We start from the raw sequence: 55,158 nt of genomic DNA on the forward strand, positions 1-55,158 counted from the left end.
CCGGAACTGCGCGAGCGCGCGTTCGTCATCTCCAGCTTCGGCAAGACCTACCACTGCACCGGCTGGAAGATCGGCTATGCGATCGCCCCGCCGGCGCTGACCGCCGAGTTCCGCAAGGTGCACCAGTACAACACCTTCACCAGCTTCGGCCCGGCGCAGCATGGCTTCGCCGCGATGATCCTCGACGAACCCGAACACCACCTGGAACTGGGCGCGTTCTACCAGGCCAAGCGCGACCGCTTCCGTGAGCAGCTGGCCGGCACCCGCCTGAAAGCGCTGCCGGTCCCGGGTGGCTACTTCCAGCTGGTCGACTATTCGGCGATCAGCGACCTGCCGGACCATGAGTTCGTGAAGTGGCTGACCATCGAGAAGGGCGTCACCGCCATTCCGCTGTCGCCGTTCTATGAGACTCCGCCGGCCGGCCAGCGCCTGGTGCGCCTGTGCTTTGCCAAGAACGAAGCGACCATGGACGCGGCGATCGAACGCCTGCGCCTGCTGTGAGCGGAGACACGGACATGCAGGACCTGCGCATTTCCCTCGTCCAGGGCGACACCCGCTGGCATGACCCGGCCGGCAACCGCGCCTACTACGGCGCGCTGCTGGCACCGCTGGCCGGCAGCACCGACCTGGTGATCCTGCCGGAGACCTTCACCAGTGGCTTCTCCAACGAGGCCATTGCCCAGGCCGAAGGCATGGACGGCCCGACCGTGGCCTGGGTGCGCGAACAGGCCCAGGCCCTGAACGCGGCGGTGATCGGCAGCGTGCAGCTGCGCGAGGGCAACGGCGTCTACAACCGCCTGCTGTTCGCAACGCCAGAGGGCGGCCTGCAGTACTACGACAAGCGCCACCTGTTCCGTTACGGCGGTGAGCACGAGCGCTATGCCGCCGGCCGTGAGCGCCTGAGCGTGGAATGGAAGGGCTGGCGGATCAATCCGCAGGTCTGCTACGACCTGCGCTTCCCGGTGTTCTGCCGCAACCGCTACAACGTCGAACGCCCGCAGCAGCTGGATTTCGACCTGCAGATCTTCGTCGCCAACTGGCCGTCGGCGCGCGCCTATGCATGGAAGACCCTGCTGCGTGCGCGGGCGATCGAGAACCTGTGCTTCGTGGCGGCGGTGAACCGCGTCGGCGTGGACGGCAACCAGCTGCACTACGCCGGCGACAGCGCGGTGATCGACTTCCTCGGCCAGCCGCAGGTGGAGATTCGCGAACGCGAACAGGTGGTGACCACCACCATTTCGGCCGAAGCACTGGCTGCACATCGCGCGCGTTTCCCGGCGATGCTCGATGCTGATGCCTTCCATCTGGACGAGCAGGCCTGAAACAGCACGACGGCGGCTGAATGCCTGCCACGCAGCGCGCGCGCCTGCATCCAACGTGCACGCGCGCGCTGCTAGATTCGCCGGCAGTCCGACCGAACTGGAAGTCCTGCCATGAACAAGCCCTTCGCCCTGCTGCTGGCCCTGTCCGCTGCCACGCTGGCCCCGGCCGCGCACGCCGCCGGCAACCTCGATTGCCAGCTGCGCTACAACCTGTCCGGCTGGTCACTGATCTACAAGACCGCTTCCGGCAACGGCACGGTCAGCTGCAGCAACGGCACCAGCCTGCCGGTGCGTATCGAAGTGAAGGGCGGCGGCCTGACCGTGGGCAAGTCGAAGATCACCAATGGCCGTGGCAGCTTCACCGGCGCCGTCAGCGTCGACGAGCTGCTGGGCACCTACGCCTCGGTTGGCGCGCATGCGGGTGCCGTGAAGTCCAGCAACGCGCAGGTGATGACCAAGGGCGACATCTCGCTGGCCCTGTCCGGCACCGGCAAGGGCTGGGATCTGGGCGTGGACGGCGCCGCCTTCACCATCAGCCGGCGCTGAGCCGTGCCGGCCGCTGCAGCCACAATGCAAGCAGGCCGCACACGATGAGTGTCGGTGCCAGCAGTTGCAGTGCACCGACCACGGCCATCGCCACGCCGATCAACAGGTAGTAGAGCAGGCCGAACAGGGCGCCCGCGCTGCCCAGGCAGTGCGGGTATCCGCGGAGGGCCTGGCCCAGCACATTGGGAATGGCCAGGCCGAACCCGGCCACCACCGGTACCATCGCCGCGACCAGTGCCGGCTGATTGTGCAGCAAGGCAGCCAACAGGCCACCGGCCAGCACCAGCCCTGCGGCGAGCCGGATGCGCGTGGCGGAGGCAACGCCTGCGCGCAGCAGGCGAGCATTGCCCCATGCACCCAGCGCCGAGCCGAGCGCCAGCAGCGCGCCGCTGGCACCGAACCAGGCCAGCGGCCAGTGCAGGCGTTCGAATACGAACGGGCCCAGCGCGTACCAGCTGTACATCGCCACGTTGAACGCCATCACCAGCAGCGCCTGTGACCACATCCAGCGATCACGCAGCAGTTGCCACAACAGTGGCAGCATGGGGGTGTGCGCGACTTCCGCAGGGCGGCTCTCGCGCAGGCCCGTTGCGCATCCGAGCATCAGCAGGCTGACCATCAGCAGCAGGCCGGCCTGCACGCCGGCATAGCCATGGCTGTCCACCAGCAGCACACCCAGTGCCAGCCCGATCGCCGGGCTCAAGGCCAGCGCCATGCCGATCCACGAGAACGCCTGCGCCAACGCCGGACCCTTCAGGTGATCGCGCAGTACGGTCTGGGTTACCACCGAGGCCGCCGCCGCACCCAGTGCGGCCAGTGCCTGGGCCAGCAGGACCTGGCCGAACGTGCTGGCCAGCAGGCCGCCGCAGGCGGCCAGTACGAACACGGCCAGGCCGCAGAGCAGGGCAGGGCGACGACCGACATGGTCGGCCAGCCGCCCCCATAGCAGGACACCGGCGGCAAAACCGAACAGGTACAGGCTCATGGCCTGGCTGGCGGCGCCGGGGGGCAGTGCGAAGCGCCCGGCGAGGTCGGCCAGGGCCGGGCTGTACAGGGTCTGCGCCAACTGGGGGAACATCAGCAGCGCGATGGTGAGCAACAACAGGCGACGCGACATGCGGGTGCTCCGCAAACAGGGCCGCGTATTGTGGTGGCCGGCGTAGTGGCGCACTCTGTCGGTCCGGCGAGGAAATGGATGAAATCGGACATGGCGTGGCTGCAACCGGATGCGCACTTCGATGCGGATGCCTGGAGCGCACCGGTGCTGGGCATCGCGTCGTCGCTGGCCGATCATGATTCGGGTTGGCACCAGCACGCGCGCGCGCAGTTGCTGTACACCCGGCGGGGCTGCACGCGGCTGACCTTCGGCGACCGCATCAGCCTGCTGCCGCCCTCGCGCGCGGCATGGATTCCCGGCGGCCTGCGCCATCGCGCACAGATGCGCCAGGCCGTGGACTACCGCTCGCTGTATTTCGATGCCACGTTGTCGGCACGGCTGCCGCAGCAGCCGGCGATCATCGGCGTCGGCCCCCTGCTGCAGGCATTGCTGGAACCGATCGCGCAGGCGCCGTTCGACCATGACTGGCGGGCGCCGCGCGCGCACCATCAATTGGCGTTGTGCGTGCTGGAGATCGCCGCCGCACCGGTGGCGCCGATGGACCTGCCGCTGCCACGCGATCCACGCATCGCGCGCTGCCTGCCGCCGGCCGAGCAGCTGCCGCCTGAACTGGGTGAGCTCGCTGCGCGTGCGGGCCTGAGCATGCGCACGGTCGGCCGGTTGATGCAACGCGACACCGGCATGGGCTACCAGGCCTGGCGCCAGCAATGGCGCCTGATGCGCGCCATGGAGCTGCTGCTGCTTGGCCATCGCATCGGGCACGTTGCGCAGGACACTGGTTTTTCCGCCGAGAGTCCGTTCATCGCCTTTTTCCGCAGCATGACCGGCACCACGCCCGCCGCGTTCCAGCGCCACGCAAAAGGGGACGGAGGGGATTAAGTCGCTTTCGCCCTTCGACGCACGGCGTGGCGAAAACGACTTAATCCCCTCCGTCCCCTTTTCAAAGAAAAACCCCGGCCGGAGCCGGGGTTCTGCATTTCAACGTGGCTGCCGATCAGCCGCCGCGCGGGCCGCTGCGGCGCGGGCCGCCGGGACCGCGGTTGCCACCGGGGCCGCCCGGGCCTCGGTTGCCACCCGGACCACCGGGACCACGGTTACCACCCGGGCCACGGTTGTTGCCACCGCCCGGACCGCGACCGCCCGGACGGGCGCCGTGTGCCGGCTTCGGGCTGCCATACGGGTTGAAGCCCGGGGTGGCGTGGTCGGACGGGAAGCTCGGGGCGTTGCCCGGATGGCCGTACGGGTGCTTGTTGCCCTGGCCCTGCGAGCGGTTGCCCGCACCGGCCGGACGACCCTGGCCGCCTGCGCCGCCACGGCCTTCACCACCAAAGCCGCCACGGCCCTGGCCGCCACCGGCGCCTGCGCCCGGGCCCTTCGGCTTGCCGTACGGACGGCCCTGGCCGCCTGCACCCGGACCACGGGCACCGGGGCCGCGTGCGCCCGGGCCGGCGTTGCGATGGCCGCTCGGGCCGGTGCTCACGCCATCCGGCACGTACCAAGTGCGGAACGCGGCCGGATTGCCTTCCGGCAGCGAACGATCATTCTTCTGGGCGCGCTGCTTGAACGGCTTCTGCGACTGCTTGGCTGCCGCTTCACCGCTGACCGTCAGGCCGCCCTTGAAGCCGCCACCCTTGCCGCCGCGACCACGGCCGCGGTCTTCGCGGACGTTGTCGAAACGACGCAGCTCGCGGCCTTCGTCGGCGGTGTTGTGGCCGTTGACGTAGGCGTTGCCACGGCCACCTTCGCGCACGCGCACGGTGGTCTTGGCCGCGCGGCGCTGGCCGATCACCGGCTGCAGCGTCAGTGCCGACGGTGCGCCTTCTTCCAGCTTCAGCTGGGCGCGCAGGGCTTCAACCTGCGTGGTGCCCAGTTCCACCGAATGGCCACGGGCCAGTTCGCGCGGCAGGCTCACCTTGCCATAGCGGGTGCGCTTCAGGCGGCTGACCTGGCAGCCCTGCGACTCCCACAGCCGGCGCACTTCGCGGTTGCGGCCTTCCTTCACCACGACGCGGAACCAGTCGTGCGAATCGGTGCCGCCGATGCGTTCGATCTCATCGAACTTGGCTGGGCCGTCTTCCAGCGCGACGCCACGGGTGAGGCGGTCGACGATGGCGTCAGAGACCTTTTCCTCGCCTTCCGGCGCACGCACGCGCACCACGTACTCGCGCTCGACCTCGAACGACGGGTGCATCATGGCGTTGGCCAGCTCACCGTCGGTGGTGGCCAGCAGCAGGCCGGTGGTGTTGATGTCCAGGCGGCCGATGGCGATCCAGCGCGCGCCCTTCAGCGGCGGCAGCGACTCGAACACGGTCGGGCGGCCTTCCGGATCATCGCGGGTGGTCACTTCGCCTTCCGGCTTGTTGTAGACCAGCACGCGCGACGGCTCTGCCAGGGCGGTGGCGACGAAGCCGCGGCCATCCAGTTCGATCTTGTCGCCGCTCTTGACCGACATGCCGGTCTGCGCGACTTCACCGTTGACCTTGACCAGGCCTTCGGCGATGCGCTGTTCCAGCGCGCGGCGCGAGCCGAGGCCGGCCTGGGCGAGCACCTTGTGCAGGCGTTCTTCCAGCTTGAACTGTTCGGAGGTGGCTTCGCGCTTCAGCGAGAGCTTGTTACGGGGGGTGTCACTCATCAGTTTTGCTCCGGCCGACGGTTTCGAGGTCGGCCTCTGGTTCGGAATCGGCTTGGTCAACAGCCACGGTCGTCATCGCGACGGCGTTGTCTTCGCGTTCGTTCAGGGGCACCGCGCGCTCGCCCGGCGCGGAATCGGGGTGCCCATCATCGAGGGGCGAAGGTGCTTGCTCATCGGTGGCCGACGCAGGGGCTGCATCGGCGGAATCGGGGGTGTCACTGCCGGCCAGGCTGGCATCATCGTTCGCGGCAGCGCCATCGGCGCCGGCCGAGATGTCCGGACCCTCGGCACCGGCGACGGCCGGCGCATCGCGGTCCAGGGCAAGCTGCGGTTCCAGCTCGCCCAGGTCCTTCAGCTCCGACAGCGGCGGCAGTTCGTCCAGCCGCTTCAGCCCGAAGTAGTCCAGGAAGCCCTTGGTGGTGCCGAACAGCGCCGGTTTGCCGGGCACGTCGCGGTGGCCGACCACGCGGATCCACTCGCGTTCTTCCAGCGCCTGGATGATGTTGCTGCTGACCGCCACGCCGCGCACCTGTTCGATCTCGCCGCGGGTGATCGGCTGCCGATAGGCGATCAGCGCCAGGGTTTCCAGGGTGGCACGGGTGTAGCGGGTCTTGCGTTCGGTCCACAGCCGGCTGATCCAGCCATGCACTTCGCCGGTGACCTGGTAGCGGAAGCCGGAGGCGACCTCGACCAGTTCCACGCCGCGGCCTTCGCAGGCCTCGCGCAGGCGTTCCAGCGCACGTTCGATGCTGCCCGGCGGTGCCGGTTCCTCTTCCGGGAACAGGTCCTTCAGCTGGGCCAGGGTGAGCGGCTGGCTGGAAGCCAGCAGGGCACCCTCGACAATGCGGTTGATCAGCGATTGATCCATCGGCAGTCAGCGCTCACTCGTCTGCATTGGCGTCGTCGTCGTTGTCGTCGAACTCGCTGCTGAACTGCAGCGGGGCATTGGTGTTGCCGGCCGCCAGCGACTTCACGTAGATCGGCGCCAGCGGTTCTTCCTGGACGATGTCCAGCAGCTGTTCCTTGGCCAGCTCCAGCACCGCCAGGAACGTGACCAGCACGCCCAGCTTGCCTTCTTCGGCGGTGAACAGCCCTTCAAAACGATAGAACTTGCCATCTTCCAGGCGTCCCAGCACTTCGCCCATGCGTTGCCGCACGCTCAGTGCCTCACGCTTGATGGCGTGGCCGCTGAACAGCTCGGCACGCTTGAGCACGTCGTGCAGGGCCAGCAGCATTTCCTTCAGGTCCACCGGCGGCGGCAGCTTCACCGTGGCACGTTCGGGCATGAAGGCATGTGCCACGGTGGTATCGCGGTCCTGGCGGGGCAGGGCGTCGATGTTCTCGGCGGCCTGCTTGAAGCGTTCGTACTCCTGCAGCCGGCGCACCAGTTCGGCGCGCGGGTCGGCTTCATCGCCTTCCTCGCTGACCGGGCGCGGCAGCAGCATCCGCGACTTCACCTCGGCCAGGATCGCGGCCATCACCAGGTATTCGGCCGCCAGCTCGAAGCGCAGCTCGCGCATCACGGTGATGTACTCCACGTACTGCCGGGTAATCTCGGCAACGGGAATGTCCAGTACATCCAGGTTCTGGCGGCGGATCAGGTACAGCAGCAGGTCCAGCGGGCCTTCAAAGGCATCCAGGATGACTTCCAGCGCGTCCGGCGGGATGTACAGGTCCTGCGGAATCTGCAGGACCGGTTGCCCATGCACCACGGCCAGCGGCATTTCCTGCTGCTGGGGGGCGGGCGGCCGGGTTGGCGGGTTCGCGTCGAGCGCGAGTTCGGAAGTCATCTAATGGAGATCAGGATTGCAACGGACCAGTCGCGGCACCGGGTTCGCCGGGCCAACGCCACGGAGCCCCAAGGCGCCAGACACGCCGGGATCGGCGCGATTCCACACATATCAAACAGCGGGACGCGCCGCGGTAAACGGCAGCGACAGAACTACGGGGAGGTCGTCTACGTGGCCCGGCCGGGTGGTCCGGTTTGAAGCAGCGGGACGGTCGTCGGGGGCTGCGTTGGCCGCAAAAACCGACGGGCCGCTGCATCCAGCCACGTGCAATGGAGTCTAGGGTAAGCCTTTGCCGCGCCAGTGTCCAGCCGGACCGGGGCGGGGGCTGCATTGGCTAGAATCTGCGGACCCGACAACGCAAGCGAGGAAATGCCGGTGTGGTATGTGATCGAAGGGTATGACGGCCAGGATGTGCTGGCGCAGCGGCTGCAGGCGCGGCCGGAACACCTGGCGCGGCTGCACGCGCTGCGCGACGAGGGACGCCTGCTGCTGGCCGGCCCGTGCCCGGCGGTGGACAGTGAAGACCCGGGCCCGGCCGGTTTCAGCGGCTCGGTGGTGATCGCGCAGTTCGAGTCGTTGCCGCAGGCCCAGGCCTGGGCCGATGCCGACCCGTACGTGGCTGCCGGCGTCTACACCCGCGTGCAGGTACGCCCGTTCCGCAAGGTCCTGCCGTGAACGCGGAACGGATCGAGCGGATCCGTGATGCGCTGCAGCAGGCGCTGGCACCCAGCGTGCTCGAGATCGAGGATGACAGCCATCGCCATGCCGGCCATGCCGGCGCGCGCGACGGGCGCGGCCATTTCAACGTCCATGTGGTGAGTGAACGCTTCGCCGGACTGGCTCCGTTGGCCCGGCATCGCGCGGTCTATGCCGCGCTGGGGTCGATGATGGACACCGATATCCACGCGCTGTCCATCCGCGCACATACCCCGTCAGAACAGGGCTGAGCCCTTGTCCCGCACTGTCCTGGCGGGTCCGCAAGGGCCTGGCCACGGACAGGTTTTCATGTCCATTTCGGGACATTCGCCTAACGGACTGTTTACAAGCCCAGATGGAAACGCTTACATTCCGCGCCAATGCTGGTAGGTCCAAGCCGTGGAGGGCGGCTTCGTGAACAAGGCAGCTATCACAATCAAAGACGTCGCACGCGAAGCCCGGGTCTCCGTGGCCACGGTTTCCCGCGCGCTCAACGGGCATGAAAATGTCGCCGAACCGGTCCGCCAGCTTGTGCTGGAGGTGGCCGCACGGCTGCGTTACACCCCGCATGCCGCCGCTCGCAGCCTGAGCAGCCGCCGCACCAATACGGTGGGCGTGGTGCTGCCTGACCTGTACGGCGAATTCTTCTCCGAACTGATGCGCGGCATCGACGGCGTGGCCCGCAACCGCCGCCAGCACCTGCTGGTGTCCAGCTACCACGGCGACCAGGAACAGCAGGGCGCCGCCCTGCGTGCCATGCGCGGCCGCGTCGACGGCCTGCTGGTGCTCTCGCCCTATGCCGAGAGCCCGGGCTTCCTGACCGACAACCTGCCGCAGTCGCTGCCGACGGTGTTGATCAACACCTATCTGCCCGGGCAGGACCATCCGGTGCTGAGCATCGACGACCACGCCGGTGCGATGGCGATGACCCGCCACCTGCTGGACGCCGGCCACCGCCACATTGCCTTCATTTCTGGCCCGGACCTCAACTTCGACGCGCGCGAGCGCCTGCGCGGCTTCCGTGACGCGCTGGTGGCGTTTGGCAGTGGCGCCGAAGGCATCGAGCTGCCCGGTGATTTCGACGAAGCTTCCGGCCATCGCGCCGGTCAGGAGTTGCTGGCAGCCGGAGCGCTGCCCGATGCCGTGTTCGCCGCCAACGACATGATGGCCCTGGGCTGCCTGTATGCGTTCACGCAGGCTGGTGTCCGTGTGCCGGCCGATGTTGCCCTGGCAGGTTTCGATGACATTCCACTGGCGCGTTTCGTCCACCCGTCGCTGACCACCATGCAGGTCAGCATCGCCGAGCTCGGCGACCGGGCCATGACGCGTCTGATGCAGTTGATGGACGGCACCTCCACGGATGGGACAGGGGACAAGCAGACCCTGGTTCCCCGCTTGATAGTTCGCGATTCCACCACTCCGCCATCCGGCCATTGAAGCCAGAGGCGTTCCTTCTTTTTTTTGACTGATCGCAGGGACCGCGCAAGCGGTTACCGCCACCCGGAGATTGAGTTGATGATGCATACCACCTTCCGCATGCCGGCGCGCCGGCTGCTGAGCACCGCACTGGTCAGCTGCCTGATGCTGGCCGCCGCCCCCAACGTCATGGCGCAGTCGGCCAACGCCAGCCTGCGCGGCCAGGTTGCCGGCGCCCAGGCAGGTACCGAAGTGACCGCCACCAACGTGGCCACCGGTACCGTCCGCCGTGGCACCATCCGCGCCGACGGCAGCTACTCGCTGATGGGCCTGGACCCGGGTACCTATGACGTGGTCGCCAACGGCCAGACCCAGAAGGTCACCGTCACCGTGGCCTCGACCGCGACGCTGAACTTTGCCGGTGCCGCCAGCAGCACCCCCGGTTCGACCGCGGCCACCAACCTGGACACCGTCAACGTCGTCGCGCCGACCCTGCTGCAGGAAGTGCGCACCTCCGAAGTCGGCAAGACCGTCAGCCTGCAGCAGATCCAGACCACCCCGCAGGTGTCGCGCAACTTCCTGGAGTTCGCCGACGCGGTGCCGGGCATGATCTTCACCCGTGACGCCAAGGGCAACACCTCGCTGCGCGGCGGTGCGACCAACGCCGACGGCACCAACGTGTACATTGACGGTGTGGGCCAGAAGAGCTACGTCAAGGGCGGCGGCGTGGCCGGCCAGTCCGGCAGCGCAGGCAACCCGTTCCCGCAGCTGGCCATCGGCGAATACAAGGTCATCAGCGGCAACTACAAGGCCGAGTACGGCCAGGTGTCCAGCGCCGCGATCACCGCTGCGACCAAGTCGGGTACAAACGAGTTCAAGGGCGAGACCTTCTATCGTTACACCAACGACAGTATGCGTGCGATGACCCCGGCCGAACGCCAGCCGGGAAAGAGCAAGGAAGAATCGGCGGAGAAGGAATACGGCTTCGCGCTGGGCGGCCCGATCATCAAGGACAAGGCCCACTTCTTCGTGACCTACGAAGCCAAGCGTTTCGATCTGCCAGTGACCATTGCCCCGAATGGCGCGGTCACCAGTGCTGCCTCGCAGCTGCCGGCGGCGGCCGCCGCCGGCCTGGGCCCGGCCAGCCAGCCGTTCAAGCAGGACCTGATCTTCGCCAAGATCGACGTCGAGCCGACCGACAACGACCGCATCGAGTTCACAGTCCAGGATCGTGACGAGAATCAGCAGCAGTTCAGTGACCAGACCTCCAAGGAGCATGGCAAGGTCACTGACAACACAGACCGTCGTTTCGCGCTGCGCTGGAATCACAGCGGTGAGCGCTTCTACAACGAGCTGATGGTCACCCACGAGAAGTCGTTCAACAACCCGCTGCCGCTGACCCTGGGCAACGGCTACGTGTACACCGCGCCGGACGGCCGTGACATCGACGGCAACACCCCGCAGGAACGCACCATTGTGGAAATCGGTGGTGCCAGCGCCTTCGCCTCGCAGGTGAAGGGCCAGAAGGGCTGGTCGATCGAAGACAACCTGACCCTGGACGGCTTGGAGTGGGCTGGCGACCACACCATCAAGATGGGCGCCAAGTACAAGAAGATCAATCTGTACGCCTCCGACGCGCAGCAGATCAACCCGCAGTTCTACTACACCGTGGGCAACCCGGAATTTGGCATTGATACGCCGTACAAGGCGCAGTTCACCAAGCCGATTACTGGTGTCAGTGGCGTGTTGCCGGAAGTACGCTCGAAGACCACGCAGATTGGCTTGTTCATTCAGGACGATTGGCAGGTCAACGACCACCTGCAGTTGAACCTTGGCCTGCGTTGGGACTACGAGAAGAACCCGACCTACCTGGACTTCGTGACCCCGCCGGAAGTGGTCAGCGCGCTCAATGCGCAGGATCCGCATGGACCGGCCGGGCAGAGCTACGCGCAGACGCTCGCGTTGAGCGGCCTGAACATCAACGACTACATCAGCAACGGCCACAACCGCAAGGCATTCAAGGATGCCTGGCAGCCGCGGCTGGGCTTCTCGTATGACATCAATGCCGACGAGCAGCATGTGATCCATGGTGGCGCCGGTCGTTCCTACGACCGTGATCTTTTCGACTACCTGGCGTTGGAAACCACCAAGCTGGCCCTGCCGCAGCCGACCGTGTACTTCCGCGACCCGCGCAGCGGAGCCTGCCTGTACGGGCAGAACCCGTGCTTCGATTGGAACCCGAACCTGCTCAATGGCATCGGCAACGTGCAGGCCCTGCTGGGCAGTACCAGCAACGAAGGCCTGGAAGTGGACCTGCTCAACAACAACTTGAAGGTGCCCTACGCGGACCAGTTCAGCCTGGGCATGAGCAACCAGATCGGGGAGTGGCTGACCGACGCCACCATCTCGCGCACGCTGACCTATGATGGCTTCGCCTACACCCTGGGCAATCGCTTCCGCAACGGCAACTTCTTCGACAACCAGATGCTGTGTGGTGCCGAAAAGCCAACCTACGGCCAGCCGTGGGGTTGCAACATCCCCGGCTTCGGCAGCCTGATCATTGGCCAGCAGGGCATCAAGACCCGCGCTACCCAGATCCTCCTGTCGGCGCAGAAGCCGTACACCAAGGAAAGTGGCTGGGGTACCTCGATCGCCTATACCTGGACCACTGCGCGCCACAACCGCAACATCGACGAGCACTACTCGTTCGATCGCGGCACCATCGGCGAATACCCATACATCAAGTCCAACGGCGCGCCGCGCCACCGTCTGGTGGTCACGGGCTCCTACGATGGCTTCTGGGGCATCACCTTCGGTGGCAAGCTGACCTTGGCCACCCCGGTGGCGGGCAACGACTGGTCCTGCGTGGCACAGGCCGGCAACCCGAACTGCCTGCCGACCCCGGCCGCCGGCTACCCGGGGGGCAACGGCCGCTTCCTGCTCGGCGGCAAGATCTTCGGCTACCGGTCGCTTGACCTGCAGGCGACCAAGACCTTCAAGCTGGCCGGCGATACCGAGTTGTATGCGCGTATCGACATCATCAACGTGCTCAACTTCGACAACTTCTCCAACCTGAACTACGTGAAGAGCGACGGCAAGCTGCTGGTGAGCTACAACGAGACCGGCGACATCGTCGGTACGCCGCGCCAGGTCAAGGCCGAAGTGGGCTTCCGCTTCTAAGCCCGGGCGGTGATGCATGACCCGATGCCGCCGGCTCGCTGGCGGCATCGGTGAAAACGGCAATGGCCGGCCCCGTGCCGGTCCATTGCCCACGCCGCTGCCGGCCAGGGGGCAGCGGCGTGGGCAATGATCGCGGTGTCAGGCCACGTTTTTCGTGGTTTTTTAAGCACACACCTTGTAAACGATTTCAGATCATTGGACGGTATGCTTTCCCATCGATCAGACCACCGGAGGAACCGCGCCATGCAGGCACGCCATCTGTTGTCCGCCGCAGCGCTGAGCCTGGCCGTGGCCGCCTGCCAGCCGGCCCAGCAGGAACCTGCCAAACCGCGCCCGCCGGTGATCCTGATCGAGGCCGATGCACCGCCTCGGCCCATGAAGCCTGAGCTGCCGCCGCTGTTCGATGACATCGAGCGCCGCACCTTCCAGTTCTTCTGGGATACCACCAACGAGGTCAACGGGCTGACCCCGGACCGCTACCCGTCGCGGCCGTTCGCCAGCATCGCCTCGGTCGGCTTCGCGCTGACCGCCTATCCGATCGGCATCGAGAACGGCTGGGTCAGCCGCAACCAGGCGATCGACCGCACGCTGACCACGCTGAAGTTCTTCCGCGACGTGCCGATGGGCCCGCAGCGCACCGGCAAGGCCGGTTACAAGGGCTTCTACTACCACTTCCTGGACATGCAGGAAGGCCGTCGCTACGACAGCTGGGTCGAGCTGTCATCGGTGGATACCGCGCTGCTGATGATGGGCGTGCTGTTCGCGCAGTCGTACTACGACGGTGATGATCCGCGCGAGAAGGAAATCCGCCAGATCGCCGATACGTTGTACAAGAAGGTCGACTGGCCGTGGCTGCAGCAGCGTGCACCGCTGATCTCGATGGGCTGGTTCCCGGAGAGCGGTTTCATCGACCACGACTGGATGGGCTACAACGAGGCGATGATGGTGTACATCCTCGCCCTGGGCTCGCCGACGCACCCGGTCAGCCCGGACGCGTGGACGGTGTGGACGCGTACCTACGACAACGACTGGGGCGTCTACCAGGGCCAGGAATACCTGTCCTTCGGCCCGCTGTTCGGCCACCAGTACAGCCACGTCTGGATCGACTTCCGCGACATCCAGGACGCTTACATGCGCGAGCGCGGCAGCACCTATTTCCTCAACAGCCGGTCGGCCGCGCTGGCCCAGCGCGAATATGCCATCGCCAACCCGATGCAGTGGAAGGAGTATGGCGAGAACGTGTGGGGCCTGACCGCCAGCGATGGTCCGCAGAACACCACGCAGGAGTACCGCGGCGAGCAGCGCCAGTTCCGCCACTACTCCTCGCGCGGCGCCGGCCTGCGCGAGAACTTCGATGACGGCACCATCGCCCCGACCGCTGCGATCGCCTCGGTGGTGTTCGCCCCCGAGCAGGTGATCCCGGCCACGCTGGAGATGCACAAGCGCTTTGGCGACTACATCTATTCCAGCTACGGCTTCCTGGATTCGTTCAACCCCAGCTTCAACTACGACATCCCGATCAAGACCGGTCGTCTGGTTCCCGATCGCGGCTGGGTCGCCAGCGACTACATCGCCATCGACCAGGGCCCGATCCTGACCATGATCGCCAATTACCGCGATGACTTCGTCTGGGAAGTGATGAAGAAGAACCCGTACATCCGCAAGGGCCTGGAGCGGGCCGGGTTCAGCGGTGGCTGGCTGGCGCCGGAAGGCTCGTTCCAGCCGCTGGAACTGCAGAAAGACGAAAAGGCCGCGGCAGCACGCGCGGTGGGTATCGCCGAATCACGCGCGGCTGCCGCGCAGGAACAGAAGAACAATGCCAACCGCACCACAGGCCAGGGCAAGTAGCCCGATGCCGAACTGGATCGACCGCCTGCGCCGCTGGGCGCTGCCTGCCCTGGCCGCGTTGGCCGTGGCCGGCTGCGCCCGTACCGAACCGGGCACCACCACCGTGCGCTTCTGGGCGATGGGCCGCGAAGCCGAGGTGGTCAGCGAGCTGATCCACGAATTCGAGGCCGAAAACCCCGGCATCAAGGTGGATGTGCAGAACATCCCGTGGACCGCCGCGCATGAGAAGCTGCTGACCGCGTTCGCCGCCGACGGCCTGCCGGACGTGTGCCAGCTTGGCAACACCTGGGTGCCGGAGTTCGCCGAACTCGACGCGCTGACCCCGCTGCAGCCGTTCGTGCAGCGCTCCACCGTGGTCGACCCGAAGGACTACTTCCAGGGCATCTGGGATACCAACGTGATCCACGGCGGGCTGGTCGGCGTGCCGTGGTACGTCGATACGCGCCTGATCTACTACCGCAAGGACCTGCTGGCCAAGGCCGGCTACGACCACCCGCCGCGTACGTGGCAGGAATGGGAAGAGCAGATGGCGGCGATCAAGCGCATGCAGGGCCCGAGCCGCTACGCGGTGCTGATGCCGATCAACGAGTTCGAGCAGCAGCTGTCGCTGGCCTTGCAGCAGCCCGACCCGCTGCTGCGTGACGACGACACCCGGGGCAATTTCTCCAGCCCGGGGTTCCGCCGCACGCTGGGCTTCTACGCCAACATGTTCGAGCAGGGCTGGGCGCCGAAGATGTCCGAGACGCAGATCTCCAATGTCTGGGACGAATTCTTCCGCGGCTTCAACGTGTTCTACATCTCCGGCCCCTGGAACATCCGCGAGTTCAAGAAGCTGCAGCCGAAGGAACTGGAAGGGCAGTGGGGCACCGCCGCGCTGCCGGGGCCGGACGGTCCGGGCGCGGGCATCGCCGGTGGTACCAGCCTGGTGATCTTCCGCAAGTCGCAGCAGAAGGAGGCGTCCTGGAAGCTGATCGAATTCCTGTCGCGGCCGGAAATCCAGGCACGCTTCCATTCGATCATTGGCGACCTGCCGCCGCGCCGCAGTGCGTGGAACACGCCGTCGCTGGCCAATGACCCGCTGGCGGCCGCGTTCCGCGATCAGCTGGAGCGGGTCAGGCCGACGCCGAAGGTGCTCGAATGGGAGCGCATCGTGCAGGAAATGCGCATCGTCACCGAGAAGGTGGTGCGCGGTGGCCTGCCGCAGGACAAGGCCGTGGAAGAGCTGGACCAGCGCGTGGACAAGGTGCTGGCCAAGCGCCGCTGGATGCATGAACAACAACGCCTGCAGGAGCGCGCGCCGTCGCCGCAATCGAGCAGCGCCGTGGCCGCCGGGAGCGCGCAATGAAACGTACTTCGCTGGCCGGCTGGATCTTCGCCGGCCCCTCGCTGATCGTGCTGGGCGTGTTCTTCGGCCTGCCGGTCGCCTCGGCGCTTGCACTGAGCGTGACCGACTTCGACCTCTATGCACTGGCCGATAGCAGCAACCTGCGCTTCGTCGGCCTGGGCAACTACATCGACCTGCTGCAGACGCCGATGTTCTGGAAGTCGCTGTGGAACACCACCTACTTCGTGCTGATCGGCGTGCCGTTGTCGATCGGCGTGTCGCTGGGCGCGGCGATGCTGCTCAATGCACCGGCCGCGCGCTTCAAGGCCCTGTTCCGCACGGCCCTGTTCGCGCCGGTGGTGACCACGCTGGTGGCGGTGGCGGTGATCTGGCGCTACCTGTTCCATACCAGCTATGGCCTGGTGAACTACGGCCTGGGCCATCTGGGCATCAGCCCGATCGACTGGCTGGGTGATCCCAACTGGGCGATGCCGACCATCATGCTGTTCGCGGTGTGGAAGAACTTCGGCTACAACATGGTGATCTTCCTGGCCGGCCTGCAGGCGATCCCGCATGACCTGTACGAAGCGGCGCGCATCGATGGTGCCTCGCGCTGGAAGCAGTTCCTGCACATCACCCTGCCGATGCTCGGCCCGGTGCTGCTGGTGGTCGGGGTGATTACCGTGTCCGGCTACTTCCAGCTGTTCGCCGAACCCTACGTGATGACCCGCGGCGACCCACTGCAGAGCACCGTCAGCGTGCTGTATTTCATGTTCGAGGAAGGCTTCAAGTGGTGGAACCTGGGACGCGCCTCCGCCGTGGCGTTCCTGCTGTTCCTGATCATCCTGGCGGTGACCACCGTGATGCTGCGTTTCGGCCGCAAGAGGCAGTTGGTATGAGTCGTGAAATCGGCCAGTCGCGCTGGTACCCGTGGATGATCAATGGTGCGTTGCTGGTGCTGGCCCTGGTCAGCCTGGCACCGCTGCTGTGGATGGTCTCGGTCTCGTTCATGCCGCAGGGCGAGGCCAGCCATTTCCCGCCGCCGCTGCTGCCTTCGAGCATCACCACGCACAACTACCATGAACTGTTCGCGCGCACCGGCATGGGCGGCAACTTTGCCAACAGCCTGCTGGTGTCGCTGGGCATCACGATCGGCTCGCTGCTGCTCAACACCATGGCCGGTTACGCTTTCGCCAAGCTCAACTTCGTCGGCCGCGAGCGCCTGTTCCAGGTACTGATGGCGGCGCTGGTGATTCCAGCGCAGGTGGCGATGCTGCCACTGTTCCTGCTGATGAAGCAGCTGGGGCTGGTCAACAGCTTCGGCGGCGTGATCGTGCCGGCGCTGGCCAGCGTGTTCGGCATCTTCCTGGTACGCCAGTACGCACGTTCGATCCCGGACGAACTGCTGGAAGCGGCGCGCATCGACGGGGCAGGGGAGCTGCGCATCTTCTTCCAGATCGTGCTGCCGATGCTCAAGCCGGTGCTGGTGACCCTGGCGATCTTCACCTTCATGGGCGCATGGAACGATTTCATGTGGCCGCTGATCGTGTTGACCGACCAGGAGCACTACACTTTGCCGGTGGCGCTGGCCACCCTCTCGCGCGAACACATCATGGACGTGGAAATGATGATGGCTGGCGCGGTGGTCACCGTGGTTCCGGTGCTGGCGCTGTTCCTGGTGCTGCAGCGGTACTACATCCAAGGTCTGTTGCTGGGGAGCGTCAAGGGATGAAGCGAGCGATCGCCGTTGGACTGGGACTGTTGTGGACCTCCCTGGCGATCGCCGCACCACCGGCACTGCCGGCGCCGAAGGTGCTGGACGACTTCGACGATATCGGCGCCTGGAAACTGGTGCTGTCCGACCAGGTCAGTGGTTCGCTGCGGCCGGTCAGCGGCGCCGGCGGCGGCCGTGCCCTGTGCCTGGACTATGATTTCCACAAGGTCTCCGGCTACGTCGGCATCCGCCGCGCGCTGAACATCGACTACCCGGTCAACTACCGTTTCGGCTTCCAGCTGCGTGGTGATTCGCCGGCCAACGACCTGCAGTTCAAGCTGATCGATGCCAGCGGCGACAACGTCTGGTGGGTCAACCGCCCGGGCTACAGCTTCCCCAAGGCGTGGACACCGGTCGAATACCGGCGTCGCCAGATCGACAAGGCGTGGGGGCCGTCGCCCGAGGAGGAGATGGCGCGCAGCGCCGCGGTCGAGTTCACGATCTACAGCAAGGTCGGTGGCCGCGGCACGTTGTGCTTCGACAAGCTGACCCTGCAGGGCCTGCCACCGCAGGATGATTCGGCACTGGTGCCATCGGTCATCGCCGATACCGCCACCGCGCTGCAGGACCGCATGATCGATGGCAAGGGCGATACGTTCTGGATCAGCGGCGGGGTCAAGCAGCAGACCATCAGCCTGGACCTGCACAAGAGCCGCGAGATCGGCGGTGCGGTGATCGACTGGCTGCCGAACCTGGAAGCCAATCGTTACACCGTGCGGACGTCCGAAGATGGCCGGGACTGGCGCACTGTGCGCGAGGTGACCGGCGGTGCGGGTGGCCGCGACTGGCTGGCGCTGCCGGACACCGACGCACGCTACGTGCGTTTCGATCTGCTCGATGGCCCGAACTGGCGCTATGGCATCCGTGACATCACGCTCAAGCCGCTGGCGTTCGCCGCCACGCCGAACGCCTTCCTGTCCTCGGTGGCGGCCGACCTGCCGCGCGGTTCGCTGCCGCGTGCGTATGTGGGCGAACAGCCGTACTGGACCCTGCTCGGCCTCGATGGCGGCCAGGAACAGGCGCTGATCAGCGAGGACGGTGCGCTGGAGCCGGCCAAGGGCAGCTTCAGCATCGAGCCGTTCATCCGCCTCGACGGCAAGCTGCTGGACTGGTCGAAGGTGGCCACGACCCAGTCGCTGCAGGACCACTATCTTCCGATCGCCAACGTCGACTGGGTGCACGAGAAGGCCGGCCTGGCGGTGACCAGCTTCGTGCAGGGCACGCCGGAGCGCGCGCAGTTGATCGGCCGCTACCGGCTGAGCAATCCGGACAAGGTGGCGCACGAGTACACCCTGGCGCTGGCGATCCGCCCCTGGCAGGTCAACCCGCCGACCCAGTTCCTCAACACCGTCGGCGGCTTCAGCCGCATCGATGCGCTGGACGTGGGCGAACAGCTGGTACGCATCAACGGCGAGCCGCGCATCTATCCACTGCAGGTGCCCGATGCCCGTTTCGCCAGCACGTTCGATGGCAAGCTCGATGCGATGCATCTTGCGTCCGGAAAATATCCGGCCACTACGGCAGTGAAGGACAGTACCGGCATGGCGTCCGGTGCGCTGCTGTATACGATCAAGCTGGAACCCGGGCAGAGCCGCGAAGTGGCAGTGGTGCTGCCGCAGACCGGGAGCTGGGCGCCGCAGGCGCTGGACGTGGCCAAGGCGCAGGCGCAGGTGGCCGAACAGTGGCGGCACGCGCTGGGCGTGGTCTCGCTGCAGGTGCCGGCGGCAGGCCAGGCCCTGGTCGACACCCTGCGCACCGCCGTGGCGCACATGCTGATCTCCCGGGTCGGCCCGCGCCTGCAGCCGGGCACGCGCTCGTACGCGCGCAGCTGGATCCGCGACGGCGCGATGATTTCCGAAGGCCTGCTGCGCATGGGGCGCAGCGATGCCGTGCGTGACTACATCAACTGGTATGCGCCTTACCAGTTCGAGAACGGCAAGGTGCCGTGCTGTGTCGATGCGCGCGGCAGCGACCCGGTGCCGGAGAATGACAGCCACGGTGAGCTGATCTACAGCATCGCCGAATATGGGCGCTATACCGGCGACAGCACCTTCGCCGAGCTGATGTGGCCGCACGTGCAGGGCGCCTACAGCTACATGGAGCAGCTGCGTGCCAGCGAGCGTACCGAAGAGAACCGTGCGCGCAATCCGGCGTTCTACGGGATGATGCCGGCCTCGATCAGCCACGAAGGCTATTCGGCCAAGCCGATGCATTCGTACTGGGATAATTTCTGGGCGTTGCGCGGCTACAAGGACGCAGCATCGCTGGCGGCCCAGCTGGGCAAGGTCGAAGCGATGCAGATCGCCGAGTCGCGTGACCAGTTCCGTGATGATCTGCAGGCGTCACTGCTGTCGGCGATGCAGCAGCACAACATCGACTACCTGCCGGGCTCGGCCGAGCTGGGCGATTTCGACGCGACCTCGACCACCATCGCGCTGGCGCCGGGCGGCGAGCAGGGCCGGCTGCCGCAGCAGGCGTTGGAGGCGACCTTCGAGCGCTACTGGAAGGAATTCGTGGCCCGCCGCGATGGCAAGCGCGAGTGGAAGGACTACACGCCGTACGAGTGGCGCAACGTGGCCGCCTTCGTTCGCCTGGGCTGGCGCGATCGCGCCTGGCAGGCGACCGAGTTCTTCTTCAAGGACCGTGCGCCGCAGACCTGGAACCAGTGGGCCGAAGTGGTCTCGCGCACGCCGCGCAAGCCGTTCTTCGTCGGTGACCTGCCGCATGCCTGGGTCGCCTCGGACTTCGTGCGCTCGGCCCTGGACATGTTCGCCTACAGTCGTGACATGGACGATGCGCTGGTGTTGGCCGCCGGCATCCCGACGGCCTGGCTGCAGGGCGAGGGCATCGCCGTGCAGGGCCTTCGCACGCCGCAGGGCCAGCTCAATTACCGCCTGCAGCGCAGCGACAAGCAGCTGGTGCTGGAGGTGCAGCCGGGCCTGGTGCCACCGGTCGGTGGCGTGGTGTTGCCGTGGCCGTACGCCGGTGATCCGGGCGAGGCGACCATCAACGGCGAAGCGGCCGAATGGATCAACAAGGAACTGCACGTGCACCAGCTGCCGGCACGGGTCGAGATCGATGTACCGGGCGCGGTGCGCCGCGCCGAGCGCAAGGGGCAGTAACGATGAAGCACCAAGGGGAGGGAGCGCGTGCGACGGTGCGCGCCCTGGGGCTGGCCATTGCATTGGCATTGCCAGGGCTGACGCTGGCGGCGGTGCCGCAGGTCGCATCGCCAGCGGTGGACATCGCCAGCGCGCCAGGCATGAGCATGGTCACCTTCAACCTCCATCATGACCGCGAAGACTGGCCAAGCCGCCGCCGTACCATCCTGGCCGAACTCAAGCGCTTGCAGCCCGATGCCATCGCGCTGCAGGAGGTGATCCAGCGCCGCAACGTGCGCAACCAGGCGCAGTGGCTGGCCAGCCAGCTCGGCTACAAGTACGTATTCGTGTCCACCGATCCGGTGGGTGCGCCGAAGCGTTACGGCAATGCGTTGCTGACCCGGCGGCCGATCTTCGCCCAGGGGGACCATCTGCTGCTGCCATTGGACGACTACCGCACGGTGGCCCACCTGCGCATCGACGTCGACGGCACGCCGGTGAACGTCTACGCCACGCATCTCAACGAGCGCAACGACGAGAGTGGTCAGCGCATCCGCCGTACCCAGGTCGAGGACCTGCTGCGCTTCATCACCGCTACCTCGGCCGGCGCGCCGGTGGTGATCGCGGGCGACTTCAATGCGCTGGTGGACGCAGGTGACCTGAGCGAGCTGCGCAGCCATTACGGCGACAGCTATGGCAGCGTGCACGTCAACACCGACCTGGCCGGGGTCAGCACCTTGAACCGGCACTATTACCAGGCACCTTCGCGTATCGACCACATCTTCTTCCAGCAGGACCGGATGGTCGCGCGCGAAGCGAAGCTCCTGTTCGACCAGCCCGATGACAGCGGTCGCTGGGCCTCGGACCACTACGGCGTGTGGACCCGGTTGCAGTTCGCGCCGACGCGCTGATGTCCTGGTAGGTGCCAACCTTGGTTGGCACGGACGTCCGCGTTCGCTCGAACAACGGCGCCAACCAAGGTTGGCCTCTACCAGAGCGCTGCACGCGCCCGGCGCACAAACAGAAACGGCGGGGATCATCGATCCCCGCCGTTCCTTTTCACGCGACCAGATCGCGATCAGTTCGCCGGCGGTGTGCGCTTGGCGGCGTCTTCGTCTTCTTCGTCGGCCTTGGCTTCGGCCGCCTGGGCGGCGGCATCGGTGTGACCATCGGCGACCGGATCGATCGACGGCGTCACCACCGCATCGGCGACCGGGGCCGCAGCTTCCACCGGTGCGGCTTCAACTGCCACCGGAGCGACTGGCTGTTCGGCGACCGGTGCGGTCTCGACAACCGGCTTGGCTTCAACCGCGGGAGCGGCCTCCACCACCGGGGCGGCCTCAACGGCCAGCGGCTCGGCTTCAGCCACCGGGGACGCTGCAACAACCTCCGGCTTCGATTCCACGACCGGAGCAGCCTCGACCACGACCGGCTTCACTTCGACCACCGGAGTGGCTTCAACGGCCGGGGCAGCCTCAACCACGACCGGCTTGGCTTCGACCGCCGGTGCTGCAGCCACCAGCGGCTGGGCCGGGGTCGCCGCGTCGATGGCATCGAGCATGCTGGTCTGCACCGGCGAAGATGCCGGTTCGGCCTTGGCCACGGTATTGATCGGGGCCTGTACCTCGGCCACCACCGGTGCAGCGGCATCGACCACGGCGCTGCTCACCACCGCGACCGGCGCGGCGACAACAGCGGCGGCGGCACGGACCGGCTTTCCGGATTCGGCAGCGGTCGGTTCGACTTCGTCATCGAAATCGAATTCCGGTTGCGAACGGGCCGGCTGCGCAGCGGCGACCGGAGTGGTCCCGGCGACGCTGTCGTTGCTCTGCTCGGCGACATCAGCGGCATCGGTGTCATCACTGTCGTCCGCGTCGTCCTGATCATCGCCCAGGCCATCGCCGCCGGCAGCGTTCTCGGCGCCACCACGACGGCGGCGACGGCCACCACGACGGCCACGGCGGCGGCGGGTCGCGCCTTCACCGGCCTGCTCGCCGTTGGCGTCGACAGCAGCCTCTTCACCGGTCACGGCAATCGCCTCGGCCCCGTTGCCGGCGTTGGCAGTGGTGTCGGCCGGTGCAGTGGCTTCCGCCGGAGCGGAGGCGGCCGGCGCAACCGGCGCCACCGGCGCAGTGGCTTCCTGAGCGGTCACCCCATTGGCGGCGACCGCCGTGGCGGCCACGGCGGCAGCCGCGGTCACGGCCTCGGCCGGTGCCTCGGCGGTGCTGCGCTGCGGCTTCTCGGCCGGCTTGTCACCGTCCTGCGGCTGGCGCGGCTGCTTGGGCTGCTTCAGCTTCGGCTGCTGCTGGTTCTGGTTCTGGCCCTGCTGCTCGTTGCGCGGCTTGTTCTGCTGATGCGGCTGCTGGCCGTCCTTCTGCTGAGGCTCCTTCTGCCTGCCCTGCTGCGGCTGCTGCTGGGCATTGCCGTTGTTGCCGTTGCGGCCGTCCTTGCGCTGCTCACCGCGCTCCTTGCGGTTGCCGCCATCCTTCTGCTGCTGAGCGTTGCCGTTGCCACGGTTGTCGTCGCGGCGATCCTTGCGGTCCTTGTTGCGATCCTTGTTGCGGTCCTTGCGGCCGCCGTCCTGCTGCTGGCGGGCAACAGGAGCCGCCGGTGCCGGTGCCGGCGCCGGTTCGCCACCGAACACGCGCTTGAGCCAACCGATCACGCCGCCGCTCGGGGCCGCTGCAACCGGCGCTGCCACGACCGGGGCCGGTGCCGCTGCGGCCGGCTCCACTTCCTCGCGCACCGGGGCGGGGGAGGTGTGCTTGACCTGGGTCACCGCCGGCGGCGGGATGTTCAGCTGGCCCTTGGTCAGGGCATGCACCGGCAGCTTGCGCGGGGTGCCGCGCTGGTAACTGGGCTTGTTGCTCTCTTCACCCAGCTCGTTCTCGCGCAGGCGGGTGACGGTGTAGTGCGGGGTGTGCAGCTGCTCGTCGGCGACGATCACGATCGGCGCCTCGTGGCGCTGCTCGATCTCGCGCAGGGCACTGCGCTTTTCGTTCAGCAGGTAATTGGCGATCTCCACCGGCGCCTGGACCAGCACCTGCCCGGTGTTTTCCTTCATCGCATGCTCTTCGGCAACGCGGATGATCGACAGCGACAGCGACTCAACGCTGCGCATGCGGCCGTGGCCGTCGCAACGCGGGCAGACGATCTGGCTGGATTCACCCAGACTCGGGCGCAGGCGCTGGCGGCTCATTTCCAGCAGGCCGAAGCGCGAGATGCGGCCAACCTGGACGCGCGCACGGTCGTACTTCAGCGCGTTGGCCAGGCGGTTCTCGACCTCGCGCTGGTGCTTGTTGGAGGCCATGTCGATGAAGTCGATCACCACCAGGCCGCCCAGGTCGCGCAGGCGCAGCTGGCGGGCCACTTCCTCGGCCGCTTCCAGGTTGGTCTGGAACGCGGTGTCCTCGATGTCGCTGCCCTTGGTGGCGCGCGAGGAATTGACGTCGACCGCGGTCAGCGCTTCGGTCTGGTCGACCACGATCGAGCCGCCCGACGGCAGGCGCACGTTGCGCTCGTAGGCGCCCTCGATCTGCGACTCGATCTGGAAGCGGTTGAACAGCGGGATGTCGTCCTTGTAATGCTTGAGCTTGCGCAGGGTCTGCGGCATCACCTGCTGCATGAACTCGCGGGCGTGCTCGTACATCTCCTCGGTGTCCACCAGGATCTCGCCGATGTCGGCGCGCAGGTAGTCACGCAGGGCGCGCACGATCAGGCGCGATTCCTGGTAGATCAGGAACGGAGCCGGCTTGCTCAGTGCGGCTTCGGCGATGGCGCGCCAGACATTGAGCAGGTAGTCCAGGTCCCACTGCAGCTCTTCCGCATCGCGGCCGACGCCGGCGGTACGGATGATCACGCCCATGTCGTCGGGAATGTTCAGCTTGTCCAGGGCGTCCTTCAGCGCGGCCCGGTCTTCGCCCTCGATGCGACGGGAAACGCCGCCGGCGCTGGGCGAGTTCGGCATCAGCACCATGTAGCGGCCGGCCAGCGAGATGAACGTGGTCAGGGCGGCGCCCTTGTTGCCACGCTCTTCCTTGTCGACCTGGACGACGATCTCCTGGCCTTCCTTCAGCAGCTCGCGGATGCCGGCCTTGTTGTGGTCGACACCGGCCTGGAAGTAGTCGCGGGAGATTTCCTTCAGCGGCAGGAAGCCATGGCGGCCACCGCCGTACTCGACGAAGGCGGCTTCCAGCGAGGGCTCGATGCGGAAGATCCGGCCCTTGTAGATGTTGGACTTCTTCTGTTCCTTCGACGGCTGTTCGATGTCGATGTCATACAACGACTGGCCATCCACGATGGCAACACGCAGCTCTTCAGCCTGCGTGGCGTTGATCAGCATTCGCTTCATTGTTGCGTTCCTCGCAAGCGGCTACCGCGCGGAACGCCATGGGGTTTCGCCTCTGGACACGGTTCGCCGCCCATTCGCGCAAGCGCGGGGAGGGCGGCTTGGGTTTCCAGCGCTACGACACCACGGCAGGCCGCGGGAGCGCTTCACTCTTATGGGTTTTGGGGTGTTACAGGCCGCAGGCAGCTGTCAGCCAGGCTGGAGCGCCACGCGGGACATGTTCAGCACGGTTGCGTGTCAGGCATCCGGCGATGGCCGGGAAGGCCGGTGAGCCGCTAACATGGCCGCCCCGCGGGCGGTGGTCGCGCACTGTGCCGGATTCGTCGGAAGCTGGGCTTCTGGCCCTGAGTAACTTCCAACGAAATCAATCCCTTATCTCGCCCCCCGAGTGTAACAGAATAAACAGCCTGATGACCGTCCAAGACCCCACCAAACCCGCTGGCGACAAGCCTTCCGTGCGCATGATCACCGTTCCCGCCGACCGCGCCGGCCAGCGCCTGGACAACTTCCTGCTCGGCCAGCTGAAGGGCGCCCCGCGCAGCCTGGTCTACAAGCTGGTGCGCAGTGGCCAGGTTCGGGTGAACGGTGGCCGCGCCAAGGCCGAACGCAAGCTCGAGGCCGGTGACGAGGTGCGCGTGCCGCCGGTCCGTCTCACTGAGGAAGGAGACAAGGCCGGTCCGCCGGAGGCGTTCATGCGCCGCCTGGAGCAGGCCATCGTCTTCGAGGACGCCCGCCTGCTGGCCCTGAACAAGCCGACCGGCGTGGCCAGCCACGGCGGCAGCGGCATCAGCTTCGGCGCCATCGAGACCCTGCGCGCGCTGCGCCCGGGGCAGACCCTGGAGCTGGTCCACCGGTTGGATCGCGACACCTCCGGCCTGCTGATCGTGGCCAAGAAGCGCTCGGCGCTGAGCGAACTGCAGGCCTTGCTGCGTGAAGACCACGGCGCCGGCATCCGCAAGCGCTACCTGACCCTGCTGGCCGGGCGCATGCCCGACGGCGTGATGACGGTCGACGCCCCGCTGCACGTGGGCCTGCGCCAGGGCGGCGAGCGCCATGTGCAGGTCAATGCGATCGGCAAGGAATCGATCAGCCACTTCCGGGTGCTGGAACGCCGCGGTGGCCATTCGTACTGCGAAGTCCGCATCGAGACCGGCCGCACCCACCAGATCCGCGTGCACGCCCAGCATCTGGGGCATCCGGTGGCCGGTGACGACAAATACGGCGATCCAGCGGTCAACAAGCGGCTTCGTGAGCAGATCGGGCTGAAGCGCTTGTTCCTGCATGCGGCCTCGCTGGAGTTCGCGCTGGATGACGGCAAGAGCCCATACGTATTGAACGCGCCGCTGGCGGATGAGCTGGTCGAGGCGCTGGACCGGCTGAAGTAAGGATCTCCCGTAGCGTCGAGTCACGCTCGACTGCGCCTCGGTCGGGCCGCGCGGAAAGCCAGTCGAGCATGGCTGGACTCTACAGGGCGAGCCGGGAACCCCTCACCACTTGAACAGCACCAGGCTGATCGCCAGCGTGCCCATGCCGGCCACCAGTCCGTAAACCGTCTCGTGGCCCTTGGCATAGCGCTTGGCCGCCGGCAGCAGCTCATCCAGCGCCAGGAACACCATCACGCCGGCGATCAGGCCGAACACCCAGCCGAACGTGGCGTGCGACAGCGATCCTGACAGCAGCCAGTAGCCAAGCGCCGCGCCCACGGGCTCGGCCAAGCCCGACAGCAGGCTGGCACTGAACGCGTAGAACTTGTTCTGGGTGGCGAAGTACACCGGCACCGCGATCGCGATGCCCTCGGGAATGTTGTGGATGGCGATGGCGAAGGCCAGTGGCATGCCCACCGATGGGCTTTCCAGCGTGGCGAAGAAGGTCGCCAGCCCTTCCGGGAAATTGTGTGCGGTGATCGCAACCGAGGTCAGCAGCGCGACCCGCTTCAGGTACTCGCGGCTGTTCTCGCGGAACGCAGGGTCCTGTTTGTCCAGGCTGTCATGCGGATTGGGAATGAAGTGGTCGATCAGTACGATCACGATCACGCCCAGCAGGAAGGCCAGGGTGCCGTAGGTGAAGCCGGTGCGCTCGCCATACGCCAGTGCAAACGACGCAATGGACTTGTTGAGGATCTCCGACAGCGACACATAGACCATCGCGCCACCGGCAAAGGCCAGACCGAACGCCAGCAGGCGCGGGCTGGGGCGGCGCGAGAACAGCACCAGCAGGCTGCCGATCGCGGTGGCCAGGCCTGCGGCAAGCGTGACCGCCAGTGCGATCCAGATGTTTTCAGGGGGAATCTGCAGCATCAACCCACGCGATCCTGGTCAACAGACAGCCGCCCCGGGCAGGGCCGGGGCGGCGAGGGCGAGGCGGGCGTCGGCAGGCCCCGTCGGGGGGCGCGCGATCAGCCGCCGCGGCGCAGGCGTTCTTCGATGGCGAAGCACTGGTCCGGCTTCGGCTGTGGCGGGTTGAAGCTGACAGGAACCTGGATGGTGGCCGGCACCGGTTGGCCGTTACGGGTGGCGGCCTTGAACTGCCAGCCCTGCACGGCGGTCTTGGCCAGTTCGTCCAGCTGCGGGTTGCCCGCCTCGGTCAACAGCGCAACCTCGCTCGGCTTGCCGTCGGTGCCGATGGTCACCTTGAAGGTGCTGGTGCCACCCACGCCCATGCAGGCCAGTTCCAGCGGGTACTGCGGCGGCGGCGTCTTCACCGCGGCCACTTCGGTCGGCGGCGGTGGTGGCGGTGACGGCGGTTCGGACGCGCCACAGCCGGCCAGGCCGGTCGCAGCGATCAGGGACAGGCTCAGCAAACGTACGTTCATGGCAGTTGCTCCGTCAGGGCCGAAGTCTTGGCCGCGCAGATGAAGTCGTTCTCGCTCAGCCCGCCCACATCGTGGGTGGAGAAGCGCACGACCGCGCGGTCGTAGTGCACGCCCAGGTCCGGGTGGTGGTCCTCGCGGTGGGCGATCCAGGCCAGCGCGTTCACGAAGGCCATGGTGGCGTAGTAATCCTTGAAGCGGAAGGTACGCGACAGGGCCTGGTCACCCTCGCTCAGCTCCCAGCCGGGAACCTGCGGCAGCAGTTCGGCCAGGCGGGCCTCGCCGAGCTTGTGGTCGCTGCCTTTGCGCGGCACGCAACGGGCCTGGGCCAGTGGAATCAGGTCGGCCATGGGAATCTCCACCTCGTGTTGACTGAACAATGCGCCGGACGGTGTATAAACCGAATGAGCGGCTGACGCTTACTTGGCTAGAATAGCCTGATGATCCAGATCTCCGACACTGCCCAGACCCATTTCCGCAAGTTGATCGAACGCGAGGGCGTGCCCGGCATGGGCGTGCGCCTGAGCGCGGTCGACCCCGGTACGCCGCGCGCCGATGCCCGGCTGGAATTCGCCGAACCGACCGACCTGCTCGGTGACGAGTGGGCGGTGGACTGCGATGGTTTCACCCTCTATGTCGACGCCGGCAGCGTTGGCTGGCTCGATGGCGCCGAGATCGACATCGTCGCCGGCACCGCCGGTGCCCAGCAGCTGACCATCAAGGCGCCGCGCATCAAGGGCGAAGCGCCGGGTGATGCGGCCTCGCTGGTCGAACGCGTGCACTGGGTGGTGGAGAACGAAGTCAATCCGCAGCTGGCCTCGCATGGCGGCAAGGTGGCCGTGCAGGAAGTCTCGTCCGACGGCGTGGTGCTGCTGCGCTTCGGTGGTGGCTGCCAGGGCTGCGGCATGGCCGATGTGACGCTCAAGCAGGGCATCGAAAAAACCCTGATGGGCCGCGTGCCGGGCGTGACCGCCGTGCGTGACGCGACCGATCATGACAGCGGCCACGCGCCTTACATTCCGCGCGGCAACGTCGCCTGATCGCTGACGCGTGCCTCTGACCCGGGCCGAGCAACTCATTGATCTGCTGCTGGCGCGCCAGCAGCCCCGCGCCGTCCTCGAAAAGTCCACGCGTCTGCCCTATGGCTGGGCGCTGTGGCTGCGCTCGCTGGGGCCACTGCCGCGGCCGTTCCATGCCCGCGAGGTGATCGCAGTTTTCCTGCCGCGCCCGCTGCCGGGCCCGCCAGGCCAGTCGCCGCGGCTGTCGCCGTGGCAGGCGCTGCGCCGATTGTTCTGGCAGGACTGGGACGCCGCGCCGCGCGACCAGCGCTGGATGCGCTGGACCTCGGCACTGGTCAGTGCACTGCTGCACCTGCTGTTCTTCGTGCTGTTGCTGTGGGTGGCGGTGATCCGTACCAGCGCGCCGGACGAAGAGGGCACCGAGGGCGAGCGCGTGCAGGTGGAGTTCGTCGGCCGCGCGTCGCAGGAAGGCGGTGGCGATCAGCCGGGCGCCGAAGCGGCTGCGGCTGCGGCGGCAGGTCGGGTTGCGCCGGGCCAGGAGGCGGGCGCTGCCTCGGCCCCTGCGCCACGTCCGGTGGCTGCCGAAACCACCGCCTCATCCCCGGCATCCGCGCCGACCGCCAGCGTTCCACCACCGCCGGCCGACGCCGAGCCGGCGCCGGTGGCCGCGCCGCCGCCTTCGCCCGTCCAGGCCACCGAAGTGGCGCAGGCCAGCACGGATTTCGTGGTGCCGCCGGTCAGTGTGCCGCGCACCGAAGTCAGCGTCGTGCCGCGTGACAGCACACCCGCCGTGCGCGAGCGCAGCGTGCAGCCGGTGCAGGCGCCGCCGACACCAAGCCCGGTGCGTACCCCGGAACTGGCCGTGCGCACGCCGCAGGTGCGTGACATCCAGGTGCGCGAACGCGAAGTCAGTACGGTCGACGCGCCGGTCGCTCCCCAACCGCTGCGCAGCGCGGAAGTGCAGGTGCGCGTGCCGCAGCAGGACGTGCAGGTGCGCGAACGTGAAGTGCAGGCCGTGGCCGATCCGCAGGTGCGGATGGCGGCGGTGGCCGGGCGTGAGCCCGCCGTACGCGCGCCCACTGGCCGCGACGTGCAGGTGCGGGAACGTGAAGTGGCCTCGGCACCGGTGGCAGCACCGGCATCCTCCAGTGGCAGTGCCACGGCGACGCCTGCGACTGCGGCCCAGGGCAGCGCGACGCAGGCGAGCAGCAGCGCGCGTCCGTCAGCATCCAGCAGCACACCCGCAAACGCGGGAGCGCGCCCGGCGCCTGATCCAGGCAACTGGGCGATGCCTGCCAAGGGCGATGACTGGGGGTCTTCCAGCCGCAACCGCGACGGCAGCAGCAACGGTACCCGCCAGGCCAGTACCGCCGGCAAGGGCAGCGGCCTGTTCAATGCCGATGGCAGCGTGCGCGTGCCTGGCCAGGAGGGCGATGGCCATGCCGCGCGCGGTGCGCCCGGCGGTGCCAACGACGGCTGGAGCAAGGAGCGCATTGCGCAGTCCGGCACCTGGCTGAAGCGCCCGCCGTACGACTACACGCCGACCTCGTTCGACAAATACTGGGTGCCGCAGGAATCGCTGCTGGCCGAATGGGTGCGCAAGGGCGTCAAGGCGATGGAGATTCCATTGCCGGGCACCAACACAAGGATCTCCTGCGTCATTTCGATCCTGCAGGCCGGTGGCGGCTGTGGCCTGACCAACCCCAACATGCAGGACCAGCCGGCCGTGGCACGACCGCCGCCGGACATCCCGTTCAAGAAGGAACTGCAGGAAGACAACGGGAGCCGCTAGGCAGGGGGCCGCGCCGACGTGCTGGCCGGCCCGCGCTTTGGCCTCTGCCAAGGCGTCAGTGCATGCCGGCCAAGGCAGTGACCTTACGCGCTCTGCGACAGGAACACCCAGAACGGTACGTCGCGGCCGACCCAGTCACGGCTGGTCTCGTCCATCACGTCCAGCAGGGTGTCGAAGTCCTTCTGCGGACCGGCGCGCAGCGCGTCCACGTCGGCCAGGAACAGCGCGTAGCCATTGGCCGGCAGCCATTGCAGGTCGCGCAGGTTGTCCGACAGCGCATCCCAGTTGCCGCCGAAACCGGCCGGGAAATCCAGCTGTGCGGCCAAACGGGCGAGCAGGGTGCGCTTGTCCGCGACGCCCTCCAGATCGATGCGGATCACTTTCAGGCCGGCATCGCGCATCGCCGCGGCCAGTGCGCCGATGTCGTCGCTGTCGATGGCGTAGACGCCGGCGTTGTTGATGTCATGCAGGCCAAGGCCGAAATCATCGTGGCTCATCACTGCGCTCCCTGGGCCGGTACGGTGAAGCTGCGGAATGACGCGTAATGGTCGTCGGTGTAGTACCACGCTTCCGGCGGATCGCCGCCGGTGACGATGCGACGCGTGCCACGCGTACGCGCGCCAGGGGTGTCGACGGTGTATTCGCGGTAGTAGCCGCGCGCGCGCTGCGGCAGTTGCTGCTCGCGGTTGCCGAAGGTACTGCCGTCCTGGCGGTGCGGGAATGGACCGCCACGCTGGATCAGGGCGATGGTCGCGCGCGCTTCGGCGGGCAGGAACGCGGGAAGTCCGCTGTCCTTGCCGGGCGAGGCGGTGGCCGGCGCGCGCGCGACAGGCGTGCCCTGCAGGTCGGGCGCGAACTGCGGCGCTGGCGGCCTTTGCAGGAAATGGTTGGCGACCAGGCCGAGCAGCAGCAGGGCGATGGCGGTGATCAGCAGCCGGGGGTTGCGCATGGGCAGGGGCGGGCGAGGGTAGTACACGCACTGTAGCGCCTGTGCGCTGCACGGTGCATGAGGAGAGCGCTGCGTCACTGCTGCGTAACAATTGCCGTCGTGCTCACTGGCAGGACGCAATTTCCTTTACATCCCCCTTGGTAATCTGGCGGTCTGTCCCCATCATTCACCGCGCACCGCCCGACATCGTCGGGTGCCCTCGCAATCAGGAGATGCATCATGGCCTACACCCTGCCCAAGCTGTCCTACGCCTACGACGCGCTGGAACCGCATATCGATGCGGCGACGATGGAAATCCATCACACCAAGCATCACCAGACCTACATCAACAACGTCAACGCGGCGCTGGAAGGCACCGAGTACGCTGACCTGCCGGTCGAAGAGCTGGTGAAGAAGCTCAAGTCGCTACCGGAGAACCTGCAGGGCCCGGTGCGCAACAACGGTGGTGGCCATGCCAACCACTCGCTGTTCTGGACCGTGATGGCCCCCAATGCCGGCGGCAACCCGGTGGGCGACGTGGCCAAGGCCATCGACAAGGACCTGGGCGGTTTCGACAAGTTCAAGGATGCCTTCACCAAGGCCGCGCTGACCCGTTTCGGCAGTGGCTGGGCGTGGCTGAGCGTGACCCCGGACAAGAAGGTCGTGGTCGAGAGCACCGGCAACCAGGACAGCCCGCTGATGGAAGGCAACACCCCCATCCTCGGCCTGGACGTGTGGGAACACGCGTACTACCTGAAGTATCAGAACCGCCGCCCGGAATACATCGGCGCGTTCTTCAACGTCATCGACTGGAACGAAGTCGAGCGCCGTTACCAGGAAGCGATCGCCTGATCGCGTGACGGGATGACATGAGAAGGCCGGGGGAGACCCCGGCCTTTTCTGTTGCAGCAGTCGTTCGATAGTGCCGGCCGCAGGCCGGCAACCGTGCAGTACCGGGGGAGCCGGCCAGCGGCCGGCACTACCTATTCCGCAGTGGCCGTATCGCCCTGCAGGCGCAGGGTCGCCATCACACCCAGACGCAGGCCGGGCAGGTCGCCGTCGGCCGGCAGCAGGATCGGCTGCTGGCGGATGCCGCCGAAATGCTTGACCTGGAACAGCACATCCAGGCCGTGGCCGCTGCTGCCGCCCCCACTGGCCGCCGGCGCCTCGGCACGGCCGCCGGGATTGCGCCGGGCCGGCTGGAACCCCGGCGTGCTGCGCACCAGTTCCACCGTGCTGGCCGAGAAATCGCCGGCAATCAGGCTCGGCATGCCTTCGGCGGTGGCGCCGATCCAGGTCATCAGGTCGCTGGTCTGGTGCTGGCGGGCGCTAGCCTCGTCCGGGTCCGGGCGCAGCCGCGCCACATAGATGTTGACCAGCGCCTCGCCCAGCCTCAGCCGCATCATGCCGGCCGCGCTGAAGGTGCCGGGAGGATGCAGCAGGGTCACGCCGTCCTCGCTGACCGGCAGCCGGGTCAGCATGGCGTTGCCATGCCGCAGCGGCTGGCTGGGCGGATCGGCGGTAACGAAGTCGCAGCTGTAGCGCAGCCGGCTGGCCAGCCAGCAGGCCGGGTTGCGGCCCTGCTGCTGCAGCACCTGCTGCACCGAGATCACGTCCGGCTGCAGCTCGGTCAGCAGCTGTGCGACCTGCTCGCGGCGCTGCTTCCATTGCGCGTCATCGCGGCTGGGCAGCTCCAGCGCGGCGACCGTCAGCTGCCTGGGGTCGCTCTCGCTGGCAACGGCGGCCGGCGCCTGTGGTCGTGCCTGCGCCTGCAACGCCAGCAACAGCGCAAGGCAGCTGAGCAGGAGGCGGGCGTGGGCGAGGGGGCGCATAACGATAAGTTTACGCTTTTGTCGTGCAGGTGCCGTGACTTCCGGCAGGGCCTGCACTGCCTGCCATGGATTGGCACCGTTGTCATGCAGCCCTGCAGCGTGCTTCGCAAGCCCCGGTTCCGGTAACCTTGCGCCTTTCGCTTTGCAGGAATGCCTTACAGGATGAGCCACGACGCAGTCGCCCCCATCGCCGGCCAGGGAAAGATGCCGCGCCAGATTCCGTACATCATCGGCAATGAGGCCTGCGAGCGGTTCAGTTTCTACGGGATGCGCAACATCCTGGTGCAGTTCCTGATCACCTCGCTGCTGCTGCAGGAAATCACTGCCGAAGGCCGTGCCGGTGAAGCCAAGGACATCATGCACAGCTTCATGATCGGCGTGTATTTCTTCCCGCTGCTCGGTGGCTGGCTGGCCGACCGGTTCTTCGGCAAGTACCACACCATCCTCTGGTTCAGCCTGGTCTACTGCGCCGGCCACCTGTGCCTGGCGCTGTTCGAGAACAGCCGCGAGGGCTTCTTCCTCGGCCTGGGCCTGATCGCGCTCGGTGCCGGCGGCATCAAGCCGCTGGTGGCCTCGTTCATGGGCGACCAGTTCGACCAGAGCAACAAGCACCTGGCCAAGATCGTCTTCGACGCCTTCTACTGGATCATCAACTTCGGCTCGCTGTTCGCCTCGCTGCTGATCCCGCTGGTGCTGAAGAACTGGGGCCCGCAGTGGGCGTTCGGCATCCCGGGCATCCTGATGTTCATCGCTACCTTCGTGTTCTGGCTGGGCCGCAGGCGCTACGTGCTGGTGCCGCTGCCGCCGAAGGACCCGCATTCGTTCGCCAACGTGGTGCGTACCGCGCTGACCACGCGCGTGGCTGGCCAGGGCCGTCCGGGCCTGGTGATCGCCGTGCTTGGCCTGGCGCTGGCGGTGGCCTCGTTCGGCCTGGTCGGTTCGCTGGGCATCGTGATCTGCCTGTGCCTGGCGCTGGTGGCCATCCTTGCCGGCATCGGTGGCGGCACCTGGCTGCAGCTGGACCGCGCCCGTGGCCAGCATCCGGCCGAAGCCGTGGAAGGCGTGCGCTCGGTACTGCGCGTGCTGGTGATCTTCGCGCTGACCACGCCGTTCTTCTCGCTGTTCGACCAGAAGGCCTCGACCTGGGTCCTGCAGGGCCAGCAGATGCAGATGCCAAGCTGGTTCACCGCCTCGCAGATGCAGGCGCTGAACCCGCTGCTGGTGATGATCCTGATTCCGTTCAACAACCTGGTGCTGTATCCGGCCCTGCGCCGCTTCGGCTTCGAACCGACCGCGCTGCGCCGCATGACCGCCGGCATCGCCTTCAGTGGCCTGGCCTGGATCGTGGTGGGTGGCATCCAGGTGGTGATGGACGGCGGCAACGCCATGTCGATCTTCTGGCAGATGCTGCCGTACGCGCTGCTGACCTTCGGTGAGGTGCTGGTCTCGGCCACCGGCCTGGAGTTCGCCTACAGCCAGGCACCGCAGGCGATGAAGGGCGTGGTGATGAGCTTCTGGAACCTGACCACCACCATCGGCAACCTGTGGGTGCTGCTGTCCAACGCGGCGGTGCGCAACGACACGGTCACCCACCAGATCGCGGGCACGGGCCTGAGCGAGGCGGCGTTCCTGATGTTCTTCTTCGCCGGCTTCGCCTTCGTCGCGGCGTTGGCCTTCGGTTGGTACGCGAAACGCTATCGTATGGTCGACAACTACCGTACCGCCTGAGCCTGACATGACCCCCGTCAATCTGCTGTTGATCGCCATCACCGCCATCCTGTCGTGGATGGCGTTCAACAACCGCAAGCTGGCCGACCGCCTGATCCTGTGGCCGCCGGCCATCGACCGTCACCGCCAGTACGACCGGCTGGTGACCTATGGCTTCATCCACGCCGACTGGTCGCACCTGATCTTCAACATGATCACCCTGTTCTTCTTCGGGGGATTCATCGAGAGCGTGATGGTGCAGCTGACCGGCAGCTACCTGACCTACCCGGCGTTCTACATCGGCGCGCTGCTGGTCTCGATCCTGCCCAGCTACCTGAAGAACCAGAAGAACCCGAACTACCTCAGCCTCGGGGCGTCCGGGGCGGTATCGGCGGTGCTGTTCGCCTTCATCCTGATCAAGCCGTGGTCGATCATCCTGGTGTTCTTCATCCCGGCACCGGCGATCATCTATGCCGCGTTCTACGTCGGCTACAGCATCTGGATGGACAGGCGCGGTGGCGACCGCATCAACCACAGCGCGCACCTGGCAGGTGCGGCGTTTGGCGTGATCTTCATGCTGGCCATGCAGCCGAGCATCTTCACCCACTTCCTGCGCGAACTCTCCAACCCGACCTTCCGCCTCGGCGGCGGTTGATGCGGGTAGCGGGGCGGATCGGGTCCGATCCGCCCCGGCCGGGTCAGGCTGCGGTCTGCTGGCCGTAGGTATCCAGCAGGCGGGCGAACACTTCCTCGCCGATGCGCTGGAAATCCTGATCCTCGGTCTGCCCTTCCACCGCCAGTTGCAGCAGGCCCTCCAGCAGGGCGCGGTCGGTATCGGAATGGGAATTGCTGGCGTGCATGGGAGCCTCCACGGTGGTGCGCATGGTCAACGGTCGCAAGGGTCGTGCCAGCCTGGCCGTACCCCTCCATAGGCGATAGCGGCCGGCCCGCCTCCAGCTTGAGGGCGAAAACTGACGTGAATGGACTGGACTTGCCCCTGTTCAGGCTTCACGCGATCATGGCGCCCGGCTGCGCACCATCCACGCAGTCGCCGCAGGAGACAGTTCCATGGCTTCGGTCACGCCCCCCGGTCTGGCCTATGAGGTCGAGCACGACCTGGCCAACCACCGCTTCACCGCACGTGTGCGCGGACAGCTGGCGGTGCTCGATTACCAGATCAAGCGCAGGCGCATGGTCATCACCCATACCGAGGTGCCCGAGCCGATCGCCGGCCGTGGCATCGCCGGTGAGCTGACCCGCGTGGCACTGCGTTTCGCCCGCGAGCAGAAATACAAGGTGGTGCCGGCATGTTCCTACGCCGAAGCCTTCCTGCAGCGCCACGAGGAGTACCACGACCTGCTCGTTGGCTGAACGCCAGCGGGTCACGCTTCAGCCATGGCAGGCGATGATGTACAAACATGAACAGGGGATCCCGATGAAGATTGGAAACAACCGGCCATTGCACGGCAGCGTGTTGGCCGGCGTGGTGGGCGTGCTGTTGCTGGCCGGTTGCCAGCGTGAAAGCGAGCCGGCACCGGCGACCGACGCGGCGCCCGCCGCCGAGGCGACGGCCGCGGGCGAAACGCCGGCCACGGAAGCGCCGCTGGACCTGCGCGACGTGATCGAGAACAACGAGCGCGAAGTGGTGGGCATCAGCTACCCGGCCGGTATCGACCGTTATCCGGGCCTGGCCCGCGCGCTGCAGAGCTATGCCACGAGTGCGCGCAGCGACCTGCAGCAGGCGCTGGACGGGCTGGGCAACGACAAGCCGACCATGCCCTACGAGCTGTCGCTGAGCTTCGAGAAGCTGCTTGAAACCCCGCAGCTGGTGGTGGTCAGTGCCGACGGCAGCCGCTACACGGGTGGCGCCCACGGCGAACCGCTGGTGGCGCGCTTCGTGTGGCTGCCGCAGCAGCAGCAGATGCTCAGCGCCGAAAAGCTTGTGGCCGATGCCAAGGGCTGGAAGGCGATCAGCGATTTCGTCGCCGACCAGTTGCGCGAACGCGTGGCCACCCGCCTCAGTGGCGAGGACATGGACCCGGCCCAGCTGCAGGAATCGCTGCGCAACGCATCGCGCATGATCGCCGACGGAACCGGCCCGCAGGCCGACAATTTCAGCCAGTTCCAGCCACTGACCGACGACAAGGGGCAGATCACCGCGCTGCGCTTTGTTTTCCCGCCGTACCAGGTGGGTCCATACTCGGACGGCACCCAGACCGCCGATGTACCGGCAGCGGTGCTGTTGCCGCACGTGGCCAAGGACTACGTGGAGCTGTTCGCACGCGGTTGACCGCAGTCGAGGAGGTGGCGTGGATACAGGGTTGCAGGAGCGGGTCGCCGGCCTGCTCCACGAAGCCGGGGTCCGCATCGGCGGCACCCAGCCACAGGACATCCAGGTGCATGACCCGCGCTTTTTCGCGCGGGTCATGGGCCACGGCTCGCTCGGCCTGGGCGAGAGCTACATGGAGGGGTGGTGGGATGCCAATGTCCTGGATGAATTCCTCGTCCACCTGATGCAGGCGCACCTGGATGAACGGGTGCACGGCTGGCGCGAAGTGGCAGACGCGCTGAAGGCGCGCCTGTTCAACCTGCAGGCGGGGCAGGGCAGTTACGAAGTCGGTCGCCGCCATTACGACCTCGGCAATGATCTCTACCAGGCCATGCTCGGCCAGCGCCTGGTCTACAGCTGTGGCTATTGGCGCAACGCCGACGACCTCGACGCCGCACAGGAGGCCAAGCTCGACCTGGTCTGCCGCAAGCTGGGCCTGCGCCCGGGCCAGCGCGTGCTGGACATTGGCTGCGGTTGGGGCGAAGCCCTGAAGTTCGCCGCCGAGCGCTACGGTGTCAGCGGCGTCGGCGTGACCATATCGCAGGAGCAGGCCGAGTTCGCGCGGCAGTTGTGCGCTGGCCTGCCGATCGAAATCCGCCTGCAGGATTACCGTGAACTGGACGAACCATTCGATGCGATCTTCTCGATCGGCATGTTCGAGCACGTCGGTGACAAGAACTACGCCAGTTTCTTCGAAGTGGCCAAGCGCTGCCTGTCGCCGCGCGGGTTGCTGCTGTTGCATACCATCGGCACCAATGTCTCACGGCATCGCACCGATCCATGGATTGCACGCTACATCTTCCCCAACTCGATGCTGCCGTCGGCGGTGCAGATCACCAAGGCGTTCGAAGGCCGTTTCGTGCTGGAGGACTGGCACAACTTCGGCACCGACTACGACCTGACCCTGCAGGCATGGCGGCGCAACGTGGAAGCAGCGTGGCCGCGGCTGGATGCGCACTACGACGAGCACTTCCGGCGCATGTGGCGCTTCTACCTGGCCGGGTCGATGGCCACCTTCCGCTGCCGGCACGCGCAGCTGTGGCAGCTGGTGCTGTCGCCGGAAGGCGTGCCGGGTGGGTACGTGGCGCCGCGTTGATGGCGTGGCTGGGGTCGGAGCCCTTTCCGTCGGAAAGGGATCCGACCCCGGGGTCAGATCCCTTTTCGCAGAAGAGGGCTCTGACCCCGACCACAACAAAAAACCGCCCGGTCTCCCGGGCGGTTTTCGTTTCAGGCGACTGCGCTGGCGATCAGTTGCCGGCGCCGGTCAGGCCACGCTTTTCCAGCAGCGGTTCGATCTGCGGCTCGTGGCCGGCGAAATCGCGGAACAGCTGCATCGCGTCGACGCTGCCGCCCTTGGACAGCAGGGTGGCGCGGAAGTGGTCGCCGTTCTTGCGGCTCAGGCCGCCGTTGTCCTTGAACCACTTCTGGGTGTTGGCGTCGAGCACTTCCGACCAGATGTAGGCGTAGTAGCCGGCCGAGTAGCCGCCCATGATGTGGCTGAAGTACGGGGTCTTGTAGCGCGGCGGAACCGGCGCGTAGTAGATGCCGTCCTTCTCCAGCGCGGCGCGCTCGAACGCCATCACGTCCTTGGCCGCCGGCACCTGGTCCGGGCCGATCTGGTGCCAGTTCTGGTCCAGCATCGCCGCCCCCAGGTATTCGGTGGTGGCAAAGCCCTGGTTGAACTTCGATGCGGCAATCACCTTGTCCAGCAGGGCCTGCGGCATCGCCGAACCATTCTGGTAGTGCTTGGCGTAGTTCTTCAGGATGACCGGGTTGTCGGCCCACATCTCGTTCACCTGCGAGGGGAACTCGACGAAGTCGCGCGGCACCGAGGTGCCCGAGAAGTACGGATACTTCACGTTGGAGAACATGCCGTGCAGGGCGTGGCCGAACTCGTGGAAGGTGGTGTTCACCTCATCCCAGGTCAGCAGGGTCGGCTGGCCGGCCGGCGGCTTCGGGATGTTCAGGTGATTGGCTACCACCGGCTTGAAGCCGGTCAGCTTGGACTGCGAGACGTAGGAGTTCATCCACGCACCGCCACGCTTGGAGGCGCGTGCATACGGATCGAAGATGAAGATCGCCAGCTGGCTGCCATCGGCGTCGAACACGTCGTAGACGGTGACGTCATCGTGGTAGACCGGCAGGTCGGTGCGCTGCTTGAAGGTCAGGCCGAATTCCTGGCCGGCGGCGTAGAAGACGCCGTTCTCCAGCACGTTCTTCAGTTCGAAGTATGGCTTCAGCTGCGACTCGTCGAAGTTGTACTTGGCCTGGCGCACCTTCTCGCTGTAGAAGGCCCAGTCCCACGGTTCCAGCTGGAAGGTCGGCTTGCGCGCGGCCTTCTGCTCCTTGTCGATCATCGCCTGCAGGTCGGCGGCTTCGCGCTTGGCATTGGCCACCGCGGCCGGAGCCAGCTTGCCGAGCATCGCGTTGACCGCTTCGGGGGTCTTGGCGGTCTGGTTGGTCAGGTTGTAGGCGGCGAAGTTCGGGAAGCCCATCAGCTTGGCCTTGTCGGCACGCAGCTGCATGATGCGCGAGACCAGCGCGGTGTTGTCGAACTCACCGCCGCGGCTGCCGCGGGTGGTCGAGGCTTCGTAGATCTTCTGGCGCAGGGCGCGGTTGGCCAGGTTGGTCAGCGGCGGCTGGCCGGTGGTGTTGAGCAGGGTGATCACGTACTTGCCTTCCAGGCCACGGGCCTTGGCGGCTTCGGCGGCGGCGGCGATCTGCTCCTTGGACAGGCCAGCCAGCTCCTTGACGTCGTCGACAGTGATTGCCGAAGCGTTCACTTCCGACTGCACGTTCTGGCTGAACTTGGTGCCCAGATTGGCCAGTTCGGCATTCATGTCCTTCAGCGTGGCCTTGTCGGCCTCGGACAGCTTGGCGCCGGCGCGCACGTAATTGTCGTAGTACTTCTCGACCAGGCGCACGCCTTCGGCGTCCAGGCCCAGCTGGCTGCGGGTGTCGTACAGCGCCTGGATGCGGGCGAACAGCTTGCCGTTCAGCGCGATCGCATCGCTGTGCGCGGCAAACTTCGCCGAGTAGTCGGCCTGCAGCTTCTTGCGGGTGTCGTTGGTATCGGCGCCGACCAGGCTGAAGAACACGGTGGTCGCACGGTCGAGGATGTCACCGCTCTTTTCCAGCGCGATGATGGTGTTGTCGAAGGTCGGCTTGGCCTTGTTGTTGGCGATCGCCTCCACTTCCTTCAGCTGCTGCGCCATGCCGGCGTCGAAGGCCGGTGCGAAGTCGCTGTCCTTGATCTTGTCGAACTGCGGGAAGTGCAGCGGCAGCGGGCTTTCGGCGAAGAACGGGTTGGCCTGCTGGGCATTGGTGCTGGCAGCCGGGGTGGCGGCGCCGGCCGAGAAGGCGGGCAGGGCAAGGCCGAGGGACATGGCCACGGCAAGGGCAAGTCGAGTGGTCAAGGTAGAAGCTCCGGTAAGGCAAACAAGGGCCCGAGGGTAACCCGGCCGGCGGCGACTGCACTTGTGTCAAAAGGCATGTTGCCGGGGCCGGGCGCGGGTACCATGCATTCACCGCCCACGGCCCGCTGCCATGACCACTGCCTACGATTTCAGCTTCCGCGACCTCGACGGCCAGCCGCAGGCGCTGGCCCGGTACCAGGGCCACCCGTTGCTGCTGGTCAATGTCGCCAGCCGTTGTGGCTTCACGCCTCAGTACACCGGGCTGGAGCAGCTGTGGCAGGCGTACCGCGAACGCGGCCTGGTGGTGATCGGCTTCCCGTGCAACCAGTTTGGCGCGCAGGAGCCCGGTGATGCCGCACAGATCCGCCAGTTCTGTTCGCTGGACTATCCGGTCAGCTTCCCGCTGTCGGAAAAGATCGAGGTCAACGGCGATGGGGCCGACCCGCTCTGGAGGTGGCTCGCGCGGGAGAAGCGCGGCGTGCTCGGCAGTGCCCGCATCAAGTGGAATTTCAGCAAGTTCCTGGTCGATCGCCAGGGGCGGGTGGTGTCGCGGTATGCGCCCACCACCCGGCCGGAGCAGCTGCGCGGCGACATTGAAGCGCTGCTGTGAGGTCGTGCCGGCCGCTGGCCGGCAACCCCGTGGGCCAGGAAGAGCCGGCCAGCGGCCGGCACTACCGTTGCAGGATCATTTCTCGACGAACGCGCGCTCGAACACGTAGTGGCCCGGCTGGCCGATGCGCGGCGAAACCTGGAAACCGCGGGCATCGAGCACAGCACGCAGGTCGGCCAGCATCTGCGGGCTGCCGCAGATCATCGCGCGGTCGTTTTCCGGGCTCAGCTCCGGCAGGCCGAGGGTGCGCTGCATCTGGCCGCTTTCCATCAGCGAGGTCAGGCGGCCCTGGTTGGCGAACGGCTCGCGGGTGACGGCCGGGTAGTACAGCAGCTTGTCGCCGATCATCTCGCCCAGGAACTCGTGCTCACGCAGCTCCCTCTCGAAGTAATCGCGGTAGGCCAGATCCTTTTCGTAGCGCACGCCGTGGCAGAGGATCACCTTCTCGAAGCGCTCGTAGGTCTCCGGGTCCTTGATGACCGACAGCCACGGCGCCATGCCGGTACCCGTGCCCAGCAGGTACAGGTTCTTGCCCGGGTGCAGGTCGCTGATCAGCAGGGTGCCGGTGGGCTTCTTGCCGACCAGCACCTTGTCGCCCGGCTTGATGTGCTGCAGGCGCGAGGTCAGCGGGCCGTCCTGCACCTTGATGCTGAAGAACTCCAGATGCTCTTCCCAGTTGGCGCTGGCGATGGAGTACGCACGCAGCAGCGGCCGTGCCTCGGTTTCCAGGCCGATCATCACGAACTGGCCGTTCTCGAAGCGGAAGCCGCTGTCGCGGGTGGTGGTGAAACTGAAGTAGGCGTCGGTCCAGTGACGGACCTCAAGCACCGTTTCGGCGCCAAAAGCGGAGGACATGGGCGTATCTGTCAAAAGTCGTCGGGGGAATTCTATCTCAAATGAGACGGGTTCTCATTGGGCGGAACGAGAGGCGTTCTCAGCGGTAACCCGCCGCCTGCAGCTCGAACAGCTCGGCATAGCGGCCGCCCTGTGCCATCAGCTGGGCGTGGGTGCCACTGGCCTCGATCCGGCCATCGGCCAGCACCAGGATGCGATCGGCCATGCGGACCGAGGAAAAACGGTGGGAAATCAATACGGCGGTGCGATTATCCGCCAGTTCCCTGAACCGCTGGAACACCTCGAATTCACTGCGCGCATCCAGTGCTGCCGTTGGCTCATCCAGGATCATCACCTGCGCATTGCGCATCCACGCGCGGGCAATGGCGATCTTCTGCCACTGGCCACCGGACAGGTCCACGCCCTGCTTGAAACGGCGGCCGATCAGCTGGTCGTAGCCACCGGGCAGCTCCTCGATCACTTCCTCGGCCATGCCGCGGCGCGCGGCGTCGGCGATGCGCGCCCGGTCGTCCATGGCCTCGACCTGGCCGACGCCGATGTTCTCGCCGGCGCTGAGGTTGTAGCGCACGAAGTCCTGGAAGATCACTCCGAGGTTGGCGCGCAGGTCGTCCAGGTCGTAGTCGCGCAGGTCGCGGCCATCGAGCAGGATGCGGCCCTCGTCCGGTTCGTACAGGCGTGCCAGCAGCTTCACCAGGGTGGTCTTGCCGGCGCCGTTCTCGCCGACCAGGGCCAGCACTTCGCCGGCCTGCAGCTGGAAATCGAGGTGGCGCACCGCCCACTGTTCGGCATCGGGATAGCGGAAGCCGACGTTCTCGAACACGAAGCCCTGGCGGATCGGCTGCGGCACGCGTATGGCGCCTTCGCGCGAGTGGATTTCCGGCTCGATCTGGAAGAACGAGAACAGGTCGTCCAGGTACAGCGCCTGGCTGGCCACCTGCGAGAAGCCGATCAGCAGGCCTTCCAGCAGCTGGCGCAGGCGCAGGAAGCTGCCGGCAAGGAAGGTCAGGTCGCCGATCGAGAAATCGCCGCGCACCGTGCGCCAGGCGATGTAGGCGTAGGCGGTGTAATAGCCCAGCGTACCCAGCGCAGCCAGCAGCGTGCCCCAGAACGCCCGGCGCCTTGCCAGGGCACGGTTGGCCTGGAACAGCGCCACCGACAGGCGCCGATAGCGCTCGACCAGGAAGCGGTGCAGGTTGTAGATCTTCACTTCCTTGGCCGTTTCCACGCTGGCACCGAGCTGGCGCAGGTAGTCGAGCTGGCGGCGCTCGGGCGTCCATTGGAAGTTGAGGCTGTAACCGGCCGCGTTGAAGTGCGATTCGCCGATGAAGGCCGGCACCAGTGCCAGCGCAAGCAGCAGGATCAGCCACGGCGCGTAGACCAGCAGGCCGACGGCGAGGCTGGCCACGGTGATCGCGTCCTGCACCTGGCCGAACAGCTGGCTCATCAGGTTCATCCGGCCCATGGTCTGGCGCCTCGCGCGGTCCAGCTTGTCCTGCAGGTCCGGGTCCTCGAAGTCCTCCAGATCCAGCGTCGCCGCGTGTTCCATCAGCCGGATGCTGGTGACGTTGGCGAACAGTTCCGACAGCAGCGCGTCGGCATAGCTGACCAGCCGGCCGAGCAGGTCCGAGGCGATGGCCAGGCCGAATTCCAGCGCCAGCAGGCCCAGCAGCGGATTGAGCATGCCGCTGGACAGCGCCTCGCCCAGCGGCGGGAAACCGGCGTCGTGCTGGCTCAGGTGCAGGGCGCTGTCGATGATCAGCTTGCCGACGTACAGCATCGCCACCGGCAGCAGCGCACGGATCAGGCGCAGCCCCAGGCTGGCCAGGGTGAGCGCGGGGCTGGTCTGCCAGACCATGCGCAGGAACGGCGGCAGGTTGCGCATCGCCTTGAAGCGCTGGCGCAGGCTGGGTTTCTTCGCGGCGGCAGCGCCAACGGGGGGGATGGCAGGCATGCGCGTATTGTGCGCGCGTGATACGTGCAGGGGGAGTCAGTGCAGCCGTGTTGCCGGCACCGGGGTCAGATCCCTTCGCGAAGCGAAGGGATCTGACCCTCCTGCATCCACGCATTGCGTGGATCCAGCGTGCCGACCAAGGTCGACACCTACCAGCAGCACCGATGAACTGTCGAAGGCGGGGTGGGTCAGGTCGTAGGGGCGTGAGCCGCATGGATGCGGCGACCGAGCTTACATGGACGTACTTGCAGCGTCCCCTGCGACCTGACCCACCCCGCCAACTCACAGTAGTGCCGGTTTTTGATGTTGCTCTGGTTGTTGCCTCTGCGGGTGCCGGGCGGCAGCCCGGCCAGCCCCCCTTTACGGCAGCGGCGGCAGCAACCCCGCACCGAGGCGGTTCCAGGCATTGATCACCGCGATGCCCATGCTCAGGTCACTGATGCCCTTCTCATCGAAGTGCGGTGCCAGGGCATCGAACGCGGCCTGCGACGGCGCGCCGTCGGTCAGCCGGGTCAGCGCCTCGGCCCAGCCCAGTGCCGCGCGCTCGCGGGCATCGAAGAAGCGGCTTTCGTGCCAGGCGGGCAGGGTGTCCAGCTTGCGCGGCTCGATGCCGCCCTTGCGCAGCGCGGTGCCGTGCATGTCCATGCAGTAGCCGCAGCCGTTGAGCTGCGACACGCGCAGGAACACCAGTTCCATCAGGGTCGGATCGATCGAGCTGTCATGCACGGCCTGGCTGGTGGCCAGCAGGCCCTTGAAGGCCTCGGCGGCCAGGCGGGTGTAGGGGACGCGGGGAGAGGCGTGGTCGGACATTTTCGGCTCCACGGCGGCCACGGTGGCCGCCTTTCACTACCAGGACGCCGTACCGTCATCGCGCGTGACAGCACCCGGCAGCTTTTCCGGATTCAACACGCTGTACACGTTGGCGATGCGGCCATCGACCACTTCGATGGTGGTGACCGAATGCAGGCGCTCACCCTGGAAGCGCAGGATCGCCGGCTCGCCGTTGACGTAGCCCAGCTGGGCGGGATGCACCGCGCCGCGGCGGGCGATGGCCCAGAACAGGCGGCCGATGCGTTCGGCGCCCAGCAGCGGCCGCACCGCCGCAGTGACCACGCCACCGCCGTCGGAAACCAGCACCGCGTTGGCGTGCAGCAGGGCCTGGATCGCGTCGCTGTCGCCGCGCTGCGAGGCCTCCATGAAGCGCGCCAGCAGCTGCCGGTGCTGGCTGGCATCGGCATTGAAGCGCGGTCGTCCGGCCTGCAGGCGTTGCCGGGCACGGTGCACCAGCTGCCGGCAGTTGGCCTCGCTGTGGCCGATCAGCTCGGCGATCTCACGGTAGTCGTGGTCGAACGCCTCCTTCAGCAGGAAGGCGGCGCGTTCCTCCGGGCCGAGCTGTTCGAGCAGGGTCAGGAAAGCGACCGAGACGTCGTCGGCCAGCGCATGCAGCTGGGCCGGACCGGGCGCCGGGTCCGGCTCCAGGGTGACCGCCAGCGGTTCGGCCAGCCATGGGCCGACGTAGTGGACGCGCTCGCGCTTGGCCGCACGCAGCCGGTCCAGGCCGAGCCGGGTGGTGGTGGTGACCAGCCAGGCCTCGGCATCGCGGACGGCCGCAGGATCGGCGCCGGACCAGCGCAGCCAGGCGTCCTGGACCACGTCTTCGGCGTCGGTGCGGCTGCCGAGCAGGCGGTAGGCCAGCGCCATCAGGCGCGGGCGGTGGGTCTGGAAAGCGGTTTCGGCGTTCATGTGGGCAAAGACGCCGCAGTGGCGCGTGGCGTGACAGAGCGTCGGGGGAATCTTGCCGGCCAGCGGCCGGCACTACCACCCCGGGGCCGGGGGAGGGGGTAAAATAGGTGGATTACCCCCGCCAGCCTCGAGCAAGCGAGCAAGACGTGACATCGATCAAGCAGGAAGACCTCATCCAGTCCATCGCCGACGCGCTGCAGTACATCTCGTACTACCACCCGGTCGACTACATCAAGAACCTTGCCGCCGCCTACGAGCGCGAGGAGTCGCCGGCCGCGAAGGAAGCGATGGCGCAGATCCTGATCAATTCGCGCATGTGCGCCGAGGGCCACCGCCCGATCTGCCAGGACACCGGCATCGTCACCGTGTTCCTGGAAATCGGCATGGACGTGCGTTGGGATGACGCCACCATGGGCGTGGAAGACATGGCCAATGAAGGCGTGCGCCGCGCCTACATGCACCCGGACAACAAGCTGCGCGCCTCGGTGCTGGCCGATCCGGCAGGCAAGCGCATCAACACCAGGGACAACACCCCGGGCGTGGTCAACGTCAAGGTGGTGCCGGGCAACAAAGTCGACGTGATCGTCGCCGCCAAGGGCGGTGGTTCGGAAGCGAAGACCAAGTTCGCCATGCTCAATCCGTCCGACTCGATTGTCGACTGGGTGCTGAAGACCGTGCCGACCATGGGCGCCGGCTGGTGCCCGCCGGGCATGCTGGGCATCGGCATCGGTGGCACCGCCGAGAAGGCGATGCTGCTGGCCAAGGAAGCGCTGATGGAGCCGATCGACATCACCGAGCTGCAGGCCCGTGGTGCGTCCAACCGCATCGAGGAGCTGCGCCTGGAGCTGTACGAGAAGGTCAACGCGCTGGGCATCGGTGCGCAGGGCCTGGGTGGCCTGACCACCGTGCTCGACATCAAGATCAACGACTACCCGACCCACGCGGCCAACCTGCCGGTGGCGATGATCCCGAACTGCGCGGCCACCCGCCATGCGCACTTCACCCTGGATGGCAGCGGCCCGGTGATGCTGGACCCGCCGTCGCTGGAAGACTGGCCGAAGCTGACCTACGACGCATCCAAGGGCACCCGGGTGGACCTGGATACGATTACCCCGGAAGACGTGGCCAGCTGGAAGCCGGGCCAGACCCTGCTGCTCAACGGCAAGCTGCTCACCGGCCGCGACGCCGCGCACAAGCGCATGGTCGACATGCTCAACAAGGGCGAGCAGCTGCCGGTCGATCTGAAGGGCCGCTTCATCTACTACGTCGGCCCGGTCGATCCGGTGCGTGACGAAGTGGTGGGCCCGGCCGGCCCGACCACGGCGACCCGCATGGACAAGTTCACCGAGCAGGTGCTGGCACAGACCGGCCTGCTGGGCATGGTCGGCAAGGCCGAGCGCGGCCCGGCCGCGATCGAGGCGATCAAGAAGCACAAGTCGGCCTACCTGATGGCCGTCGGTGGCTCGGCCTACCTGGTGTCCAAGGCGATCAAGGCGGCCAAGGTGGTCGGTTTCGCTGACCTGGGCATGGAGGCGATCTACGAGTTCACCGTGCAGGACATGCCAGTGACCGTGGCCGTCGACTCCGCCGGCGAATCGGTGCACAAGACCGGCCCGCGCGAGTGGCAGGCCCGCATCGGCAAGATTCCGGTGGTGGTGGAGTAATTCCCGCACGCTTCGGTCCGGACAACGGCGCCCCTGTGGCGCCGTTGCTGTATCTGGAGGCAGGATTAACACGCCTGTAGCCCTGGCTCTGCTACGGTCGGCACACCCTCGCACAGGACGTGTCCATGGCCCTGCATCGCTTCATCGTGGCCGGCGTGCTGCTGGCCCTGGCCGGCTGCAGCACCCCGGCGTCGTACGAAGGCGCGGATTTCCCTGCATCGGCGCAATGCCGCATGCAGTGCCAGGCCGGCTATCGCAGCTGCATGGCGCAGAATGACTCTCTCGGCAGCCGCCAGAGCAATTGCGAGCAGCGGATGGTGCCGGCGCCGGACAAGCGCTGCAAGGACGTGGACAACCCGGACCTGCGCCGTGCCTGCGAACTGAAGACGCATGACTGCACGCTGCGCGCGCCGATGATGTCCTGTGGCGAGCGCCGCGATACCTGCATGAGCAGCTGCGGCTGAGCGACGGCTCCCGCACGGGCGCATAATCGGCCGGCCCACCTGCACAGGATCCGCCGCATGAGCACCACGCTGTATGGTTCGACAAGCACCGCCGCGCTGGTGGTGCACTGGCTGCTGATCGAGCTCGGCATCGAGCACGAGTTGGTGCTGCTGGATTTCGACGCGCGCGAGCACAAGTCGGCGGAGTACCTGGCACTGAATCCGGCCGGCGTGGTGCCGACGCTGCTGATCGATGGCCTGGTACTGACTGAAGCGGCGGCGATCGCCCTGTACCTGGCCGACCGCCATCCGGACGCCGGTTTGTTGCCGGCACTGGGCACGCCGCAGCGCGCCGATGCCTACCGCTGGATGTTCTGGTGTGCCAATACGTTGCAGCCGGCCTATCGCGCCTGGTTCTATCCGCACGAGGTGGCGGGCGAGGCAAACGTGGAGGCCAGTCGCGAGATGGCGCGACAGCGCCTGGAAGCGGCCTGGCAGCATGTGGCCACGCACCTGCTGGCGCATGGGCCCTACCTGCTGGGCGCCACGCCCTGCGTGGTCGACTACATGCTGGTGATGCTGATGCGCTGGTCGCGCAACATGCCCAGGCCCAGTGACACCTGGCCGTCGCTCAAGGCACATGCCACCTCGATGAAGGCGCGCCCGGCGTTCGCCGAGGCCTACCGCCGCGAAGGCATCACCGACTGGCGGTAACCAGAAAAGGGGACGGAGGGGATTAAGTCGTTTGTGCACAAACGACTTAATCCCCTCCGTCCCCTTTTCCGTTACAGGATCTCCAGTACCGTTTCCGGCGGGCGGCACAGCCGTGAGCCCTTGGGCGTGCGCACCACGGGGCGGTTGATCAGGCGCGGGTGTTCGGCCATCGCAGCCAGCAGGGTGGCATCGTCGGCATCTTCCAGCCCGAGTTCGGCGAACTGGGTCTCCTTGCTGCGCACCAGGTCGCGCGCGCTCAGGGCCGACTCGGCCAGCACCTGGCGCAGCGTGGCCGCGTCGGGTGGGGTGCCCAGGTACTCGATCACCACCGGGTCGAAGCCCGCATCGCGGATCAGCTTCAGTGCGCCGCGCGAGTTGCTGCAGGCCGGGTTGTGCCAGATCGTCACGTCCATCAGAACCACTCCAGCAGCGACACGCCCACGCCCACATAGGTGGCCTTGTGGTTGTAGTCGATCATGCTCTCGCCATAGCCGTCGAAGACCTGCACATGGCCACGCAGCAGATTGCTGATCGGAAAGCCGTAATCCAGCTGCAGTGCACCGTGGGAGCGGCTGCCGGTGCGCAGCGAATGACGCGCCATCAGCGCGACCTCATGCCCGTTGCGGTTCCAGATCAGGGTCGCGTCACCCCGGCCCATGTAATCCTCGATGTCCGGATTATTGTCTTCGCTGCGGCTTTCCGGGATGCGGTACCACGGGCGCAGCACCAGCGCCCAGTTCTCGCGATCCAGGCCGATGTTGAGCATGACCCGGTTCCAGCTGCGCGAGAGCGGATCGGCCCGTCCGTTGGACTGGTGGTTGAGGCTGATACCGGTCATGCGCCCGCGCCAGCCACCGATCGAGTAGCCGTTGCGGAACACCATCATCACTTCGGGTTCGTAGTTGGTTTCGCGGAACGGGCGCGAATCCTCGCTGTTGTAGGCCTGCCAGCGCGAACTCTGGGTGTAGCCAGCCCAGATGTCGCCGTTGTCGCCGAACAGGTTCTCGGCGATCTTGGTCTTGAAGCTGATCTGGAACTTCAGCTCGGCACTGTCGAGTACCTGCGGGGTCGTCACGCTGTTGGCCGGGTTCGGCGAATGCGGCGTGGTGTTGCGGTCGCTGGTCCAGAACGCCGGCAGCAGGTACACCGGCTTGTAGGCACGCAGCTGGAAGGGCCCCAGCTTGGAGTCCTCGGCCAGCTCCCAGCGGCTGTCCAGCAGCGAACCGCGGCCAGCATTGGCCAGCGCGCTGTCCGGTGCCGCCGGACGGAACAGGTCGCTGACCCGCTCGCGCAGCTTTTCCTCGCCCTGGCTCACGCGCGCGGTCTGTCGTTCCTCGCGGCGCGCCTGCGCAGCCGATTCGGCGGCGGCATCGGCGGCGGCGGTGGCCTCCGGGGTGTGCCCGAAGAGGCGGTCATAGCAGGCCAGGCGGGCCGCGTCGGTGGTGATCGCCGCGCAGGCGGCCGGCGAGGTGTCGGCGCTGGGCGCGAACTCCTGCGCGGCCAGGGGGGCGCTGGCCAGGGCAAGCGCCAGCGGCGCCAGACGGGGAAGCAGCGTGGGGAGGGTCATTGCAGCAGGCCCTTCGATGGATACGGGAATCGCACAGTGTGGCGGCTGCACCGGATCGCGGCCAGCCCCACCGTTTATGCACGGCCACGGCGTGCGCGTGGCGTGAAGGCTAGGTGGCTCAGAAGAACCAGGCGAACGCGAACAGGCCCAGCATCGCGATCACCACCGCCAGTTTCAGTGCCAGGCCGAGCAGGATGCCGAGCCAGGTCGCCAGGCCCACCTTGGTCGAGCGGCCGAGTTCGCGGGTGTGCCAGTACTCGCCGAGCAGGGCGCCGACCAGCGGTCCGGCAAACAGGCCGATGGGCATGAAGAACAGGCCGACGATGCTGCCGACGAAGGTGCCCCACAGGGCCTTGCGGCTGGCGCCGACGCGCTGCGCGCCGACCACGGTGGCCAGCACGTCCACCAGCAGTGAAAGCAGGGTCAGCACGCCCAGCGCGACCAGGGTGGGCCAGCCGACGTGGGCGAAGCCGTCGGCCCAGGCCGCCAGCAGCAGCCCGATGAACACCAGCGGGATGCCCGGGAGGGCCGGCAGGATGATGCCGGCGATGCCGATCAGGACAAAAATGACCGCTAGCAGATATAAGATGAATGAGAGTCCCATGCTGTCCCGTATGGTGGCCGTTTTGGGGTTGACAGTGAAAGATTTTGCCAGTTGCTTTTTCGTTTTGGGCGGGTTAAGTTGCAGTCGCTGAGCTTGGCAAGGTCACCGTGGATCGTGGCCTGATGAAGCAAGATCTTTCCGATCCGCTGCATCGATGCACCTCGCTTCCCCCTTGCTTGTCAGCCGCCCACCGGGCGTTTCCAACAACAAGAGAGAGTCAAAGGGAGTTAGTGAGATGGCTGAGCGCGAGACCGGTACCGTAAAGTGGTTCAATGATGCGAAGGGCTTCGGCTTCATCAGCCGGCAGAATGGCGAGGACGTGTTCGTGCACTTCCGCGCCATCGAGACCCAGGGCTTCAAGAGCCTCAAGGAAGGCCAGACTGTGAGCTTCGAAGTCGTGCAGGGCCAGAAGGGCCTGCAGGCTGACAAGGTGCAGCCGGTGTAATACCCGCCGCCCGTCGGCATGAAAAAGGCCCGCGCAAGCGGGCCTTTTTCTTTGCCGTTGGCCCGGTGCAGGTCAGCGCAGGATGACCTTGCCATTGACGACGCGCACGTAGGTGTTCTCGCGGATGCCGCCGAGATCGCGCTGGTTGACCACGATGGTGCGGCCATCATCCATGCGCACGCTGATGTCATAGGTATCGCTGGTGACGTTCTTCTGGATCTGGTTGCCGGCCAGGGCACCACCGACCGCGCCTGCGGCGGCGGCGATGTTCTTGTTGCCACGGCTGCCACCGGTGTGGTCGGAGATTTCATGGCCGGCCACGGCGCCGACGATGCCGCCGAGGATCGCGCCGGTCGCGCTGGGCGCGGTGCGGCCCGAGGGCACGGTGTTGATGCGGGTGACGATGCCACAGTCAGCGCAACGGCCCTGGTTGTAGCCGCCATTGTTGCCGTAGCCGCCGTTGTTGTAGCCGTTGTTGTAACCACCGCCGCTGTAACCGGGCGAGGTGGCACAGCCAGCCAGCGCGAGGGTAGCGATGGCGCTGGCGGCGATGAGCTGGATCTTCATGGGGCGTCTCCTGGCCGTGAAGGCGGGTGGGTTGGGTGGTACTGCGTCGTGCAGCAGGGTGGACGAATCCTCTCCTTTCGAACGTGAACAACGCGCCAACCGTGTGCGTGCTGCCCGGCTGCAGGATGAATGCGGCTCAGCGGAAATCCTGGTGGCAGGCGCGGCAGTCCGCCTGCAGTGTTTCCACCAGCTGGGCGAGGGCCCTGCAGTCGCCGGGGGGTGAGGCCAGCGCCGTGTTGAGGTTGCCGCGCAGCTGGCTGGCGTGCTGCTGGAACTGCGCACTGTCCTTCAGCCCGGGAAACGCCTGGTCCAGGTCATTGGACAGCAGGCGCAGCACCTGCAGCCGCGGCACGCTGTCAGCCAGGCTGCAGCGGTTCTGCAGCTGGGCCTGCTGCAGCAGCTGTGACTGCCGCTGCATCACCTGCATCAGGCTGCCCGGGAACGGATCGCGACGCGCCTGCAGGGCGCGGCCGACCATTACCGTGGCGATCAGGCCGATCAGCAGGCCCAGGCAGAGCACGAACAGGTAGCGATGGGCGCTGGACAGGCGGCGGGGCGGGCTGGCATTCATGCGGGCACTCCGGGCGTGCAACGGTGGGTTCGACGCCGGCGTACTGCGGGCGCCAGCACCTGCACGTTAAAATAGCCCGATGAACGAACAGGTCAAACAACGCTTCGCCGGCATCGAACGGCTGTACGGCGTGGGTGCACTCGAGCGCCTGCAGGGCAGCCGCGTGGCGGTGGTCGGCATGGGCGGCGTCGGCTCGTGGGTGGTGGAGGCGCTGGCCCGTTCGGCCGTCGGCCACCTGACCCTGATCGATGCCGACGATATCTGCGTGTCCAACACCAACCGGCAGCTGCCGGCGATGGAAGGCAACTACGGCCGCAACAAGGCCGAGGCGATGGCCGAGCGTTGCCGTGCGATCAATCCGGACATCGGGGTCGACGCGGTGCAGGCATTCCTGACCGTGTCCAACATGGCCGAGCTGCTGGACCGGGGGTTCGATCTGGTGATCGATGCCTGCGACAGCTTCCGGGTCAAGGTCGAGACGATCGCATGGTGCCGCCGCCGCAAGCTGCCGTTGCTGACCGTTGGTGCCGCCGGTGGCCGTACCGATCCGACCCTGGTGCGCATCCGCGATGTCTCTCGCACCGAGCACGACGCCATGCTGGCGCTGATCCGCAAGAAGCTGCGCAGCGAATTCAACTTCCCGAAGAACGCCAAGCGCTATTTCGGCGTACCGGCGGTGTATTCGCTGGAGAATGTGAAGTACCCGCAGGCCGATGGCAGCGTCTGCGGCATCCGTCCGAACCTGGGCGCCGATGCGGCGTTGAAGCTGGACTGTGGTGCCGGCCTGGGCGCGGCAACCCACATCACCGGCGCGTTCGCCTTCGCGGCGGTTGGCAAGGCGCTGGAGATGCTGCTGGAGCCGAAGAAGGTGAAGGTGGATGCGGTAGAGGCCAGCGAGGTGTGATGGATCGTGCCGGCCAGCGGCCGGCACCTACCCGTTACATTGCCGGCAGCGCGAACAATCGCCGCGCATTCTCCGTCGTGGCCTGGGCCACGGCTTCCAGCTCCATCCCGCGCAGTGCGGCCACGTGCCGGGCAATGGTCGCCAGCCGCGCTGGCTCGTTGCGCTGGCCGCGGATGCCGGCGTCGGGCTGGTCGGGCGCGTCGGTTTCCAGCAGCAGCTGTTCCAGCGGCATCTCGCGCACCAGCCGCTGCAGCCGTTGCGCGCGATCGTAGGTCAGTGGGCCACCGAGGCCGAGCAGGAAGCCCTGCCTGTGCAGTTGCGCGGCCTGTTCCGGGCTGCCGGAAAAGCTGTGCACCACGCCGCGCAGGCCGCCGACGCGGCGGATGGCGGCGATCACCGCATCCACCGCGCGTCGCGCGTGCACGATCACCGGCAACTCGAATTCGCGGGCCAGTTCCAGCTGGCCGATGAAATACGCCTGCTGGGCGTCGGCGTCCAGCCCTTCGACAAAGAAGTCCAGGCCGCATTCGCCGATCGCACAGGGGCGTTCGCGCTCGATCCACTCGCGCAGCAGTGGCAGGTGCCCGGGCTGGTGATCGGCCAGGAACATCGGATGCAGGCCGTAGGCCGGGTACAGCCCCGGCGCCTGCTGGCAGACCTCACGCAGCTTCGGCCAGCTGGCCGCGGTCACCGCCGGTACCACCTGCTGGCGCACCCCTGCGGCCTGCGCACGCTCGATCACCGCAGCGCGGTCACGGTCGAACCCGCTGGCATCCAGATGGCAGTGGCTGTCAACCAGGATGCTCAACGCTGTTCCAGCGGCGGAGGTGTTGCGGCGTTGCGGCTCTTCCAGTTGGCCAGCAGCAGCGTGCCGAAGCCCAGCACCAGCTCATCGACGAACGGGATCGGGTCCGGGATGAACAAGGTCAGCACGAACAGGCCGGCGGTGAGCTTGAACAGGGTGGGGTAGCGCAGCCGGCGGGCCCATTGCAGTACCGGCAGCAGCATCGGGTTGGCCATGGCGGGAAGCCTCGTGGGGAATATGCAAACGCTACCACGGGCCCAGCATTTCCCGATGCTGAATGGGTTATCGGAATGAGCAGGAAATGTGGAGATTCCGTTCAGGCAGCGCATGCTGCAATCTGCCCCGAGAACGTTGCGGATGGTCCGCAAGGAGCAGGTCATGAAAAGCACAACTACAACTGTCCTGGTCGCAGCGGGCGCGCTGCTGGTCGGTGGCATCGCCACCGCCGCCTTCATGAAGAGTGGTGACAAGTCGCCCGATTCCATCAGCGCCGGAACCCCCAATGGTGAATCGCGCCTCGTTGAAGGTAACGCTTCTGACGACGGCGCACGTGGTGACAAGCTGGACCCGTCCGCGCCGCGCGGGCTTGAATATGCCGATGTGCTGAAGGTTGACCCGATCACCGAGAAGCAGAAGGCCTACGCCACCGTGATCGGCACCGATCCAGTGCGCGAGACCTCCACCACCCAGACCCCGCACGAGGTCTGCCAGGACGTGACGGTGCAGGAACGCCTGCCGGAACGTGATGGCAACGTCGGCGGCACCGTGGTCGGCGCTGTGGTCGGTGGC

General features: G+C 66.7%; 54 protein-coding genes (2 of these 54 only partly in view). 30 read left to right on the top strand and 24 right to left on the bottom strand.

Annotated elements, in window-relative coordinates:
* The 3 genes from ACUVWL_RS03470 to ACUVWL_RS03480 all read left to right on the top strand — a co-directional run.
* Positions 1–501, top strand: the final stretch of a protein-coding gene (locus tag ACUVWL_RS03470; RefSeq protein WP_445978818.1) for a pyridoxal phosphate-dependent aminotransferase. The gene continues 648 nt to the left of window position 1, outside the view; only the last 501 of its 1,149 coding nucleotides appear in the window; its start codon lies off the left edge, out of view; its stop codon occupies positions 499–501.
* A 14-nt stretch (positions 502–515) separates the two neighbouring features.
* Positions 516–1,322 (top strand): amidohydrolase, encoded by an 807-nt coding sequence (locus ACUVWL_RS03475; protein ID WP_445978819.1) that lies wholly within the window; start codon positions 516–518, stop codon positions 1,320–1,322.
* A gap of 111 nt (positions 1,323–1,433) precedes the next feature.
* Positions 1,434–1,868: a hypothetical protein gene (locus ACUVWL_RS03480; RefSeq protein WP_241887528.1), complete on the top strand. Its 435-nt coding sequence runs from the start codon at positions 1,434–1,436 to the stop codon at positions 1,866–1,868.
* Here the strand turns inward: ACUVWL_RS03480 and ACUVWL_RS03485 are convergent.
* Entirely contained in the window at positions 1,855–2,985 is a 1,131-nt protein-coding gene (locus ACUVWL_RS03485) for an MFS transporter (protein WP_100450333.1), read from the bottom strand. The genes ACUVWL_RS03480 and ACUVWL_RS03485 overlap by 14 nt on opposite strands.
* A 90-nt stretch (positions 2,986–3,075) precedes the next feature.
* Between ACUVWL_RS03485 and ACUVWL_RS03490 the strand changes: the two genes are divergently transcribed.
* Positions 3,076–3,864: an AraC family transcriptional regulator gene (locus ACUVWL_RS03490; RefSeq protein ID WP_049442508.1), complete on the top strand. Its 789-nt coding sequence runs from the start codon at positions 3,076–3,078 to the stop codon at positions 3,862–3,864.
* 115 nt (positions 3,865–3,979) lie between these two features.
* On the opposite strand, the gene ACUVWL_RS03495 is transcribed toward ACUVWL_RS03490, so the two are convergent.
* The 3 genes from ACUVWL_RS03495 to ACUVWL_RS03505 are packed head-to-tail and all read right to left on the bottom strand — an operon-like array spanning position 3,980 to position 7,407.
* Positions 3,980–5,617, bottom strand: a complete 1,638-nt coding sequence (locus ACUVWL_RS03495; protein ID WP_445978820.1) for a pseudouridine synthase — start codon at positions 5,615–5,617, stop codon at positions 3,980–3,982.
* On the bottom strand, positions 5,610–6,485 hold the full coding sequence (gene scpB, locus ACUVWL_RS03500) for an SMC-Scp complex subunit ScpB (protein WP_014647755.1): 876 nt from the start codon (positions 6,483–6,485) through the stop codon (positions 5,610–5,612). The genes ACUVWL_RS03495 and scpB overlap by 8 nt, the downstream gene beginning before the upstream one ends.
* Positions 6,486–6,498: 13 nt before the next feature.
* Positions 6,499–7,407 carry a segregation and condensation protein A gene (locus ACUVWL_RS03505; protein ID WP_014647754.1) on the bottom strand — a complete coding sequence of 303 codons (909 nt, stop codon included), beginning with the start codon at positions 7,405–7,407 and terminating at the stop codon, positions 6,499–6,501.
* Between the two features lie 375 nt (positions 7,408–7,782).
* Here ACUVWL_RS03505 and ACUVWL_RS03510 point away from each other — a divergent pair, with 375 nt between their 5' ends.
* The 10 genes from ACUVWL_RS03510 (at position 7,783) to ACUVWL_RS03555 (ending at position 21,657) form a co-directional block, all read left to right on the top strand.
* Positions 7,783–8,082, top strand: coding sequence for a YciI family protein (locus tag ACUVWL_RS03510; protein WP_014037825.1), 300 nt, complete (start codon positions 7,783–7,785; stop codon positions 8,080–8,082).
* Positions 8,079–8,354, top strand: a complete 276-nt coding sequence (locus ACUVWL_RS03515; protein WP_014647753.1) for a BolA family protein — start codon at positions 8,079–8,081, stop codon at positions 8,352–8,354. Before ACUVWL_RS03510 ends, ACUVWL_RS03515 begins: the two co-directional genes overlap by 4 nt.
* 148 nt (positions 8,355–8,502) lie before the next feature.
* On the top strand, positions 8,503–9,540 hold the full coding sequence (locus tag ACUVWL_RS03520; protein WP_111206002.1) for a LacI family DNA-binding transcriptional regulator: 1,038 nt from the start codon (positions 8,503–8,505) through the stop codon (positions 9,538–9,540).
* 78 nt (positions 9,541–9,618) lie between these two features.
* Positions 9,619–12,699, top strand: coding sequence for a TonB-dependent receptor (locus tag ACUVWL_RS03525; protein WP_046431674.1), 3,081 nt, complete (start codon positions 9,619–9,621; stop codon positions 12,697–12,699).
* Between the two features lie 243 nt (positions 12,700–12,942).
* Entirely contained in the window at positions 12,943–14,547 is a 1,605-nt protein-coding gene (locus tag ACUVWL_RS03530) for a glucoamylase family protein (RefSeq protein WP_014647750.1), read from the top strand.
* A 4-nt stretch (positions 14,548–14,551) separates the two neighbouring features.
* Positions 14,552–15,892, top strand: coding sequence for a sugar ABC transporter substrate-binding protein (locus tag ACUVWL_RS03535; RefSeq protein ID WP_014647749.1), 1,341 nt, complete (start codon positions 14,552–14,554; stop codon positions 15,890–15,892).
* Positions 15,889–16,770 carry a carbohydrate ABC transporter permease gene (locus ACUVWL_RS03540; protein WP_005410323.1) on the top strand — a complete coding sequence of 294 codons (882 nt, stop codon included), beginning with the start codon at positions 15,889–15,891 and terminating at the stop codon, positions 16,768–16,770. The genes ACUVWL_RS03535 and ACUVWL_RS03540 overlap by 4 nt, the downstream gene beginning before the upstream one ends.
* On the top strand, positions 16,767–17,603 hold the full coding sequence (locus ACUVWL_RS03545) for a carbohydrate ABC transporter permease (protein ID WP_006456347.1): 837 nt from the start codon (positions 16,767–16,769) through the stop codon (positions 17,601–17,603). Before ACUVWL_RS03540 ends, ACUVWL_RS03545 begins: the two co-directional genes overlap by 4 nt.
* Entirely contained in the window at positions 17,600–20,767 is a 3,168-nt protein-coding gene (locus tag ACUVWL_RS03550) for a discoidin domain-containing protein (RefSeq protein WP_445978821.1), read from the top strand. Before ACUVWL_RS03545 ends, ACUVWL_RS03550 begins: the two co-directional genes overlap by 4 nt.
* 2 nt (positions 20,768–20,769) lie before the next feature.
* Positions 20,770–21,657 (top strand): endonuclease/exonuclease/phosphatase family protein, encoded by an 888-nt coding sequence (locus ACUVWL_RS03555; protein ID WP_445978822.1) that lies wholly within the window; start codon positions 20,770–20,772, stop codon positions 21,655–21,657.
* A gap of 167 nt (positions 21,658–21,824) precedes the next feature.
* On the opposite strand, the gene rne is transcribed toward ACUVWL_RS03555, so the two are convergent.
* Complete coding sequence (gene rne / locus ACUVWL_RS03560) at positions 21,825–25,097, bottom strand: ribonuclease E (RefSeq protein WP_197574614.1); 3,273 nt, start codon at positions 25,095–25,097, stop codon at positions 21,825–21,827.
* 407 nt (positions 25,098–25,504) lie between these two features.
* Here rne and ACUVWL_RS03565 point away from each other — a divergent pair, with 407 nt between their 5' ends.
* Positions 25,505–26,479, top strand: a complete 975-nt coding sequence (locus tag ACUVWL_RS03565) for an RluA family pseudouridine synthase (protein WP_041863625.1) — start codon at positions 25,505–25,507, stop codon at positions 26,477–26,479.
* Between the two features lie 102 nt (positions 26,480–26,581).
* Here ACUVWL_RS03565 and zupT read toward each other — a convergent pair whose 3' ends face one another.
* From zupT to ACUVWL_RS03580, 3 genes are all read right to left on the bottom strand, one after another.
* Positions 26,582–27,391, bottom strand: coding sequence for a zinc transporter ZupT (gene zupT, locus ACUVWL_RS03570; RefSeq protein WP_014647743.1), 810 nt, complete (start codon positions 27,389–27,391; stop codon positions 26,582–26,584).
* A 98-nt stretch (positions 27,392–27,489) separates the two neighbouring features.
* Entirely contained in the window at positions 27,490–27,906 is a 417-nt protein-coding gene (locus ACUVWL_RS03575) for an energy transducer TonB (protein WP_445978823.1), read from the bottom strand.
* A complete protein-coding gene (locus ACUVWL_RS03580) occupies positions 27,903–28,253 on the bottom strand; it encodes a 4a-hydroxytetrahydrobiopterin dehydratase (RefSeq protein WP_014647741.1) in 351 nt (116 codons plus the stop codon). The genes ACUVWL_RS03575 and ACUVWL_RS03580 overlap by 4 nt, the downstream gene beginning before the upstream one ends.
* Before the next feature lie 90 nt (positions 28,254–28,343).
* Between ACUVWL_RS03580 and ACUVWL_RS03585 the strand changes: the two genes are divergently transcribed.
* Entirely contained in the window at positions 28,344–28,943 is a 600-nt protein-coding gene (locus ACUVWL_RS03585; RefSeq protein ID WP_014037813.1) for an NfuA family Fe-S biogenesis protein, read from the top strand.
* A 10-nt stretch (positions 28,944–28,953) separates the two neighbouring features.
* The gene (locus ACUVWL_RS03590) at positions 28,954–30,714 is read left to right on the top strand and encodes a hypothetical protein (RefSeq protein WP_445978824.1); all 1,761 of its coding nucleotides are present in this window, start codon (positions 28,954–28,956) and stop codon (positions 30,712–30,714) included.
* An 83-nt stretch (positions 30,715–30,797) separates the two neighbouring features.
* On the opposite strand, the gene ACUVWL_RS03595 is transcribed toward ACUVWL_RS03590, so the two are convergent.
* Positions 30,798–31,211 (bottom strand): barstar family protein, encoded by a 414-nt coding sequence (locus ACUVWL_RS03595; protein WP_014647739.1) that lies wholly within the window; start codon positions 31,209–31,211, stop codon positions 30,798–30,800.
* Complete coding sequence (locus ACUVWL_RS03600) at positions 31,211–31,663, bottom strand: ribonuclease domain-containing protein (RefSeq protein WP_041863621.1); 453 nt, start codon at positions 31,661–31,663, stop codon at positions 31,211–31,213. Before ACUVWL_RS03600 ends, ACUVWL_RS03595 begins: the two co-directional genes overlap by 1 nt.
* Before the next feature lie 219 nt (positions 31,664–31,882).
* On the opposite strand from ACUVWL_RS03600, the gene ACUVWL_RS03605 reads away from it, so the two are divergent.
* Entirely contained in the window at positions 31,883–32,494 is a 612-nt protein-coding gene (locus tag ACUVWL_RS03605) for a superoxide dismutase (protein ID WP_005410310.1), read from the top strand.
* A gap of 131 nt (positions 32,495–32,625) precedes the next feature.
* Here ACUVWL_RS03605 and ACUVWL_RS03610 read toward each other — a convergent pair whose 3' ends face one another.
* A complete protein-coding gene (locus ACUVWL_RS03610; protein ID WP_049405898.1) occupies positions 32,626–33,474 on the bottom strand; it encodes an endonuclease/exonuclease/phosphatase family protein in 849 nt (282 codons plus the stop codon).
* A 162-nt stretch (positions 33,475–33,636) separates the two neighbouring features.
* On the opposite strand from ACUVWL_RS03610, the gene ACUVWL_RS03615 reads away from it, so the two are divergent.
* Together ACUVWL_RS03615 and ACUVWL_RS03620 are read left to right on the top strand one after the other, a co-directional pair.
* Positions 33,637–35,202, top strand: coding sequence for a POT-type proton-dependent oligopeptide transporter (locus ACUVWL_RS03615; RefSeq protein ID WP_134809087.1), 1,566 nt, complete (start codon positions 33,637–33,639; stop codon positions 35,200–35,202).
* Positions 35,203–35,209: 7 nt separating this feature from the next.
* Positions 35,210–35,836 (top strand): rhomboid family intramembrane serine protease, encoded by a 627-nt coding sequence (locus tag ACUVWL_RS03620; RefSeq protein WP_014647735.1) that lies wholly within the window; start codon positions 35,210–35,212, stop codon positions 35,834–35,836.
* Between the two features lie 43 nt (positions 35,837–35,879).
* Here ACUVWL_RS03620 and ACUVWL_RS03625 read toward each other — a convergent pair whose 3' ends face one another.
* Entirely contained in the window at positions 35,880–36,041 is a 162-nt protein-coding gene (locus tag ACUVWL_RS03625) for a hypothetical protein (RefSeq protein WP_014037806.1), read from the bottom strand.
* A gap of 208 nt (positions 36,042–36,249) precedes the next feature.
* On the opposite strand from ACUVWL_RS03625, the gene ACUVWL_RS03630 reads away from it, so the two are divergent.
* Genes ACUVWL_RS03630 through cfa form a run of 3 tightly spaced genes read left to right on the top strand, consistent with a single transcriptional unit; the run spans position 36,250 to position 38,606 of the window.
* The gene (locus ACUVWL_RS03630; protein WP_006455911.1) at positions 36,250–36,552 is read left to right on the top strand and encodes a GNAT family N-acetyltransferase; all 303 of its coding nucleotides are present in this window, start codon (positions 36,250–36,252) and stop codon (positions 36,550–36,552) included.
* Positions 36,553–36,589: 37 nt separating this feature from the next.
* The gene (locus tag ACUVWL_RS03635; protein WP_134809088.1) at positions 36,590–37,471 is read left to right on the top strand and encodes a DUF3298 and DUF4163 domain-containing protein; all 882 of its coding nucleotides are present in this window, start codon (positions 36,590–36,592) and stop codon (positions 37,469–37,471) included.
* Between the two features lie 19 nt (positions 37,472–37,490).
* Positions 37,491–38,606 (top strand): cyclopropane fatty acyl phospholipid synthase, encoded by a 1,116-nt coding sequence (gene cfa / locus ACUVWL_RS03640; RefSeq protein WP_049405890.1) that lies wholly within the window; start codon positions 37,491–37,493, stop codon positions 38,604–38,606.
* A 151-nt stretch (positions 38,607–38,757) separates the two neighbouring features.
* On the opposite strand, the gene ACUVWL_RS03645 is transcribed toward cfa, so the two are convergent.
* The gene (locus tag ACUVWL_RS03645; RefSeq protein ID WP_014647732.1) at positions 38,758–40,926 is read right to left on the bottom strand and encodes a M3 family metallopeptidase; all 2,169 of its coding nucleotides are present in this window, start codon (positions 40,924–40,926) and stop codon (positions 38,758–38,760) included.
* Between the two features lie 130 nt (positions 40,927–41,056).
* Between ACUVWL_RS03645 and ACUVWL_RS03650 the strand changes: the two genes are divergently transcribed.
* Positions 41,057–41,536 carry a glutathione peroxidase gene (locus tag ACUVWL_RS03650; protein WP_445978825.1) on the top strand — a complete coding sequence of 160 codons (480 nt, stop codon included), beginning with the start codon at positions 41,057–41,059 and terminating at the stop codon, positions 41,534–41,536.
* Positions 41,537–41,611: 75 nt separating this feature from the next.
* Here the strand turns inward: ACUVWL_RS03650 and ACUVWL_RS03655 are convergent, their stop codons facing one another.
* The 4 genes from ACUVWL_RS03655 to ACUVWL_RS03670 form a co-directional block, all read right to left on the bottom strand.
* Positions 41,612–42,391 (bottom strand): ferredoxin--NADP reductase, encoded by a 780-nt coding sequence (locus ACUVWL_RS03655; RefSeq protein ID WP_014647730.1) that lies wholly within the window; start codon positions 42,389–42,391, stop codon positions 41,612–41,614.
* Between the two features lie 79 nt (positions 42,392–42,470).
* On the bottom strand, positions 42,471–44,342 hold the full coding sequence (locus ACUVWL_RS03660; protein WP_075076679.1) for an ABC transporter ATP-binding protein: 1,872 nt from the start codon (positions 44,340–44,342) through the stop codon (positions 42,471–42,473).
* A gap of 360 nt (positions 44,343–44,702) precedes the next feature.
* Positions 44,703–45,152: a carboxymuconolactone decarboxylase family protein gene (locus ACUVWL_RS03665; RefSeq protein ID WP_049398766.1), complete on the bottom strand. Its 450-nt coding sequence runs from the start codon at positions 45,150–45,152 to the stop codon at positions 44,703–44,705.
* A 36-nt stretch (positions 45,153–45,188) separates the two neighbouring features.
* The gene (locus ACUVWL_RS03670; RefSeq protein WP_075076677.1) at positions 45,189–46,085 is read right to left on the bottom strand and encodes an RNA polymerase sigma-70 factor; all 897 of its coding nucleotides are present in this window, start codon (positions 46,083–46,085) and stop codon (positions 45,189–45,191) included.
* 146 nt (positions 46,086–46,231) lie between these two features.
* Between ACUVWL_RS03670 and ACUVWL_RS03675 the strand changes: the two genes are divergently transcribed.
* The 3 genes from ACUVWL_RS03675 (at position 46,232) to ACUVWL_RS03685 (ending at position 48,906) form a co-directional block, all read left to right on the top strand.
* Positions 46,232–47,749 carry a fumarate hydratase gene (locus tag ACUVWL_RS03675; RefSeq protein WP_014647726.1) on the top strand — a complete coding sequence of 506 codons (1,518 nt, stop codon included), beginning with the start codon at positions 46,232–46,234 and terminating at the stop codon, positions 47,747–47,749.
* Between the two features lie 125 nt (positions 47,750–47,874).
* Entirely contained in the window at positions 47,875–48,213 is a 339-nt protein-coding gene (locus ACUVWL_RS03680; protein WP_046431623.1) for a hypothetical protein, read from the top strand.
* A 57-nt stretch (positions 48,214–48,270) separates the two neighbouring features.
* The gene (locus ACUVWL_RS03685) at positions 48,271–48,906 is read left to right on the top strand and encodes a glutathione S-transferase family protein (RefSeq protein ID WP_014647724.1); all 636 of its coding nucleotides are present in this window, start codon (positions 48,271–48,273) and stop codon (positions 48,904–48,906) included.
* Positions 48,907–48,977: 71 nt separating this feature from the next.
* Here ACUVWL_RS03685 and arsC read toward each other — a convergent pair whose 3' ends face one another.
* The 3 genes from arsC to ACUVWL_RS03700 all read right to left on the bottom strand — a co-directional run bounded on the left by arsC (position 48,978) and on the right by ACUVWL_RS03700 (position 51,077).
* A complete protein-coding gene (gene arsC, locus ACUVWL_RS03690; protein WP_445978826.1) occupies positions 48,978–49,319 on the bottom strand; it encodes an arsenate reductase (glutaredoxin) in 342 nt (113 codons plus the stop codon).
* Complete coding sequence (locus ACUVWL_RS03695) at positions 49,319–50,473, bottom strand: phospholipase A (protein WP_053496454.1); 1,155 nt, start codon at positions 50,471–50,473, stop codon at positions 49,319–49,321. The genes arsC and ACUVWL_RS03695 overlap by 1 nt, the downstream gene beginning before the upstream one ends.
* A 118-nt stretch (positions 50,474–50,591) precedes the next feature.
* The gene (locus tag ACUVWL_RS03700; protein WP_032958895.1) at positions 50,592–51,077 is read right to left on the bottom strand and encodes a DUF456 domain-containing protein; all 486 of its coding nucleotides are present in this window, start codon (positions 51,075–51,077) and stop codon (positions 50,592–50,594) included.
* Positions 51,078–51,312: 235 nt separating this feature from the next.
* On the opposite strand from ACUVWL_RS03700, the gene ACUVWL_RS03705 reads away from it, so the two are divergent.
* The gene (locus tag ACUVWL_RS03705; RefSeq protein ID WP_014647720.1) at positions 51,313–51,522 is read left to right on the top strand and encodes a cold-shock protein; all 210 of its coding nucleotides are present in this window, start codon (positions 51,313–51,315) and stop codon (positions 51,520–51,522) included.
* A 72-nt stretch (positions 51,523–51,594) separates the two neighbouring features.
* On the opposite strand, the gene ACUVWL_RS03710 is transcribed toward ACUVWL_RS03705, so the two are convergent.
* Both ACUVWL_RS03710 and ACUVWL_RS03715 read right to left on the bottom strand, forming a co-directional pair.
* On the bottom strand, positions 51,595–52,089 hold the full coding sequence (locus ACUVWL_RS03710) for a glycine zipper 2TM domain-containing protein (protein WP_005417545.1): 495 nt from the start codon (positions 52,087–52,089) through the stop codon (positions 51,595–51,597).
* 136 nt (positions 52,090–52,225) lie between these two features.
* Positions 52,226–52,660: a cytochrome c gene (locus ACUVWL_RS03715; protein ID WP_014647719.1), complete on the bottom strand. Its 435-nt coding sequence runs from the start codon at positions 52,658–52,660 to the stop codon at positions 52,226–52,228.
* A 79-nt stretch (positions 52,661–52,739) separates the two neighbouring features.
* Here ACUVWL_RS03715 and ACUVWL_RS03720 point away from each other — a divergent pair, with 79 nt between their 5' ends.
* Positions 52,740–53,564 (top strand): tRNA threonylcarbamoyladenosine dehydratase, encoded by an 825-nt coding sequence (locus ACUVWL_RS03720; RefSeq protein ID WP_046431617.1) that lies wholly within the window; start codon positions 52,740–52,742, stop codon positions 53,562–53,564.
* 34 nt (positions 53,565–53,598) lie between these two features.
* On the opposite strand, the gene ACUVWL_RS03725 is transcribed toward ACUVWL_RS03720, so the two are convergent.
* Positions 53,599–54,372 (bottom strand): TatD family hydrolase, encoded by a 774-nt coding sequence (locus ACUVWL_RS03725; protein WP_046431615.1) that lies wholly within the window; start codon positions 54,370–54,372, stop codon positions 53,599–53,601.
* A complete protein-coding gene (locus ACUVWL_RS03730) occupies positions 54,369–54,584 on the bottom strand; it encodes a DUF6116 family protein (RefSeq protein ID WP_014647716.1) in 216 nt (71 codons plus the stop codon). The genes ACUVWL_RS03725 and ACUVWL_RS03730 overlap by 4 nt, the downstream gene beginning before the upstream one ends.
* A 163-nt stretch (positions 54,585–54,747) precedes the next feature.
* Between ACUVWL_RS03730 and ACUVWL_RS03735 the strand changes: the two genes are divergently transcribed.
* Positions 54,748–55,158, top strand: partial view of a glycine zipper 2TM domain-containing protein gene (locus ACUVWL_RS03735; RefSeq protein ID WP_046431690.1) — the start only. The gene runs 435 nt beyond the window's last position; only the first 411 of its 846 coding nucleotides appear in the window; it begins with the start codon at positions 54,748–54,750; its stop codon lies off the right edge, out of view.

This window comes from Stenotrophomonas muris (genome assembly GCF_052751275.1).

Bases quoted from the DNA above. Each gene is read 5' to 3' on its own strand.
- ACUVWL_RS03475 (WP_445978819.1), top strand. From the start codon at position 516: ATGCAGGACCTGCGCATTTCCCTCGTCCAGGGCGACACCCGCTGGCAT.
- ACUVWL_RS03480 (WP_241887528.1), top strand. From the start codon at position 1,434: ATGAACAAGCCCTTCGCCCTGCTGCTGGCCCTGTCCGCTGCCACGCTG.
- ACUVWL_RS03485 (WP_100450333.1), bottom strand. From the start codon at position 2,985: ATGTCGCGTCGCCTGTTGTTGCTCACCATCGCGCTGCTGATGTTCCCC.
- ACUVWL_RS03490 (WP_049442508.1), top strand. From the start codon at position 3,076: ATGGCGTGGCTGCAACCGGATGCGCACTTCGATGCGGATGCCTGGAGC.
- ACUVWL_RS03495 (WP_445978820.1), bottom strand. From the start codon at position 5,617: ATGAGTGACACCCCCCGTAACAAGCTCTCGCTGAAGCGCGAAGCCACC.
- scpB (WP_014647755.1), bottom strand. From the start codon at position 6,485: ATGGATCAATCGCTGATCAACCGCATTGTCGAGGGTGCCCTGCTGGCT.
- ACUVWL_RS03505 (WP_014647754.1), bottom strand. From the start codon at position 7,407: ATGACTTCCGAACTCGCGCTCGACGCGAACCCGCCAACCCGGCCGCCC.
- ACUVWL_RS03525 (WP_046431674.1), top strand. From the start codon at position 9,619: ATGATGCATACCACCTTCCGCATGCCGGCGCGCCGGCTGCTGAGCACC.
- ACUVWL_RS03530 (WP_014647750.1), top strand. From the start codon at position 12,943: ATGCAGGCACGCCATCTGTTGTCCGCCGCAGCGCTGAGCCTGGCCGTG.
- ACUVWL_RS03535 (WP_014647749.1), top strand. From the start codon at position 14,552: ATGCCGAACTGGATCGACCGCCTGCGCCGCTGGGCGCTGCCTGCCCTG.
- ACUVWL_RS03540 (WP_005410323.1), top strand. From the start codon at position 15,889: ATGAAACGTACTTCGCTGGCCGGCTGGATCTTCGCCGGCCCCTCGCTG.
- ACUVWL_RS03545 (WP_006456347.1), top strand. From the start codon at position 16,767: ATGAGTCGTGAAATCGGCCAGTCGCGCTGGTACCCGTGGATGATCAAT.
- ACUVWL_RS03550 (WP_445978821.1), top strand. From the start codon at position 17,600: ATGAAGCGAGCGATCGCCGTTGGACTGGGACTGTTGTGGACCTCCCTG.
- ACUVWL_RS03555 (WP_445978822.1), top strand. From the start codon at position 20,770: ATGAAGCACCAAGGGGAGGGAGCGCGTGCGACGGTGCGCGCCCTGGGG.
- rne (WP_197574614.1), bottom strand. From the start codon at position 25,097: ATGAAGCGAATGCTGATCAACGCCACGCAGGCTGAAGAGCTGCGTGTT.
- ACUVWL_RS03565 (WP_041863625.1), top strand. From the start codon at position 25,505: ATGACCGTCCAAGACCCCACCAAACCCGCTGGCGACAAGCCTTCCGTG.
- zupT (WP_014647743.1), bottom strand. From the start codon at position 27,391: ATGCTGCAGATTCCCCCTGAAAACATCTGGATCGCACTGGCGGTCACG.
- ACUVWL_RS03575 (WP_445978823.1), bottom strand. From the start codon at position 27,906: ATGAACGTACGTTTGCTGAGCCTGTCCCTGATCGCTGCGACCGGCCTG.
- ACUVWL_RS03580 (WP_014647741.1), bottom strand. From the start codon at position 28,253: ATGGCCGACCTGATTCCACTGGCCCAGGCCCGTTGCGTGCCGCGCAAA.
- ACUVWL_RS03585 (WP_014037813.1), top strand. From the start codon at position 28,344: ATGATCCAGATCTCCGACACTGCCCAGACCCATTTCCGCAAGTTGATC.
- ACUVWL_RS03595 (WP_014647739.1), bottom strand. From the start codon at position 31,211: ATGAGCCACGATGATTTCGGCCTTGGCCTGCATGACATCAACAACGCC.
- ACUVWL_RS03600 (WP_041863621.1), bottom strand. From the start codon at position 31,663: ATGCGCAACCCCCGGCTGCTGATCACCGCCATCGCCCTGCTGCTGCTC.
- ACUVWL_RS03605 (WP_005410310.1), top strand. From the start codon at position 31,883: ATGGCCTACACCCTGCCCAAGCTGTCCTACGCCTACGACGCGCTGGAA.
- ACUVWL_RS03610 (WP_049405898.1), bottom strand. From the start codon at position 33,474: ATGCGCCCCCTCGCCCACGCCCGCCTCCTGCTCAGCTGCCTTGCGCTG.
- ACUVWL_RS03615 (WP_134809087.1), top strand. From the start codon at position 33,637: ATGAGCCACGACGCAGTCGCCCCCATCGCCGGCCAGGGAAAGATGCCG.
- ACUVWL_RS03620 (WP_014647735.1), top strand. From the start codon at position 35,210: ATGACCCCCGTCAATCTGCTGTTGATCGCCATCACCGCCATCCTGTCG.
- ACUVWL_RS03625 (WP_014037806.1), bottom strand. From the start codon at position 36,041: ATGCACGCCAGCAATTCCCATTCCGATACCGACCGCGCCCTGCTGGAG.
- ACUVWL_RS03630 (WP_006455911.1), top strand. From the start codon at position 36,250: ATGGCTTCGGTCACGCCCCCCGGTCTGGCCTATGAGGTCGAGCACGAC.
- ACUVWL_RS03635 (WP_134809088.1), top strand. From the start codon at position 36,590: ATGTACAAACATGAACAGGGGATCCCGATGAAGATTGGAAACAACCGG.
- ACUVWL_RS03650 (WP_445978825.1), top strand. From the start codon at position 41,057: ATGACCACTGCCTACGATTTCAGCTTCCGCGACCTCGACGGCCAGCCG.
- ACUVWL_RS03655 (WP_014647730.1), bottom strand. From the start codon at position 42,391: ATGTCCTCCGCTTTTGGCGCCGAAACGGTGCTTGAGGTCCGTCACTGG.
- ACUVWL_RS03660 (WP_075076679.1), bottom strand. From the start codon at position 44,342: ATGCCTGCCATCCCCCCCGTTGGCGCTGCCGCCGCGAAGAAACCCAGC.
- ACUVWL_RS03665 (WP_049398766.1), bottom strand. From the start codon at position 45,152: ATGTCCGACCACGCCTCTCCCCGCGTCCCCTACACCCGCCTGGCCGCC.
- ACUVWL_RS03670 (WP_075076677.1), bottom strand. From the start codon at position 46,085: ATGAACGCCGAAACCGCTTTCCAGACCCACCGCCCGCGCCTGATGGCG.
- ACUVWL_RS03680 (WP_046431623.1), top strand. From the start codon at position 47,875: ATGGCCCTGCATCGCTTCATCGTGGCCGGCGTGCTGCTGGCCCTGGCC.
- ACUVWL_RS03685 (WP_014647724.1), top strand. From the start codon at position 48,271: ATGAGCACCACGCTGTATGGTTCGACAAGCACCGCCGCGCTGGTGGTG.
- arsC (WP_445978826.1), bottom strand. From the start codon at position 49,319: ATGGACGTGACGATCTGGCACAACCCGGCCTGCAGCAACTCGCGCGGC.
- ACUVWL_RS03695 (WP_053496454.1), bottom strand. From the start codon at position 50,473: ATGACCCTCCCCACGCTGCTTCCCCGTCTGGCGCCGCTGGCGCTTGCC.
- ACUVWL_RS03700 (WP_032958895.1), bottom strand. From the start codon at position 51,077: ATGGGACTCTCATTCATCTTATATCTGCTAGCGGTCATTTTTGTCCTG.
- ACUVWL_RS03705 (WP_014647720.1), top strand. From the start codon at position 51,313: ATGGCTGAGCGCGAGACCGGTACCGTAAAGTGGTTCAATGATGCGAAG.
- ACUVWL_RS03710 (WP_005417545.1), bottom strand. From the start codon at position 52,089: ATGAAGATCCAGCTCATCGCCGCCAGCGCCATCGCTACCCTCGCGCTG.
- ACUVWL_RS03715 (WP_014647719.1), bottom strand. From the start codon at position 52,660: ATGAATGCCAGCCCGCCCCGCCGCCTGTCCAGCGCCCATCGCTACCTG.
- ACUVWL_RS03720 (WP_046431617.1), top strand. From the start codon at position 52,740: ATGAACGAACAGGTCAAACAACGCTTCGCCGGCATCGAACGGCTGTAC.
- ACUVWL_RS03730 (WP_014647716.1), bottom strand. From the start codon at position 54,584: ATGGCCAACCCGATGCTGCTGCCGGTACTGCAATGGGCCCGCCGGCTG.